General features: G+C 47.7%; 34 protein-coding genes and 1 pseudogene (1 of these 35 running past the window's edge). 26 read left to right on the top strand and 9 right to left on the bottom strand.

Going from position 1 to position 57,671, the window contains the following annotated elements:
• From MKX30_RS25165 to MKX30_RS25195, 7 genes are all read left to right on the top strand, one after another.
• Positions 1-1,687: thioesterase domain-containing protein (locus tag MKX30_RS25165; protein WP_341063802.1), on the top strand; the 1,687-nt coding region annotated here is incomplete at its 5' end.
• Positions 1,677-3,503 carry an ABC transporter ATP-binding protein gene (locus tag MKX30_RS25170; RefSeq protein WP_028542658.1) on the top strand — a complete coding sequence of 609 codons (1,827 nt, stop codon included), beginning with the start codon at positions 1,677-1,679 and terminating at the stop codon, positions 3,501-3,503. The genes MKX30_RS25165 and MKX30_RS25170, both read left to right, overlap by 11 nt.
• Positions 3,500-5,233: an ABC transporter ATP-binding protein gene (locus tag MKX30_RS25175; RefSeq protein ID WP_028542659.1), complete on the top strand. Its 1,734-nt coding sequence runs from the start codon at positions 3,500-3,502 to the stop codon at positions 5,231-5,233. The genes MKX30_RS25170 and MKX30_RS25175 overlap by 4 nt, the downstream gene beginning before the upstream one ends.
• 230 nt (positions 5,234-5,463) lie before the next feature.
• On the top strand, positions 5,464-24,225 hold the full coding sequence (locus MKX30_RS25180) for a non-ribosomal peptide synthetase (protein ID WP_341063804.1): 18,762 nt from the start codon (positions 5,464-5,466) through the stop codon (positions 24,223-24,225).
• 444 nt (positions 24,226-24,669) lie between these two features.
• Positions 24,670-24,993, top strand: coding sequence for a hypothetical protein (locus tag MKX30_RS25185; RefSeq protein WP_341056759.1), 324 nt, complete (start codon positions 24,670-24,672; stop codon positions 24,991-24,993).
• A gap of 92 nt (positions 24,994-25,085) precedes the next feature.
• Positions 25,086-25,394: a hypothetical protein gene (locus MKX30_RS25190; protein ID WP_341056758.1), complete on the top strand. Its 309-nt coding sequence runs from the start codon at positions 25,086-25,088 to the stop codon at positions 25,392-25,394.
• Positions 25,369-25,644: a hypothetical protein gene (locus tag MKX30_RS25195; RefSeq protein WP_023990460.1), complete on the top strand. Its 276-nt coding sequence runs from the start codon at positions 25,369-25,371 to the stop codon at positions 25,642-25,644. Before MKX30_RS25190 ends, MKX30_RS25195 begins: the two co-directional genes overlap by 26 nt.
• 92 nt (positions 25,645-25,736) lie before the next feature.
• Here MKX30_RS25195 and MKX30_RS25200 read toward each other — a convergent pair whose 3' ends face one another.
• The 3 genes from MKX30_RS25200 to MKX30_RS25210 all read right to left on the bottom strand — a co-directional run bounded on the left by MKX30_RS25200 (position 25,737) and on the right by MKX30_RS25210 (position 28,243).
• Positions 25,737-26,840, bottom strand: a complete 1,104-nt coding sequence (locus tag MKX30_RS25200) for a sensor histidine kinase (RefSeq protein WP_341063806.1) — start codon at positions 26,838-26,840, stop codon at positions 25,737-25,739.
• Positions 26,833-27,513: a response regulator transcription factor gene (locus tag MKX30_RS25205; RefSeq protein WP_023990458.1), complete on the bottom strand. Its 681-nt coding sequence runs from the start codon at positions 27,511-27,513 to the stop codon at positions 26,833-26,835. The genes MKX30_RS25200 and MKX30_RS25205 overlap by 8 nt, the downstream gene beginning before the upstream one ends.
• A 163-nt stretch (positions 27,514-27,676) precedes the next feature.
• Positions 27,677-28,243 (bottom strand): class I SAM-dependent methyltransferase, encoded by a 567-nt coding sequence (locus MKX30_RS25210; protein WP_081365978.1) that lies wholly within the window; start codon positions 28,241-28,243, stop codon positions 27,677-27,679.
• Between the two features lie 808 nt (positions 28,244-29,051).
• On the opposite strand from MKX30_RS25210, the gene MKX30_RS25215 reads away from it, so the two are divergent.
• From MKX30_RS25215 to MKX30_RS25240, 6 genes and pseudogenes are all read left to right on the top strand, one after another.
• Positions 29,052-29,642, top strand: coding sequence for a DedA family protein (locus tag MKX30_RS25215; RefSeq protein WP_339200980.1), 591 nt, complete (start codon positions 29,052-29,054; stop codon positions 29,640-29,642).
• A gap of 44 nt (positions 29,643-29,686) precedes the next feature.
• Positions 29,687-29,968 carry a hypothetical protein gene (locus tag MKX30_RS25220; protein ID WP_053326162.1) on the top strand — a complete coding sequence of 94 codons (282 nt, stop codon included), beginning with the start codon at positions 29,687-29,689 and terminating at the stop codon, positions 29,966-29,968.
• Entirely contained in the window at positions 29,969-30,565 is a 597-nt protein-coding gene (locus tag MKX30_RS25225; protein ID WP_068938306.1) for a DedA family protein, read from the top strand.
• Position 30,566: 1 nt separating this feature from the next.
• Positions 30,567-30,692 (top strand): annotated as a pseudogene (locus MKX30_RS25230) (winged helix-turn-helix domain-containing protein); the annotation flags it as partial.
• Positions 30,693-31,240: 548 nt separating this feature from the next.
• Positions 31,241-32,410: an MGDG synthase family glycosyltransferase gene (locus tag MKX30_RS25235; protein ID WP_023990452.1), complete on the top strand. Its 1,170-nt coding sequence runs from the start codon at positions 31,241-31,243 to the stop codon at positions 32,408-32,410.
• Positions 32,411-32,456: 46 nt separating this feature from the next.
• Positions 32,457-33,155, top strand: a complete 699-nt coding sequence (locus tag MKX30_RS25240) for a polysaccharide deacetylase family protein (protein WP_023990451.1) — start codon at positions 32,457-32,459, stop codon at positions 33,153-33,155.
• A 193-nt stretch (positions 33,156-33,348) separates the two neighbouring features.
• Here the strand turns inward: MKX30_RS25240 and MKX30_RS25245 are convergent, their stop codons facing one another.
• The 3 genes from MKX30_RS25245 to MKX30_RS25255 form a co-directional block, all read right to left on the bottom strand.
• Entirely contained in the window at positions 33,349-34,497 is a 1,149-nt protein-coding gene (locus MKX30_RS25245; RefSeq protein WP_341063808.1) for a sensor histidine kinase, read from the bottom strand.
• Positions 34,490-35,170: a response regulator transcription factor gene (locus tag MKX30_RS25250; protein WP_053326157.1), complete on the bottom strand. Its 681-nt coding sequence runs from the start codon at positions 35,168-35,170 to the stop codon at positions 34,490-34,492. Before MKX30_RS25250 ends, MKX30_RS25245 begins: the two co-directional genes overlap by 8 nt.
• A gap of 88 nt (positions 35,171-35,258) precedes the next feature.
• Positions 35,259-35,849, bottom strand: a complete 591-nt coding sequence (locus tag MKX30_RS25255; protein ID WP_341063811.1) for a class I SAM-dependent methyltransferase — start codon at positions 35,847-35,849, stop codon at positions 35,259-35,261.
• Positions 35,850-36,303: 454 nt separating this feature from the next.
• Between MKX30_RS25255 and MKX30_RS25260 the strand changes: the two genes are divergently transcribed.
• The 6 genes from MKX30_RS25260 (at position 36,304) to MKX30_RS25285 (ending at position 42,113) form a co-directional block, all read left to right on the top strand.
• Positions 36,304-36,978: a phosphatase PAP2 family protein gene (locus MKX30_RS25260; protein WP_028541750.1), complete on the top strand. Its 675-nt coding sequence runs from the start codon at positions 36,304-36,306 to the stop codon at positions 36,976-36,978.
• Positions 36,979-37,188: 210 nt separating this feature from the next.
• Positions 37,189-38,295: a TolC family protein gene (locus MKX30_RS25265; protein WP_341063813.1), complete on the top strand. Its 1,107-nt coding sequence runs from the start codon at positions 37,189-37,191 to the stop codon at positions 38,293-38,295.
• 33 nt (positions 38,296-38,328) lie between these two features.
• On the top strand, positions 38,329-39,783 hold the full coding sequence (locus tag MKX30_RS25270) for an efflux RND transporter periplasmic adaptor subunit (RefSeq protein ID WP_341063814.1): 1,455 nt from the start codon (positions 38,329-38,331) through the stop codon (positions 39,781-39,783).
• A complete protein-coding gene (locus MKX30_RS25275) occupies positions 39,780-40,517 on the top strand; it encodes an ABC transporter ATP-binding protein (RefSeq protein ID WP_341063815.1) in 738 nt (245 codons plus the stop codon). Before MKX30_RS25270 ends, MKX30_RS25275 begins: the two co-directional genes overlap by 4 nt.
• Positions 40,514-41,728, top strand: a complete 1,215-nt coding sequence (locus tag MKX30_RS25280; protein WP_341063816.1) for an ABC transporter permease — start codon at positions 40,514-40,516, stop codon at positions 41,726-41,728. The genes MKX30_RS25275 and MKX30_RS25280 overlap by 4 nt, the downstream gene beginning before the upstream one ends.
• A gap of 133 nt (positions 41,729-41,861) precedes the next feature.
• Positions 41,862-42,113 carry an RNA polymerase sigma factor gene (locus MKX30_RS25285; protein ID WP_226887837.1) on the top strand — a complete coding sequence of 84 codons (252 nt, stop codon included), beginning with the start codon at positions 41,862-41,864 and terminating at the stop codon, positions 42,111-42,113.
• Positions 42,114-42,447: 334 nt separating this feature from the next.
• Here MKX30_RS25285 and mprF read toward each other — a convergent pair whose 3' ends face one another.
• Positions 42,448-45,093: a bifunctional lysylphosphatidylglycerol flippase/synthetase MprF gene (gene mprF / locus MKX30_RS25290; RefSeq protein WP_341063818.1), complete on the bottom strand. Its 2,646-nt coding sequence runs from the start codon at positions 45,091-45,093 to the stop codon at positions 42,448-42,450.
• 1,270 nt (positions 45,094-46,363) lie between these two features.
• Between mprF and MKX30_RS25295 the strand changes: the two genes are divergently transcribed.
• Together MKX30_RS25295 and MKX30_RS25300 are read left to right on the top strand one after the other, a co-directional pair.
• Positions 46,364-46,765 (top strand): VOC family protein, encoded by a 402-nt coding sequence (locus MKX30_RS25295; RefSeq protein ID WP_023990440.1) that lies wholly within the window; start codon positions 46,364-46,366, stop codon positions 46,763-46,765.
• Positions 46,766-46,973: 208 nt separating this feature from the next.
• Positions 46,974-47,210: a hypothetical protein gene (locus MKX30_RS25300; protein WP_023990439.1), complete on the top strand. Its 237-nt coding sequence runs from the start codon at positions 46,974-46,976 to the stop codon at positions 47,208-47,210.
• Between the two features lie 403 nt (positions 47,211-47,613).
• Here the strand turns inward: MKX30_RS25300 and MKX30_RS25305 are convergent, their stop codons facing one another.
• Both MKX30_RS25305 and bglS read right to left on the bottom strand, forming a co-directional pair.
• Positions 47,614-50,463: an alpha-amylase family glycosyl hydrolase gene (locus MKX30_RS25305; protein ID WP_160789218.1), complete on the bottom strand. Its 2,850-nt coding sequence runs from the start codon at positions 50,461-50,463 to the stop codon at positions 47,614-47,616.
• A 766-nt stretch (positions 50,464-51,229) separates the two neighbouring features.
• Positions 51,230-51,943, bottom strand: a complete 714-nt coding sequence (bglS, locus tag MKX30_RS25310) for a beta-glucanase (protein WP_341063820.1) — start codon at positions 51,941-51,943, stop codon at positions 51,230-51,232.
• A gap of 499 nt (positions 51,944-52,442) precedes the next feature.
• On the opposite strand from bglS, the gene MKX30_RS25315 reads away from it, so the two are divergent.
• From MKX30_RS25315 to MKX30_RS25335, 5 genes are all read left to right on the top strand, one after another.
• Positions 52,443-53,420, top strand: coding sequence for a LacI family DNA-binding transcriptional regulator (locus tag MKX30_RS25315; protein ID WP_023990435.1), 978 nt, complete (start codon positions 52,443-52,445; stop codon positions 53,418-53,420).
• 164 nt (positions 53,421-53,584) lie between these two features.
• Complete coding sequence (locus MKX30_RS25320) at positions 53,585-54,910, top strand: ABC transporter substrate-binding protein (protein ID WP_023990434.1); 1,326 nt, start codon at positions 53,585-53,587, stop codon at positions 54,908-54,910.
• Positions 54,911-54,969: 59 nt separating this feature from the next.
• The gene (locus tag MKX30_RS25325) at positions 54,970-55,854 is read left to right on the top strand and encodes a carbohydrate ABC transporter permease (protein ID WP_028541756.1); all 885 of its coding nucleotides are present in this window, start codon (positions 54,970-54,972) and stop codon (positions 55,852-55,854) included.
• A complete protein-coding gene (locus tag MKX30_RS25330; RefSeq protein ID WP_069080153.1) occupies positions 55,854-56,681 on the top strand; it encodes a carbohydrate ABC transporter permease in 828 nt (275 codons plus the stop codon). The genes MKX30_RS25325 and MKX30_RS25330 overlap by 1 nt, the downstream gene beginning before the upstream one ends.
• 83 nt (positions 56,682-56,764) lie before the next feature.
• Positions 56,765-57,671 carry the 5' portion of a glycoside hydrolase family 32 protein gene (locus MKX30_RS25335; protein ID WP_316244255.1) on the top strand. The gene runs 509 nt beyond the window's last position, so only the first 907 of its 1,416 coding nucleotides appear in the window; the start codon lies at positions 56,765-56,767; its stop codon lies off the right edge, out of view.

Genomic DNA, 57,671 nt, shown 5'->3' on the forward strand with positions numbered 1-57,671 from the left:
CAGTCCGCTGCTGCTCAAGGGCTTCAAAACGAAGTACCCGGAGACGAAGCTGATCAATATGTACGGCATTACCGAGACGACGGTTCACGTGACGTATAAGGAAATCACGTGGGTCGAAATGGAGGCGGCGAAGAGCAATATCGGCAAGCCGATCCCGACGCTGAGGGTGTACGTCCTGGATGAAAACCACCGCCCTGTGCCGATCGGCGTAGCGGGCGAAATGTACGTGGCCGGGGAAGGGCTTGCGAGAGGATACCTGAACCGTCCAGATCTGACGGCGGAGAAGTTCGTCGATTCCCCGTTTGCGGAGGGGGAGAAACTGTACCGCTCGGGCGACTTGGCGACTTGGCTGCCGGACGGCAACATCGAATACCTGGGACGGATCGACCACCAGGTCAAAATCCGCGGGTACCGGATCGAGCTGGACGAAATCGAGACGCAACTGCTGAAGATCGCCGCCGTGCAAGAAGCCAAGGTGCTCGACTGCGACGACGCGAACGGCCAAAAGCAGCTTGTCGCTTACTATGTCGCGGAAACGAGGCTGGCGGCGCATGAACTCAAGGAGGAGCTCGCCAAGCAGCTTCCGGGGTATATGATTCCTTCGTACCTCGTGCAGCTTTCGGGGATGCCGCTGACCCCGAACGGGAAAATCGACCGCAAAGCGCTGCCCGCGCCGGAGGAAGCCGCGGTCGGAGGAGCGGAATATGTGGCGCCGAGAACGCTGCTTGAAATGAAGATCGCCCGCGTCTGGCAGGATACGCTTGGCGTTCCGCAGGTCGGCGTAAAGGATAACTTTTTTGAGTTGGGTGGCAATTCGTTAAGTCTGATGAGGCTCGTTCAAGCCGTTTATGATGAAACGGGATTTGAGATACCGCTGAACCGCCAATTCCATAATGTAACAGTTGAAGCCATGGCTTTCGGAGAGGGGGATCTCGGCCTGGATAAAGGAGGAGACTCCTTCATTAAGCTGAATAAAGCAGGAGATCTGAACGTGTTCTGCTTCCCTCCGGGCAGCGGCTTCGGCATCGGTTATCGAGAGCTCGCAAGCAGGCTCGACGGCCGGTTCGTGCTCTACGGCATTGATTTTATCGACGATGCCGTCGATTACAAGGCCATGCTGAACCGTTATGTGGACGAGATCGTCCGCATCCAGCCGGAAGGACCTTACGTGCTGCTCGGCTACTGCTTCGGAGGCAACCTGACGTTCGAGGTAGCCAAAACGATGGAGAAAAGAGGGTATTCCGTAACGGACGTGCTCATGGTGGACTCGTGGATTAAGGACGCGCTGACGCCTTCCGAAACGTCGGAGAAAGAGCTTGAAGAAATGCTTGCTGATTTCGACGAAGAAGAGAAGGAATTAATGAGCAACCCGCTCGTGCGGGAGCGGGTTCATCGGAAGGTCAAAGCGACCTTGGCGTACGAAGCGCAGCTTATTAATTCCGGCACGATCCCGGCCCGGATTTACGAACTGATTGCGAAGGACAGCGAAGCGTTCCGCTTGAAGTACCAATTGCCTTCCTGGCGGGGGGCAACGACGCAAGCTTATGCCGATTACCGGCTGGAGGGCGCGCACGAGGAATTGCTGGAACTCGCGCGCGTGGAAGAAACGGCCGTCGTCATCCGGGACATCTTAGAGCAAGTCAAGCGGCAAATCGAAGCGGAGGCCGGGGTACTGCATGGAAGCTGACCGACAGCCGTCTGTTCTAGAACAAGGCACAGCGGCGTCTTCCAGGCGCCAAACCGCTTACGCCGCCTGGAAAGCGTTCCGCTGGCTGATGTCCTATGTAAGCCGTCACAAAGGCTGGATGATCGTCGGTATCTTGTCCGCGATTGCCGCCGCCGTTATTGAGGTATGGACGGGAAGTTTGATCGAGCAGCTGACCACCCAGGCCGAGAAGGGGGCGGGGCCAGTCGTTCTGCAAATCGTGTACACGGTCTTTGTGGTCATCTTGATCGGTGTGCCGGCGAAGTTTTTCATGAGCTTCGGCGTGGAGCGAAGCAGCGCCTCTGCGGTGCAGGATATCCGCAATCATGTCATGCGTCATATCGGCAAACTCCCGGTCTCCTATTTGGAAAAGCAGCATTCCGGCGACGTGTTGTCGCGGGTCAACAACGACCTGCAGCTCATCCAGCAGTTTATGGTTCGGGACTTCGCCCAGTGGTTTTATCATCCGCTTTTGTTCATCGGCTGTTTCGCTTATTTGATCTACCTCCAATGGGAGCTGATGTTGTACAGCCTGCTGTTATTTCCCTTAGCGCTGCTGGTTTCCCAATGGATCGGCAAGCAGTTGGAGCGGTTAACGGAGGAAGCCCAGGTGAACATGGGCCGAATGAACGTCAACCTCCAGGATACGCTTGGGGGTATGCCTATTGTAAAAAGCTATCTGCTATCCGGCATGTTATCTCGCTCCTACCAAGTGCTGCTGCAATTGACGGCTCAAAAAAAGCTGGCCGTGAAAAAGCGGGAAGCCTGGGTCAACCCGCTGCTTTCCACGCTGATGATCAGCCCGATCATTTTCGCCGTCAGTTACGGAAGCTATTTGATCTACAACGGGCAGCTAGGTGCGGGAGAGCTGATTGCCTTCCTGTACTTGCTGAATCTGTGTCTGGAGCCGCTGGAGCATATTCCCGAGCTCATCACGCGGACGTTCGAAATGTCCGGTGCCCTGAGAAGGGTCTCCGAAATCGTCGAGCAGCCGACCGAAACGGAAAATGGCCGTTCGCTTCCGAAAGCAAGCGCCGCCCCCATCGAGTTTCAGAACGTAACCTTCGGGTATGAGGAGAACTCCCCGATTCTGCGGAATGTCAGCTTCTCAGTGCCGGAAGGAAAGACGATCGGGCTTGTCGGAGCGAGCGGCGGAGGGAAGAGCACGGTGTTTAAGCTTGTATGCGGCTTTTATCCACTTCCGGAGGACCAGGGAGAAATCCGCGTGTTCGGCAGCCTGATCCACGGCGCCGATCCGGAGCAGCTTCGGTCGTATTTTTCCGTGGTAACCCAGGATTCATATTTGTTTAGCGGCACGATCGCCGAAAATATCGGCTACGGGCGGGAAGAAGCGTCGATGGACGAGATTATCGAAGCCGCCAAAGCCGCTCAGGCGCATTCCTTCATTATGCAGCTTCCTGGCGGCTATCAGACGTATGTCGGAGAGCGCGGAGGCTTTTTGTCCGGCGGGCAGCGCCAGCGCATTGCAATGGCCCGGGCTTTTCTGAAGGATGCTCCCGTTCTGCTGCTGGACGAGCCAACGTCGGCTCTTGATCCGGAGTCGGAAAGCGCGGTTCAGGAAGCGCTTAACATATTGCTGAAGCAGAGAACGACGATGGTTATTGCCCACCGGCTTTCCACAGTACAAAACGCCGACGAAATTTGGGTCATGGAACAAGGAAATATTGTGGAAAAGGGCACTCATGAACAATTGCTGGAGATGAAGGGACTGTACGCCCAGTCGTACTACCAGGAATTTACCAAGTCTGCCGAACGCAGGGAGGTGGCGTACACTTGAAAAAGGGCGGATGGCTCTCGCAAGTGAAAGAACTCTGCTACTTGCTGACGTTTATGAACGGCAAGCGCAAAACCCAGTACGCTATTGGCCTGGTCGTGACGGCGCTCTCCCAGACATTGTTCCTGATCGCCTTCAGCTTGGTCGTACAAAACTTGGTTGATTTCTCCGTGTCCCGAGATACGTCCCTGATGGTGGAAGCCTTTATTATTTTGGGCGTGTCCCTGTTCCTGGAAAATATAGTTTCTCCCTGGTTCATTTACTTATACCAGCGCAGTGTCGAGCTGACTGTGCTGAATATCCGCGAACGTCTTTATGACAAGCTGTGCCGGGTGCGGCCGAAATTTCTGGAGCAGACGCACCATGGGGACTTGCTGTCGCGAGTGAACAACGACGTAACGACCGTTGAGTTTACATTCTCGCAGGTTTACTTCGTTTTGCTGCTTCAAGTTGTCTTTTGCATCGGCTCCATTGTCTCCATGGTGTTGATCGATTGGCGTTTTGCCGGCGTATCCTTTGTCATTCTGCTGCTGTCCTCCGTGGTCAGCCTGAAATTTGCGCGGGATGTTCGCGTCTTGTCCGAACAAGGCTTGCAAACGCTCGGTAAAATGACCGAAAAATTCAAAGATTTTATGGGCGGCATTCAATTGGTGAAGCTGTTCCGCATCCGCACGATTTACGGCCAGTACGAGGCGTTGAACGAACAAATGACGCAGACGCTTCGGCAAACGGCGCAGAAGAACGGCATGCAGGCTGCGGTGAACCATTTTATCAGCTACGTCACGTTCTGCGGCATCATCGTCATCGGCAGTCTTCTTTATGCCTACGGATTGATGGGGATGGGAAGCGTCGCCGCCCTGGCGGTTCTGCAAGTGAATCTGACGCACGCCTTGTTGAACTTGGGGATGGTTCTGTCGATGATCCAAAATTCGCTCGCGGGCGCTCACCGGATTCAAGAGGTACTAAGAGAGGAAGAGGAACCGGAGCGTTTGGGATCTCCTCACAGCGAGCTCGTGTCGGAGGCTGCGGTGGAGTTTCGCGATGTGGAATTTTCCTATCAGGCGGATAAAAAGGTGCTTGTCGACATGTCCATGCAGGTGTTTCCCGGCCAGGTCGCCGCTATCGTGGGGGCCAGCGGCAGCGGCAAAAGTACGCTGATCAAGCTGCTGCTCGGCTTTTATCCTGTGGACAGCGGAGAAATCCTGCTCCAAGGCAAACCGTTCGGCCATTACACGCTGGACGAAATCCGCAGGCAGATTGCATACGTTCCGCAGGAGCCGTTCTTGTTTACCGGCACGATTGAGGAAAACATCCGCTACGGCAACCCGGATGCAACGGATGAAGAAGTGATCGAAGCGGCCAAAGCGGCGTACGCTCACCATTTCATTCAGGAACTTCCTGAACAGTATAAAACGCCGGTGGGAGAGAGAGGAGCGTCGTTGTCGGGCGGACAAAGGCAGCGAATTGCGATCGCCCGGGCGATTCTCAAAAACGCTCCGATTCTGCTGCTGGACGAAGCGACTTCCGCGCTGGATAATGAATCCCAGCATTGGGTACAGCAGGCCCTGAACGTATTGATGAAGGGGCGCACCACCATTCTGATCGCCCACCGTCTCAGCACCGTGGAACATGCGGATTTGATTACCGTCATGAACCAAGGGACGGTCGTCGAGCGGGGCCGCCATCAGGACCTGCTGGCGCTCGGGGGTTATTACGCCCGGCTGTACGGCTAGACCCGCTTTACGGCGGGCGGCTTCCTGCTTGCGAATGCGACAGAGTCTTTTAGTAATCCGAGGTATGACTTTATAACCGGTAGTTACCAGAAAACGTAGACACGAAAAAGGAGGAAGAGTCCGAAGGAGCCGTTCCGGGAATGGCCTGCGCGGTTCTTCTAAGAGTGACTAAGTGACATCTAGGTACGAAGCCTATCTATAAAGAATCTCTAAACTGGGAGTGTGTCGATGTGAGAGAGAATACTAACGAGCAATATGGATTAACGCAAGCCCAGCGCCGAATATGGTTCATGGAAATTATGAATCCGGGAACGTCCATCACGATGCTTTCCGCGACCTACCAGATTACGGGCGAGATCAACACACAGCTTCTGGAGCAAGCGGCGGCAGAGATCGTCAAAACCTATGACGTTTTCCGAATCCGCATTAGCGGGGATTTGCAAAATCCAACGCAGTGGTTCGAAGAGCCGGAGAATGTCCAAGCTAGGATAAGCCACCTCGAAATAGGTACAACCGAACAATTCTATGCTTGGGTGAAAGAAGTAAGCGAAAAACCGGCCAGCGTGTTCGACGAACACCTCTACCAATTTACGATTATCCATTTTGCGAACGGCCAAGTATGGCTCAATTTGACGGTAAATCATATTATCGCCGACGGCTTGTCCGTCAATGCTTTGCTGCATGCGGTGATGGAAAAATACCTGGAACTGCGCAAAGGCATCTCCAGCAGTTACCAGGCCCCTTCCTATCTGGATTATATTTCCGCGGAGCGTGAATATGAGCAATCGCAGCGTTATCAAAAAGGCAAGGAATACTGGCTGACGAAGTACAACACTTTGCCTGAAACGACCGGCATTAAATCGTATCCGCCATTCTCGATCGGCAGCGAATCCAATAAACTGGCCATCACTTTGGACGGTTCCCGGTATGAACGCATTCTGGCCTTTAGCGAACAATATCAGGTCAGCTTATATACGTTATTTCTGTCCGCCATGTACGCCTTATTGTACAAGCTGACCGACAGCACCGATGTTCCGGTCGGCACGGTTTTCGCCAATCGCACCAGCAAGAAGGAAAAAGAAACGATCGGCATGTTCGTCAGCACCGTGGCTACGCGGATTCGTCTGAATCCAGACAGGCACGTGCTTTCCTTGATCCAAACGGTTTCCAAGGAGAATACGGCGGATCTGAGGTATCAGAAATACCCTTATAACCAATTGATCCAGGATTTACGCGAACAACACGGCCGCAACGATCTTTCGGGGCTGTTCCGCACGTCTCTGGAATATCTGCCTTTGAAAATCGTGGAGTACGAAGAAATCAAGGTACGCCTGGAGGCTCACTTCGCTAGGCACGAGATGGACGATTTGCTGCTGCGCTTCGACCATATGCTGAATGAAGGCCATGTAATTCTCCATGCTTCCTATCGTACCGGCCTGTTCGAGACGGCCGAGATTGATCGGATTATGGAACAGTATGTAACCGTTCTGGACCAGTTTCTTCAGACTCCCGAACTGCCGGTACGCGAAATTTCTCTGCTGAGCGATGAGGAGAGACACCGCATTCTCAACGTTTTTAACCCGCCGGTGGCAGGGCTGAGCGAGGGAGAAGCGTTTCATCGGTATGTTGAAAAGTTTGCCCGGGAAATTCCGGAGCATCCGGCAGTCGTCTACATGGACAAACAGCTGACCTACGGCGAATTGAACGAACGCGCCGAGCGGCTGGCTTCTCTCCTTCGCGAACAGGGCGTGGGAAGGGAGACGATTACGGGGATCTGGGCGGAGCGTTCGGTGGAACTGCTGGTCGGGGTGCTCGCCGTTTGGAAAGCCGGCGGAGCCTATGTACCGCTGGACCCCGATTATCCGGCGGAGCGGATTGAGTACATGCTCAGCGATAGCGATGCATCGGTGCTGCTTACGCAGCGTCATCTGTTGGAGCGGGCCGGAGGTTGGTTGGCCGATGACCGACTGAAGCTTCAAGCTGTCTATGCCATGGACGATGAACAGATTTATAACGGGGATGCCTTAGCCGTGGAATTTGAATCTGCCGGCAGCGCCCTGCAAGACTTGGCTTATGTGATTTACACCTCGGGTACGACGGGACGCCCGAAAGGCGTCATGATCGAGCACGGTAGTCTCGTGAATACGGCGGATGCGTACCGTCGCGAGTACCGGTTGGATCAGTTTCCGGTGCGGCTGCTGCAGCTGGCCAGCTTCTCGTTTGACGTGTTCGTCGGAGACATCGCGCGGACGCTGTATAACGGAGGCACGATGGTGATTGTGCCGAAGGATGACCGGATTGATCCGAACCTCTTGTACGGCTGGATTCGGGACCAAAACATTACGATATTCGAATCGACGCCTGCGCTCATCCTGCCGTTCATGCAGCATATTTATGAAGAAGGGCTGGACGTTAGCTCCATGCAGTTGCTGATTACCAGCTCGGATGCTTGCAGTGTCACCGATTACCGATTGCTGCAGGAAAGATTCGGCGGACAATTCCGCATCATCAACAGCTATGGCGTTACCGAAGCGGCCATTGACAGCAGCTTTTACGGTGAGCCGCTGGATAAGCTGCCGCCGTCGGGTCATGTGCCGATCGGCAAAGCTTGGCTGAACGCCCGGTTTTACATTGTCGATGCCGCGTTAAAGCCGGTTCCTGTAGGGGTTCCGGGCGAGCTTGTCATCGGCGGCGCCGGGGTGGCGCGCGGGTACTGGAACCGTCCGGACCTAACCGCCGAGAAGTTTGCAGACAGCCCGTTTGTGCCGGGCGAACGTCTGTACCGGACAGGCGATTTGGCCCGCTGGCTGAAAGACGGCAACGTCGACTTCATCGGCCGGATCGACTATCAGGTGAAAATTCGCGGGTTCCGGATCGAACTCGGCGAAATTGAAACGACCCTGCTGCGTTTCCCGGGCGTCAAGCAGGCTGTGGTGACCGACCGTACGGATGAGCAGGGGCAAAAGTATTTGTGCGGCTACGTGGCGGCGGATGCTTCCTTGCAGCTGAGCGATCTGCTGTCCCAATTGAAGCAAGAGCTGCCGGCCCATATGGTCCCGGCCCGGCTGGTGTCTCTTGATAAGCTTCCGCTCACGCCGAACGGCAAAATTGACCGTAAAGCGCTGCCTGAACCGACCGGAGAGGTAGAAGCAGGCCGTGAGTATGTGGCTCCTCGCACAACGCTGGAAACAAGACTTGCTCTCATTTGGCAGCAGGTGCTGGGTATTGCGCGAGTTGGAGTCCAAGACGATTTCTTTGACTTGGGTGGTCATTCCTTGCGGGCCTCCACGCTTGTATCCAAGATTCGGAAAGAGCTGCAAGTCGAGGTTCCGCTGCGGGAAGTTTTCCGTTACACCACGATCGAACAGCTGGCCCAAAGAATCGGCGGTTTAAGGCAGCAGGAGACGTATGAGATTACAAAGGCGGCTGAGGCCGAGTACTATCCGGTTTCATCCGAGCAAAAGCGTCTGTACGTCCTGCGCCAGCTTGACGGGGCCGAGCGCAGCTACAATATGTCGGCGGCGCTTCTTCTCGAAGGCAAGCTGGACCGCACGCGCGTCGAGCACGCGTTCATGGCGCTGATTCAGCGCCATGAGACGCTGCGTACCGGGATCGAGCAGGTTCAAGGCGAGCTTGTCCAGCGCATCTATGACGAGGTGGAGTTTGCTGTCGATTATTTCCAGGCGAGCGAGCGGGAAGTGGACCAAGTGGTGGAAGCTTACTATTATCCGTTTGATGTGACCAAGCCGCCACTTCTCCGCATCGGCCTGATCGAAGTCGCCGAGGATCGCCACATTCTGCTGTTCGATATGCACCATATCGTCTCGGACGGCATTTCGACAGCGCTGCTCTTCGACGAGTTCAGCCGCCTGTATCGGGGCGAGGAGCTGACCCCGCTGCGCATTCAATACAAAGATTATGCCGTTTGGCAGCATTCCGAAGCTTACGGGCAGATGCTTCAGCCGCAGAAGGAGTATTGGCTGGAACAGCTGTCGGGCGAGTTGCCGGTCTTGGAGCTACCGACGGACTTCCCGCGGCCTGCGGTGCAAAGCTTTGACGGCCGAACCGTGAAGTTTTATATCGAGAAAGATCGGACGGAGAAGCTGAAAGAGCTGGCGGCACGGACAGGGACGACCCTGTACATGGTGCTGCTGTCGGCTTACACCATCCTTATGCATAAATATTCGGGTCAGGAAGATCTGATCGTAGGAACGCCGATTGCCGGAAGAACGCAGGAAGAAGTGCAGCCGATCGTAGGGATGTTTATCAACACGCTGGCCATTCGCAGCCGTCCGGAGCGTTCCAAGCCGTACCTTTCGTACCTGAAAGAAATCAAGGACATCACGCTCGGGGCTTTCGAACACCAAAATTATTTGTTCGAAGACTTGGTAGTAAGTCTTCACATTCCGCGCGCGACCGGCCGGAATCCGCTCTTTGACACGTTCTTCTCCCTACAAAATACGGAGAACGAGCAAATTGTCATCGAGGGGCTGGAGCAATCGTTTTATCCACTGGAAAACCAAACATCCAAGTTCGAGCTGCTCCTGGATATTTCGGAGCTGGACGGTCAGCTCGAATGCCGGTTGGAGTACGCTACGGCTTTGTATAAACAAGAGACCGCGGAGCGGTTCGCCAGACATTATGACAAGCTGCTCGAAACCATCGCAGCAGCGCCGGACGGGGATATTGCCTCGTTGGAAATGCTCACGGAGGAGGAAATCCGCGAGCTGGTGCGCGGTTTCAACGATTCGGAGGCGGACTACCCGCGGCAGCAGACGATTCACGGCTTGTTCGAAGAGCAGGCGGAGCTTTACCCGGACAACGTGGCCGCCGTCATGAACGAGCGGCAGCTGACCTACCGCGAGCTGAACGAGCGATCCAACCGCCTTGCGCGGAAGCTGCGGGAGACGGGAGTCGAAGCGGACCAGCTGGTAGCGATTCTGGCCGAACGCTCGCTCGATATGGTCGTCGGCATTCTGGCGATTCTCAAAGCGGGCGGAGCCTACGTGCCTGTCGATCCCGACTACCCGGAGGAGCGCATCCGCTTCATGATCGAGGATTCGGGCGCGCCGTTATTGCTGATTCAAAAGCATCTGCACGAGAAGACCGACTTCGTAGGAACGCGCCTCGAATTGGACGATTTCGTTTGGGGCGACAGAGGAGCGGACTCCGACGATGCGCTGGACGCTTCGAACCTGGAGCCGATTTCCGGGCCGGGCAACCTGGCATATGTCATCTACACGTCGGGAACGACCGGCAGACCGAAAGGAACGCTGATCGAGCATAAGAACGTCGTGCGGCTCCTGTTCAACGACAAGAACCTGTTCGACTTCGGGCCGTCCGACACGTGGACGCTGTTCCACTCGTTCTGCTTCGATTTCTCCGTCTGGGAAATGTACGGAGCGCTGCTGTACGGAGGCAAGCTGGTCATCGTACCGCCGCTGACGGCGAAAAATCCGGCCGATTTCCTGGCGCTGCTGGGCCGCGAACAGGTTACCATTTTGAACCAGACACCAACGTACTTCTACCAGCTGCTGCGTGAGGTCTTGACGGATCATCCATACGATTTGCGTATTCGCAATGTGATCTTTGGGGGCGAAGCGCTGAGTCCGCTGCTGCTCAAGGGCTTCAAGACGAAGTACCCGACGACGAAGCTAATCAATATGTACGGCATTACCGAGACGACGGTTCACGTTACATATAAGGAAATAACGTGGGTCGAAATGGAGGCGGCGAAGAGCAATATCGGCAAGCCGATCCCGACGCTGAGGGTGTACGTCCTGGATGAAAGCTGCCGCCCTGTGCCGATCGGCGTAGCGGGCGAAATGTACGTGGCCGGGGAAGGCCTTGCGAGAGGATACCTGAACCGTCCGGATCTGACGGCGGAGAAGTTCGTCGATTCCCCGTTTGCGGAGGGGGAGAAACTGTACCGCTCGGGCGACTTGGCGGCTTGGCTGCCGGACGGCAATATCGAATACCTGGGCCGAATCGATCACCAGGTCAAAATCCGCGGTTACCGGATCGAACTGGACGAAATCGAGACGCAGCTGCTGAACGTCGAGGGCGTGGAAGAAGCGGTGGTGCTTGCCCGTCAGGACGGCGGGGGCGAGAAGGCACTTGTCGCCTACTTTGTGGCGGACCGGACACTGACGGTCAGCGAAATGAGAACCTCGCTGGCCCAGGGAATGCCGGGGTACATGGTCCCGTCGTACTTCGTGCAGCTGGAGCGCATGCCGCTGACGGCCAACGGCAAAGTAGACCGCAAAGCGCTGCCGGAGCCCCAAGGCAGCTTGCAGACGGGCGTCGAATATGTAGCACCGCGTAACCGGACGGAGTCCGAGCTTGTGAAGATCTGGGAGGAAGTGCTGGGTTACTCCGGTATTGGAGTCCTGGACAATTTCTTCGAGCTCGGAGGCCACTCCTTGCGGGCGACGAACCTTGTCAGCAAGATTCAGAAGGAAATGAACGTCGAACTTCCGCTGCGCGATGTGTTCCGCTATACGACGGTAGAGTCGATGGCCGGGGCTATTGCCAGCTTGGAAGAATCGCAGCACAGCTCGATTCCGAAAGCGGAAGAGAAAGCGTACTATCCGGTTTCCTCCGCGCAAAAAAGGCTGTACGTCCTGCACCAGCTGGATAGCTTGGAGCTGAATTATAATCTCCCAAGCGCCTTGCAATTGAGAGGGGCTTTGAACGAGGCCAAAGTGGAAAAGGCGCTGACTACTTTGGTGGCCCGGCACGATATGCTGCGCACCGGATTTGAAATCGTGAATGGGGAGCCGGTTCAGCGTATTCATCCGCTTGTAGCTTTCAAGGTCGAGAAGCTTCAAGCAAGCGAAGATCAGGTTGCGGCCATTCTTGAAGGCTTCATTCAGCCTTTTGACTTGACCCAGCCGCCTTTGCTGCGCGCCCTGCTGATCGAACTGGAGAAAGAGAAATTCCTGCTCGCGCTGGATATTCATCATATTGGTTCCGACGGCCTTTCCATGGACGTGCTGCTGCGTGAATTCGTGCGGCTTTACAATGGGGAAGAATTGCCGGAGCTGCGGATTCAATACAAGGATTACGCCGTTTGGCAGCAATCCGAGGAGCAACGGCAGCGCATCAAACGGCAGGAGGAATACTGGCGCGGGGTATTCAGCTCCGAGCTTCCGGTTCTTGAGCTGCCTCTCGACTTCTCCCGCCCGGCCGTCCAGCAGTTTGACGGTCAAACGCTCACGTTTACGCTGGATGCGGAGAAAAGCGAAGCTCTCAAACGGCTTGCCAGCGATTCGGGAGCGACGCTGTACATGCTTCTGCTGGCTGCGTACTCCGTATTGCTTCATAAATACGCGGGACAGGAAGATATAGTGGTCGGCACTCCGATTGCCGCCCGTTCTCACGCCGACCTGCAGCCGATTATCGGCATGTTCGTCAATACGCTGGCCCTTCGCTTGGGTCCGGCGGCGGAGCGGACGTTCCTGGATTACTTGCAGGAAGTGAAGGAAACGACGCTTGGAGCCTACGAGCACCAGGACTATCCGTTCGAGGAGCTGGTGGAAGCTCTTCAGGTGAGCCGGGATTTAAGCCGGAATCCTCTGTTTGACACCATGTTTTCTTTGCAAAAGCACGAAAGCTTGGATTTAACCCTGGAAGGCTTGCAATGGTCGCTGTTCGACATCGAGGAAAAGACGGCAAAGTTTGATCTTAGCTTTGATATCGTGGAAGCCGATAACGAGCTGGTTTGCAAGATCGAGTACGCTACCTCGTTGTTTAGACAGGAAACGATGGTACGGCTGGCGGGTCATTACGAGCAGCTTTTGGCGTCGATCCTGGCTCAGCCGGGTGCACGGATTTCGGATTTGGATATCTTGACGGACAGCGAAAAGCATGATTTGCTGGTCGGGTTTGACGTGTCGTCTTCGGCTCTTGCGAAGCAACCCGCCGCAGAGGGTACAGGTTTGGAAGCGGATGAGTCGTGGAGAGAGAGAACGTTCCACGAGCTGTTCGAGGAGCAGGCGGAGCGCACTCCGGGAGCGCTGGCGGTTGTCTACGAAGACAGCAAGCTGACGTATGCGGAGCTGAACGCCAAAGCGAATCGTCTGGCGTATGCACTGCGGGCGCGCGGGGTGAAGCCGGAGCAGGTGGTCGGCATTCTGGCCGGCCGTTCGGCGGAGCTGTTGATCGGGGTGCTCGCCGTATGGAAAGCGGGCGGCGCTTATGTGCCGCTCGACCCGGACTATCCGGCGGAGCGGATCGAGTATATGCTCGCGGACAGCGGGGCGTCGGTGCTGCTCACGCAGACCCGCCTGCTGGAGCAGGCGGAAGCTTGGCGCCGCGACGGAGCTCTAGTGCTGCAAACGGTGCTTGCGCTTGACGACGCCGCGACGTACAGCCTCGGAGCGGCGGAAGCGGCTGTGGGCGAAGCAGGCGCAGAGGCGGAGGCTTTGGCGCAAGCGGAAACGGCTGCTGCCGAAACGTCCGCCACGGCAGAAGCCGAGAAGAACGTACTAGCGGCGGATCTCGCATCGAATCCGGCGAATGTGAACAAGCCGCGCGATTTGGCTTACGTCATCTACACCTCCGGTACGACGGGCCGTCCAAAGGGCGTGGCGGTGGAAAACCGCAGCCTGGTGAACACGGCGGCGGGCTACCGGCGGGACTACCGCCTGGATCAGTTCCCGATCCGGCTGCTGCAGCTCGCCAGCTTCTCGTTCGACGTGTTCGTCGGCGACATTGCGCGGACGCTGTACAACGGCGGCACCATGGTCATCGTGCCGAAGGACGACCGGATTGATCCAACCCGCCTCTACGGCTGGATTCGCGACTACGCCGTGACGGTGTTCGAATCGACGCCAGCGCTGATCGTGCCGTTCATGGAGCATGTGCATGCCGAGGGTCTGGACCTCAGCTCGATGCAGCTGCTGATCACAAGCTCGGATGCGTGCAGCGTAGCGGATTACCGCACCTTGCAGGAGCGCTTCGGCTCGCAGTTCCGTATTATTAACAGCTACGGCGTAACGGAAGCGGCGATTGACTCCAGCTTCTATGACGAGCCGCTGGAGAAGCTGCCGAAGACGGGCAGCGTGCCGATTGGGAAAGCGTGGCTGAACGCCAAGTTCTACATCGTGGATGCGAATCTGAAGCCGGTGCCGATCGGGGTGTTGGGCGAGCTGGTTATCGGCGGAGCGGGTGTGGCCCGCGGTTACTTGAACCGCCCGGATTTGACGGCGGAGAAATTCGTAGACAGCCCGTTCGCCGCTGGGGAGCGGCTGTACCGGACGGGTGACCTGGCGCGCTGGATGCCGGACGGCAACGTGGACTTCATCGGCCGGATCGACAACCAGGTGAAAATTCGCGGCTATCGGATCGAGCTTGGTGAAATTGAAGCGGCCATGAAAAATGTTGCCGGCGTGCGTCAAGCGCTTGTCATCGACCGGACGGACGAGCGGGGGCAGAAATATTTGTGCGGGTATGTCGTAGCGGATTCCAGCTTCGATCTGGAAGGGCTTGTGGCCCATCTGGACGCCGCGCTGCCTTCCCATATGGTGCCTTCGCGCATCATGCGCCTGGATCAAATGCCGCTTACGCCGAACGGGAAGATCGACCGTAAAGCGCTGCCTGTGCCGGAAGGAAGCATTCGTGCCGAGGCTGCATACACGGCGCCTCGTACTCCTGCCGAGCAAGCACTTGCATCGGTCTGGCAGTCGGTGCTGGGCGTGGATCAGGTCGGCACGATGGACAATTTCTTTGCGCTCGGCGGCGATTCGATCAAGGCCTTGCAGGTATCGTCCCGTCTTTTGCAAACGGGGTACAAGCTGGTCATGAAAGATTTGTTCCATTACCCGACGATTTCCGCCCTTAGTTTGCAGCTGCAAACGGCGGAGAGAACGGCAAGCCAGGCCGAAGTGACGGGAGAGGTCATCTTGACCCCGATTCAGCGCTGGTTCTTTGAACAAAATCCGGCCGACGTGCATCACAGCAACCAGGCGTTCATGCAGTTCTCCAAGCAAGGCTTTGACGAAGAAGCTTTACGCCAAGCGGTGCGTCAGCTTGTCGTGCATCACGATGCTCTCCGTACGGTTTACCGCCAAACCGAGAACGGCTATACCGCCTGGAACCGCGGCGCCGGGGAGAACGAAGCGCTGTTCGATCTGGAAGTTGTCGATTTCAAGGGAGTCGGCGACGTGAAAGAAGCGGTAGAGGCTAAGGCGAATGACATTCAAGCGAGCATCGATCTGGAAAACGGTCCGCTGGTGAAGCTCGGCTTGTTCCGCTGCGACGACGGCGACCACCTGCTCATCGCGATCCATCACTTGGTCGTAGACGGCGTATCCTGGCGGATTCTGCTTGAGGATTTTGCTGCCGGCTATGAGCAGGCGCTGCAAGGGCAGCCGATCCGTCTGCCGCTCAAAACGGATTCATTCCAAACGTGGGCGAAACAGCTCGCTGATTATGCGAACGGTCCGGCGATGGAAAGCGAGAGAGAGTATTGGCAGCATATCGAGCAATTGACCTATGAGCCGCTTCCGAAAGATTTTGAACAAGGCAGATCCAAGCTGAAGGACAGCGGGCTCGTGACCGTTCGCTGGACGGCGGAGGAAACCGAACAGCTGCTGAAGCAGGCACACCGTGCTTACCATACGGAAATGAACGATTTGCTGCTTGCCGCGCTTGGCCTCGCGGTACAAGCTTGGAGCGGCCGGGAACGCGTGCTGGTGAATCTCGAAGGCCACGGCCGGGAAGATATTTTGCCGGATGTGGACATTACGCGCACGGTAGGCTGGTTTACAAGCCAATTCCCTGTCGTTCTGGAGCCGGGTCACGCCCAGGCGCTCGGTCATCAGGTGAAACAGGTTAAAGAAAGCTTGCGCCGCATTCCGAACAAAGGAATCGGCTACGGCATCCTGCGTTATTTGTCGGCGCCGCGTGACGGAGAGCGCTTCGCTTTGGAGCCGGAGATCAGCTTTAACTATTTGGGTCAGTTCGACCAGGATTATGAAAGCAGCGGCTCGAGGCCGTCTCCGTTCAGCCCGGGCTCCGATTCAAGCCCGAATGCAGTGATGGATTATGTCCTCGATATCAACGGTATGGTGTCGGAAGGAGTACAGGAACTCACGATCCGTTATGGGGAAACCCAGTATAAACGGGAAACGGTAGAGCGCCTGGGCACCCTGCTTCATTCGAGCTTGCGTGAAGTCATCAGCCATTGCGTATCGAAAGAGCGGCCGGAGCTTACGCCTAGCGACGTACTGCTTCAAGATGTGACGTTGGAGGAACTGGAGCGGCTGACCGAACATACGGCGGCGCTCGGCGAACTGGAGAATGTATACACCCTGACTCCGCTGCAAAAAGGGATGTTGTTCCACAGCCTGCTGGATGCCGATTCGGAAGCTTACTTCGAACAGGTGACCTTCGATCTGTACGGAAGCCTGAATGTCGAAGCCTTCACCCAAGGATTGGATACGCTGGTGCAGCGGAATGAGGCGCTGCGGACCAACTTTATTACCGGCTGGAGAGACGAGCCGATTCAAGTGGTATTCCGTGAGCGGAAGTGTGAAGTGTACTTCGAAGATATTCGCTCAGTAAGCGATGATGACCCGGAGAAGATGATAGCCGATTTCGTCAGCGCGGATAAAGCGAACAAGTTCGATTTGGCCCGAGGCTCTCTTATGCGCGTGACAGTTTTGCGCACGGGCGACGAGTCCTACCATGTGATCTGGAGTCACCATCACATTTTGATGGACGGCTGGTGCATGTCCTTTATGATCAAGGAAGTGTTCGACACCTACTTCGCGTTCCAGGAGAAGCGGACGCTGGAGCTTCCTCCGGTTACCTCGTACTCCCGGTATATCGAATGGCTGGAAGCTCAAGATGCCGCGAAAGCTTCGCGTTACTGGTCCGAGTATTTGGCGGGTTACGATCAGCAGACCAAGCTGCCCCAGGAGAAAACGCAGCTGAAGCAGGGCGCTTTTGAAGCGGCTGAAATCGATGTGGAACTCAGCAAGGAACTGACCGGGCAAATCGAGCGGGTGGCGCGCCAGCAGCAGGTGACGCTCAATACGTTCATGCAGACCGTATGGGGACTGGTTCTGCAGGTATACAACAACAGCGAGGATGTCGTATTCGGCTCCGTCGTATCCGGGCGTCCGGCGGAAATTCCGGGCATCGAAAGCATGATCGGCCTGTTTATTAATACGATCCCGGTCCGTATTCAAGGCAAAGCCGAGGAGACGGTAGCCGATATCTTGAGAAAAACCCAGGATCAAGCGCTGGCATCGGGAGCTTACGAAACGTTCCCGCTGTTCGAAATTCAGTCGCTGAGCGAGCAAAAGCGCGATTTGATCAACCATATCATGGTCTTCGAAAATTATCCGATGGAAGAACAGATTGAGCAGGTCGTCGGCGGAGACAAAGAAGCGCTGAAAATCGCTAATATCCAGTCGCCGGAGCAAACGAACTACGACCTGGACATTACCGTCATTCCGGAAGAGCATATTTTGCTGCGGTTTACGTACAATGCGCTGACGTTCAGAGAGGAAGACATCAGGCTGATCCACGGTCATTTTGCCCGGGCACTGGAGAAGGTTGCGGCTAACCCAAACATCCGCGTGAATCAGTTGGAGCTTTTGACGGCGGCGGAAAAAGAGCAAATTCTTGGCGCGTTTAACCCGGCGCAGCCGGAAGCGGCTCCTGCGTCGGCGTTCCACCGGCTGTTCGAGGAACAGGCGGAACGCACGCCGGAAGCGGCAGCTGTCGTGTACGAGAACGACCGGCTGACGTATGCGGAGCTGAACGAGCGGGCGAATCGCTTGGCGGCTACGCTGCGCGCAAGCGGCATCGGCCGGGAGACGATCGTCGGCATTCTCGCCGAGCGTTCGGTGGACTTGCTGGTGGCCGTGCTGGCCGTCTGGAAAGCGGGCGGGGCGTATGTGCCGCTCGACCCGGATTACCCGGCGGAGCGCGTGCGGTTCATGCTCGAAGACAGCGGAGCGAAGGTGCTGCTGACGCAAACGCCGCTGCGAGAGCGCGCCGAAGCCTGGCTCGGCGAAGAGGAGCTGGCGCTGGCGGCGGTGCTGTACCTCGACGACGAAACTTCGTACAGCGAGGAGGGGACGAATGCCGACAGCTTCCATGAAGCCCGTCCAGAGGACCTGGCGTACGTGATCTATACGTCGGGAACGACGGGCAAGCCGAAGGGCGTGATGATCGAGCACCGCAGCCTGGTGAACACGGCGGCGGGCTACCGGCGGGAATACCGGTTGGATCAGTTCCCGGTGCGGCTGCTGCAGCTGGCAAGCTTCTCGTTCGACGTGTTCGTGGGAGATATCGCGCGGACGCTGTACAACGGAGGCACGATGGTGATTGTGCCGAAGGACGATCGGATCGATCCGTCTCGTCTGCACCACTGGATGGAGCGGGAGCGGGTCACCATCTTCGAATCGACGCCGGCGCTGATCGTGCCGTTCCTGGAGTACGTGCACGAGCAGCGGCTGGATATGAGCTGGATGGAGCTGTTAATCACGAGCTCGGACAGCTGCAGCGTGGCGGATTACCGGACCTTGCAGGAACGCTTCGGCTCGTTGTTCCGGATCATCAACGCCTACGGCGTGACGGAAGCGGCGATCGACTCAAGCTTCTACGACGAGCCGCTGACGAAGCTGCCGCAGACAGGCCATGTGCCGATCGGCAAAGCGTGGCTGAATGCGAAATTCTACATCGTGGATGCGCATCTGAATCCGGTGCCGGTCGGGGTGCTGGGCGAGCTGGTCATCGGCGGAGTCGGGGTAGCGCGCGGGTACTTGAACCGTCCGGAGCTGACGGAAGAGAAGTTCGTAGACAGCCCATTCGCCGCGGGCGAGCGGCTGTACCGCACGGGAGACTTGGCGCGGTGGATGGAGGACGGGAACGTGGACTTCATCGGCCGGATCGACAACCAGGCGAAAATCCGGGGGTACCGGATTGAGACGGGCGAAGTCGAAGCGAAGCTACTGAGTGTAGGTGGCGTAAAGGAAGCGGTCGTCGTCGTCAGGGAAGATCAAGAAGGTCAGAAAGCTTTGTGCACTTATTATACAGCGGAAGAAGGCTTGACGGCGGCGGACCTGAAGCGGGCGATTGCCAGCGAGCTGCCGGGGTACATGATCCCGTCGTACTTCGTGGAGCTGGAGCGCCTGCCTCTGACGCCGAACGGAAAGATCGACCGGAAGGCGCTGCCGGCACCGGAAGGGGGAGCAGGCGGAGGCCGCGAATACGTGGCGCCGCGCACCGAACTTGAGGAGAAGCTGGCCGCCATTTGGCACGATGTGCTTGTTCGGGAGAAGGCGGTAGGCGTAACGGACAACTTCTTCGACCTCGGCGGACACTCCCTGCGGGCGACGACGCTTGTCAGCAAAATGCATAAGGAGCTAGGCGTTGAATTCCCGCTTCGCGACGTATTCCGCTATTCGACGGTTGAGGAAATGGCCGCGGCTATGGAGCGGCTGGAGATCGGCTCGTTCACGGCTATTCCGGCTGCGGAACCTAGCGAGTATTATCCGCTCTCTTCCGCTCAGAAACGTCTCTATATCTTGAACCAGCTGGAAGGAGCCGAGCTGAGCTACAACATACCGGGAGCTATGCTGCTCGAAGGGGAGCTCGACCGGCAGCGGTTTGAAGAAGCGTTCCGCGGGCTCGTAGCTCGTCATGAAACGCTACGTACCGGCTTTGAGATGGTAAAAGGCGAAGCGGTTCAGCGGATTTACGAAGAAGCCGCCTTCCAGGTGGAATATGTGCAGATCAGCGGGGAGCAGGCGGAAGAAACGGTGCGCCAATTCGTTCGTCCGTTTGATCTAGCGAAGCCGCCACTTCTGCGGGTAGGCCTTGCCGAACTGGCGCCGGACCGGCACATTCTAATGTTCGATACGCATCATATCGTATCTGACGGCGTTTCGATTGACGTACTGATCGAAGAGTTCGTCCGCTTGTACAGCGGGGAGCAGTTGGAGCCGCTCCGCATTCAGTACAAAGATTATGCGGTATGGCAGCAATCGGACGTGCAGAAAGCTCAGCTTGCCAAGCAGGAAGCCTACTGGCTCGATATGTTCCGCGGAGAGCTGCCGGTTTTGGAATTGTCGACGGACTATCCGCGCCCGGCTATGCAGAGCTACGAGGGCCGCACGCTGCAATTGTTTATGCATAGCGAGAAAAGCGAGGGTCTGAAACGGCTTGCAGCCGAGAACGGCGCAACGCTTTACATGGTTCTGCTTGCTGGTTATACAATATTATTGCATAAATATACAGGGAAAGAAGACGTGGTGGTCGGTACGCCGATTGCGGGAAGAAATCACAGCGACGTTCAGCCGCTGATCGGGATGTTCGTCAATACCCTGGCCATCCGCAGTTATCCGGCTGCCAGTAAGACGTTCCTTGACTACTTGAAGGAAATCAAGGAGACGACGCTGGGCGCTTTTGAACATCAGAATTATCCGTTTGAGGAACTGGTGGATAAGGTGAACGTGGCTCGTGATTTACGCCGCAATCCGCTGTTCGATACGATGTTTGCTTTGCAGAATACAGAGAATTTGGAAATCCAGCTTCCCGGACTCCATTTGTCGACGTATGCCAGCGAAGAAATTGTTTCTAAATTCGATCTCAGCTTGGACGTCACGGAGATCGAGGAAGGCTTGGAATATCTGTTTGAATACGCCACTGCTCTTTATAAAACCGAAACGGTGGAGAAATTGGCCGCTCACTACTTGCAGCTGCTTGAATCCATTCTCCGCAACCCATCGGCGACTATTGCCGAGCTGGGCATTTTGACATCGGCGGAAAAAGAGCAAATTCTCGGCGCGTTTAACCCGGCGCAGCCGGAGGCGGCTCCTGCGGCCGCGTTCCACCGGCTGTTTGAGGAACAGGCGGAGTGCACGCCGGAAGAGGCGGCCGTCGTGTACGAGAATGACCGGCTGACCTATGCGGAGCTGAACGAGCGGGCGAACCGCTTGGCGGCTACGCTGCGCGCAAGCGGCATCGGCCGGGAGACGATCGTCGGCATTCTCGCCGAGCGTTCGGTGAACTTGCTGGTGGCCGTGCTGGCCGTCTGGAAAGCGGGCGGGGCGTATGTACCGCTCGACCCGGATTATCCGGCGGACCGCGTGCGGTTCATGCTTGAAGACAGCGGAGCGAAGGTGCTGCTGACGCAAACGCTGCTGCGAGAGCGTGCCGAAGCCTGGCTCGGCGAAGAGGAGCTGGCGCTGGCGGCGGTGCTGTACCTGGACGACGAAGCGTCGTACAGCGAGGAGCGGGCGAATGCCGACAGCTTCCATGAAGCCCGTCCGGAGGATCTGGCGTACGTGATCTATACGTCGGGAACGACGGGCAAGCCGAAGGGCGTGATGATCGAGCACCGCAGCCTGGTGAACACGGCGGCGGGTTACCGGCGGGAATACCGGTTGGATCAGTTCCCGGTGCGGCTGCTGCAGCTCGCAAGCTTCTCGTTCGACGTGTTCGTGGGAGATATCGCGCGGACGCTGTACAACGGAGGCACGATGGTGATTGTGCCGAAGGACGACCGGATCGATCCGTCTCGTCTGCACCACTGGATGGAGCGGGAGCGGATCACCATCTTCGAATCGACGCCAGCGCTGATCGTGCCGTTCCTGGAGTACGTGCACGAGCAGCGGCTGGATATGAGCTGGATGGAGCTGTTGATCACGAGCTCGGACAGCTGCAGCGTGGCGGATTACCGGACCTTGCAGGAACGCTTCGGCTCGTTGTTCCGGATCATCAACGCCTACGGCGTGACGGAAGCGGCGATCGACTCAAGCTTCTACGACGAGCCGCTGACGAAGCTGCCGCAGACAGGCCATGTGCCGATCGGCAAAGCGTGGCTGAATGCGAAATTCTACATCGTGGATGCGCATCTGAATCCGGTGCCGGTCGGGGTGCTGGGCGAGCTGGTCATCGGCGGAGTCGGAGTGGCGCGCGGGTACTTGAACCGTCCGGAGCTGACAGAAGAGAAGTTCGTAGACAGCCCGTTCGACGCGGGCGAGCGGCTGTACCGCACGGGAGACTTGGCGCGGTGGATGGAAGACGGCAACGTGGACTTCATCGGCCGGATCGACAACCAGGCGAAAATCCGGGGCTACCGGATCGAGACGGGCGAGATCGAGTCGCAGCTGCTGCGGGTGGAAGGCGTGCGCGAAGCGGTGGTGCTGGTTCGAAGTGACGCGAACGGGCAGAAAGCGCTGTGCGCGTACTACACAACGGATGGCGAACTGACGGCGGCAGACCTGAAACGGGCGATCTCCAGCGAGCTGCCGGGTTACATGATCCCGTCGTACTTCGTCGAGCTGGAGCGCCTGCCTCTGACGCCGAACGGGAAAATCGACCGGAAGGCGCTGCCGGCGCCGGAAGGGGGAGCAAGCGCAGGCCGCGAATACGTGGCACCGCGCACCGAACTGGAGGCGAAACTGGTCGCCATCTGGCAGGACGTGCTCGGGCCGGTCACGATTGGCGTGACGGACAACTTCTTCGACCTCGGCGGGCACTCCCTGCGGGCGACGACGCTGGTCAGCAAGGTGCACAAGGAGCTGAGCGTGGACCTGCCGCTGCGCGATGTGTTCCGGCACTCGACCATCGAAGCGATGGCCGAAGCGATCAGCCAATTGGAGCGGCAGGAACACCTCTCCATTCCAGTTCTGGATAAGAGGGATTACTATCCGCTTTCCTCCGTGCAAAAACGGCTGTACATCCAGCAGCAGATGGAAGGCGCCGAGCTTAGCTACAACATGTCCGGCATGACGGTTCTCGTCGGGCGTTTGGAACGGAATCAATTCGAGGCGGCGCTCAAAGGATTGATAGCTCGTCACGAAATTTTGCGAACCGGCTTCGAAATGGTCGACGGCGAACCGGTACAACGGATTTATCCGGACTTGAAGTTTGCCGTCGAGTATACGAAAGCGACGGAAAGTGAAACGAAGAGCATCGTAGACGGCTTTGTACGCGTCTTTGATTTGGAGCGGCCGCCGCTGCTGCGTGTGGGCTTAGTCGAATGGGAAGCGGAACGGCATCTGCTCATGCTGGACATTCATCATATCGTCACGGATGGCATGTCGATGGGCATCTTCGTCGAAGAGCTGCTGCGCCTGTATAACGGCGAGACTCTGGAACCGCTTCGGATTCAATACAAGGAATTCGCCGCTTGGCAGCAGTCCGAACCTGTAAAAGAGCGGCTGAAACGTCAGGAAGCCTACTGGCTGGACGTGCTGGAAGGCGAACTGCCGACGCTTGAACTGCCTACGGACTTTGTCAGACCTGCCGCTCGCAGCTTTGAGGGAGATGTGCTGCCTTTCAGCATCGACAAGCAGATGACCGACAGCTTGCAGCGCATCGCCGATGAGAACGGTACCACCCTTTATATGGTGTTATTGGCGGCCTATTCAATCCTGCTCAGCAAGTACTCGGGACAAGAAGACTTCATTGTAGGCACGCCGGTTTCGGGCCGCACACATGCCGACCTGGAGCCGCTCATCGGAATGTTTGTCAACACTTTGGCGATTCGCCATTATCCGTCCGGGGAGAAGACGTTCCTCGCTTACTTGAACGAAGTCAAAGAAACGATGCTGGGGGCCTACGACCACCAGGATTATCCGTTCGAGGAGCTTGTGAAAAAGCTGCAGGCGCCGCGAGATCAAAGCCGCAATCCTGTATTCGATGTCATGTTTGCTCTAGAAACCAAGGAAGATAACGTTCAAAGCTTCGGGGATATCAAGATCGAATCTTATCCGGAAACTCATACGGTTTCCCAATTTGATCTTACCTTGGTCATTTCGTTGCTGGATGAGGGAATGAACGGGCAGTTTGAATATGCCACCAAGTTGTTTACGCTCAATCTGATCGACAATTTCGCTCAGGACCTGCTCGTGATCATCACCCAAATTTGCGAACAGCCTTCGGTGCTGTTGAAGGATATTTCCCTGAACGGGCAATCCGAACAGGAGCAAGATGTGCTAGAGGCCATTGATATTATTTTCTAATCCCTTACCCGGCTTGGGTGTATGCCGTATTTCTCTCGGTACGCATCCTGCCGGGTGTTTTTTTCCAAATGAAAGGGAAAAATCCACCACAGGAATCTGACGTCAAGTGCCGCTGAGTAACTATTTCAATTTATTGGAAAATCGACAAAACACAACAGACTACCATCCAAATCTGCTTGGTAGTTTTTTTTTTTGTAAAAGGGGTCGAATAAGCTGAATTGAGATTTTTAAGACTCTCTTTATATCCTGCATTTCCTGCATAAATCCCATTTAGATTTATCATAAAATGATGCTGTTTTTTCAAGGCTTATCCATCGAGATATTTTTTGTGCAGTTTTTTTGTTTTCAGATCATTATCTCACTCACGGTTAATTGAACGAACAATAGGCTCACCTCATTAGGTTTTTTAATATCGTATGATGGCACGAAGACTGTGCGGCTCTCGTGACACTAGATACCTTGGAAGCCTTAGAACAACAAATAAAAGTAATAAAGCACGATAATGGAATTTATAAAGTTAGAACGATTACAGACGAAGAGGATATAATACCTGTACCTGCAATTGGTAAACTGGTTTATAACATTGAAGAGGAAGAATCAACAATTAGAAAAGAAGACGTTAACGGAACTGAACTCGATTACGAAGAATATGATGAAGGGGGTGATTACTTTGTTCCATTACCTACTAATATTAAACCAATAATAGATAGTTTTAATTCACTAGATGACAGAAGAGTTCAAACTGTTATAAATTCTTATTATTGCTAATTGTTGCGTATCACATCTTTCGTTACTTATAAATACACTTGTCTCAAATATCTCGAACGAGAGCCTATTGTCAGTTTATTATGACAATTTAATTGAGAGAGTTAAAAAATTTTAAGGAAGATCAGAAGGAAGAGTTTATCGGTTTAATGGTGGATATAATTGATTCGCTTAAGGACTATGTTCACAAGGGTCAACTTAATGGGAAAAAGAATTTAGCGAAACCAAACTTAGATAAATTGAGCTACTTTTTAACTATTTGCGGAAAATCAATCTATAAATCTGCTGAATTAGAGTACAAAGATGTCCAAACCGAAGTATGTTTAGTTCCAGGGTATCAAGAGATAAAAAGGAAACGTGAAGCTCTTGGAGAAGACAATGGCTTCATTGAAAGAAGTGAATAATGAACTAGTAAGAGATTTGATAGAAGAATTTAATAAAATAAAAATGGATAATAACCTAACTTTAGTTCAAAAAGAGCATCTGAAGACAGCACTTCTTCTTGAACTCTCACGAACTACAGGGCGGTTAGTTCAAATATATGGACAATGGACTAAAGATGGACAGATTATTAGAGATAATTCTTTGAAAAAGAAAATTGATCATTTAAGCACGTTATATGCGACATTCAGTATATTGAGGAAATGGTTATGAAATAGGAATATCCTGAGTCGCTGTAAATGGATTTATTAAGATGTAAAATCATAATAATCCGCCACTGTATAAATATTCTTTAAGGACTGCGGTTAGCTACTTGAGTTGTTTTCAAAAGGTAAATTCAATTGGAATGTAAATACGTTATGACTATGATTGAGCGTTAGGGTGCCTTGATGTAACTCAACAATATTCCTAGCGATGGAAAGACCCAGTCCTGCTCCAGTTTGGATACCTTCGCTACTTCTTGAATGATCAACCTTATAAAAACGATCAAATAGCTTCTCCTCTTGATCTTGCGTGAGGGGAGCTCCTTTATTTTCGACCTCAATCGTAATTTGCTCAGGACTCGTTTTCAGTCGAATGCAAATGCCTCCCGGCTTCAAGGAATACTTTAAGGCGTTCATGAGGAGATTATCGATTGCTCTAGCAATTTTATCGCTATCAATGGAGGTAACCACTGGGGAGTCACCGATATCTTTTACGATATATACACCGTTTTCTTGAGCAATGGGTTCGAACTCGAACAGCAATTGATCCAAGAGTTGAAATAAATTGATCCTTCTCAGATTTAAGTGGGTATCGACTGAAGTGAGCCGAGTATATTCGAACAAGTCATCGAGCAACTTCTTCAAATGAATCGCTTTGTTATAGGTGTTTTGAACAAAGCGCGTATATTCATCTTTATCCTGATATGAGTCTGTTCTTAAAAGCTCGATATAGCCGATAATGCTTGTCAGAGGCGTGCGCAAGTCATGTGAAATACCTGTGATCAAATCCATCTTGGATTTCTCTATTTCACGTTCTTTTACAATCTGTTGCTCTAAACGTTCTGTCATTCGATTGATGTTGAGCGCAACCCGTCCAAGTTCATCTTGCCGAACAACAGGCACCCGATATTTTAAATTACCTTCGGAAATAATCTGAAGCCCTTGCTCCAATGTAATTAAGTCTCTAACGATTCGCCGTGTCAAAACTAAAAAAGTAAAAATAAACGTTACCATAAACAAGGGGGTAAGAAGATAAGGAAAAAAATTGCGAAACCAATGCCATTCCATAGTACTGCTAATTTTCAAGAAAAGTAAAATGAGAATATCATTTATAGCAATGGCGATAATAAAACTTAGCACCATTCTGATTAAAATGTTGACTTGAATCCGTTTTTTTCGTTTTGACTTTTGTACATGTTCATTCAATTTTATAGCCAACTCCCCACACCGTTTTAATATACTGAGGATCTCTTGGGAACTGCTCTAATTTTTCTCGTAAATTACGAATATGAACCATTACGGTATTATCAGAAAATCCATATGGCGCCTTCCATACATTTTCGTAAATGTGCTCCGAACTAAAAACTTGCCCAGGATGGCTGGCAAGCAAGACCAGAATAGCAAACTCCAGAGGAGTCAACGAAATTTCGTTGCCCTTTAACTTTACGGAATGTTTACTCTTATCGATGATCAGGTCTTTAATAAGAATAAGGGAATTAAATTCTTCTTTTCCTATTAATGTTTGACGACGTAGCTGTGCTTTTACACGAGCAAGCAATTCTAATGGATTGAACGGTTTGATCATGTAGTCATCGGCCCCGGTAGTCAGTCCGTTAATTTTATCAATATCTTCTTCCTTGGCTGACAGCATGATAATCGGAGTATTCGATATTTCCCTTATTTTAAGGCATGCTCTGATTCCATCCATTCGTGGCATCATGACATCCAAGATAACCAGTTGAATCGGTGTTGTCTTTATGGCATCCAGGGCTTCTTCACCATCGGCTGCTTCAATCACATGGTATCCTTCATTACGTAGATATACATGAATGACATCCCGAATCTCGGAATCATCATCCACAACAAGAATGGTATTCATTACTGACTGCTCCTTCTTTTTTGACTGGGTAGAATAAAGGTATTTAAGGTACCTGAAATTACGCAACTAGTATAGTTATCCTGATAATAAGGTAAAGTCTTCACTTTTTCTACATACGCATAAGCAAAACATTTAATGGAGTGAATGAAAGTGCCATCATCATTTAAATTGTTTCCTTTTTGCGACAGACGTAAACGAAAGCGGGAGGGATATTGAAAGGTACTAAATCAATTTTTTCAATGATAAATTTTTCGGAAAGCTGCTTTTTCATTTGAAGCGAATATTGAAAGGCGATAAACAAGCCTCCAGGTTTGAGTGCTTTATAGATCTGTTCAACCAAGGTATCTCTCAATTCACGCTCAAAATTAAAAAAAGGTAGTCCGCTAAAAATACAATCCAGCTGATGAATGTTCTCTTTCTTCATTGCTTCTACTAACTGAGCAGCGTTCGGATGACAGGAGAAGTCTGGGTATTCTGTCTGTAAATTATTCCTCATAGTCTCATTCATCTCAAACAATAACACTTTCGTGGGTTCACTCACCTGGGCGTTGATAAAGCGGGTGATGGCACCTGTACCCGATCCGAGTTCTGCGACTGCCTTAATCTCGTTCCAGGGGGCTTGTTTAACCATTTTGGTCGCTAGAAACCGAGAGCTTGGTATAACACTGCCTACATTTTTTGGGCTGTGAATAAAGCTTTGCAAAAATAAAAGGTATTCATTAAGTTTCAACTGATTTTCCTCCATTACTGTTTTTATTGTCAGGAACAATGCTGAATATGGCACAAAAATTAACAAATTTATTTCTTTTATCGAAACGAATGGATACCGGAACGATTAAAAATGAGAAAATTGAAGTGAAGACATAGGGAGAAAATATCGTACGATTGGGAAGAACATACCGATGCACATGGCCCAATCTCTCTATTTCTGCACCTCTTTATTGTTTCGATACAGAAATCATAATGAAAAAAACTAAGGAATTAATGAGTATATTTCTAAAGAAAATCTAAAGATTCATCTATAGAAGGCTTAAAATCTATATCATCCAACCCAAAAAGCCTTACCAACCAAGTCGGTAAGGCTTTTTTATAAGGGCAAACTGTTCCGCCACGCAACTCAATGATATTTATGGCTATAGAAAGACCTAGTGCGACTCTAATTTGTATCCCTTCATAATGTTGGGAGGGGGATGTTTATGAGATCGTGTATTTTCTTCTACTTGTATGTGAAGCTATGTTTTCACTAGTACGAGTGGGAATAGGAGAGTGAACTCTCTCTTTTTCAATTTCCATCAGTGCTAAAGAAGTAGAATTACCAAAGTGTTAGGATAAAGTTGAGGTCTGATTAGCTTGGTTAAAAGCTGATCAGACCTTTCCTACATTGGGCGTAAAACAGTTTAAGATGTCAAGCCATGGCTTGGAGGGGAGAATTAAAGGCGTTTTTGTATTACTTCAGAATTTCTTTAGAAATATCCCTATAAGCTCCTAAGATTTTTATAATAATATACTTTCATCGACATTAACGAGGAGGTTAGAACATGATTAGTGATATCGTCTTACAGCTAGTCGATCATTATGGATATCTCTTTTTTTTCTTAGCCTTCTGCCTAGGCCCATTCGGCGTTCCGGTTCCAAATGAAATAACCATACTAACAGGTGGAATTTTGAGTAACAACGGAGCTTTAAACCCGTGGATTGTATATATTGTTATTCTCGCTGGCTTATTTACAGCAATTACAATTGCTTATTTTGCGGGCAGAATCTTTGGAGAAAAATTTAAACTAAAGTTTCAAAACAACCGTCACTTTCAGAAAGCAGAGAAATTTTTTGAACAACACGGAGATATCGCAATGTGTCTTGGACATTTCATACCAGTCATTCGGTATATTTTGCCTGTATTCGTTGGTCTAAACGGTACCTCATACAAGAAGTTTGCTTTGATTTCGTATTCCAGCGCGTTTGTTTGGACCGCTACGTTCTTTACCTTTGGCAAGTTCCTTGGACATTATATATTGGCTTTGCTAGATTTGATCGATTCTAAATTGGCCGTGGTTGCTCTAATGATAGCCGTTGGCACCTTTATCACAACCAAGTGGTTCAAGTCGAAATTATCCAACTTTACTGCATAAGCTGGTGAACAAATGAAAAAAATAGAAGAAAGGGGGAGAGTCATTTGACTTCAAATCAGTATGCAATGTTCTTGCAACGATTTATTAAAAATCCAAAGCGAGTTGGAAGTGTTTTGCCCAGTTCATGGTTTCTGGCGAGTAAAATGGTTCAATCTGTGTCATGGGATGATGTGAGCACAATTGCAGAATTCGGTTCTGGCACAGGAGCTATCACACGCTTTATCGAACTGCGAGTAAATCGATCTGCTATTGATAAAATCGATTTTGTGCCCCTCAATTTTCCTCCTGCTTTTGTTTATACATGCCGTAAGAAGGAGGGGATTTAAGTGAGTTATGATACACTAATTCATTGGATTGCGCAGTTTGGTTATGCTGCTTTATTCTTTGCATTATGGCTCGGAATTGTTGGAATGCCAATACCGGACGAGGTTGTCGTTATGACCGGCGGAGCCGTTAGCAAAGTAGGATTACTCCATTATTTCCCAGCATTTATTATCACTTATTTAGGAGTTATCTCCGGGCTATCTCTTGGTTATATTCTAGGCAGGTTTTTCGGTTCGCCGGTGCTGGATAAACTTCGCCATAAAAAAAATTTGGGGAAGCATATACAAACATCAGAACACCTTCTAAATAAATATGGAAATATTGCATTGAGTTTTAGCTACTTTTTTCCGGTGGTGAGGCATATTGTTCCCTATTTAGTCGGAATTAATAAAATGTCATTTCGCCGTTATATTCTTTATTCCTATACAGCCGGGCTTGTTTGGACGTCTGTCTTTTTTGTAGTTGGCCAATTTGCAGGTGGTCATGTGGAAACAATCGGGACAATGATTTATCACTACGGTATATATGTGGGACTTGCCTTAATCATAGGAATTGTCATATTCATGATTCTTAAAAGTCGGAAAAGGAGCAAAGCGTGATGTGTGGAATCAACCTTTAGGAGATTTAGATAATACGGTAGTAGTTCAAATTCTGAATTTACACGAGAAAATAGATGATCTCCCAAGAGAGCCGCGATATATAAAAACCGTTTGGGGAGTTGGGTAGAAAATTGAAACTGATAAACGGCAAAAGAAATGTTTGCTTTGAGATTTTTTTGGCGTTAGTTTTCAGTCTTGTTATTGCATATCTCAGTTTCGCCATTGTAATAACTTGTATCAATTTGTTTGTAAATCGATTACAAGCGGGATATTTTTTTCTAAAGCTAGACCAGCCTTTATTTTCCCCTTTTTTTAAACTGACCCGACACATGTTTAAATACATTTTCGATTTGCCCGAAGGTTCGCAAGTTCTCTTTTGATAGATTTAAAGGAAATACAACAAAGTTATGATTTCACTGTTGCTATATATTCTAGCAGCTCAAACGATTTTCACATAAGGCGAAATGCTGATTTAAAAATATAAATCGTCATAGGTCAGATATACCCCCACCAACTCCCGAATTTCATTTCATCATCAATAATAAGAATCGTTTCTTTGGCATATGAAAGCATCCTTTCTGTGTCTTCAGTTTATGCCGATTTCTCTTAACATAAAAGGAAAGTGATTCTTAAACGTTTCTGAGATTTGATTTTTTGAAAGGAGAGCTGTGATCCATGAAAAAAGGAACGAAAGAAAAAATGTTGATTCTTACCGGAAATTATGGAGATGGTCACATTCAAGTAGCCCAAGCGATACAAGATGCGATGCAAATTCGATTTCCTCATATGGAACCTGTCATTATTGATTTTATGGAATGGGTCCATCCTTATATGAATCATTTGAGTCGAAATGTTTATCTCCAAGCCGTAAAAACATTCCCTCAAGTTTATGGATATCTATATCAGAAAACGCGGAGACAAAACACCCTATCCTATATCATAAAGACCGTTTTTTCTACAGGAATCGGACGAATGATGAAATTGATTAATGAAATACAGCCTGCTATTGTAGTATGCACCTTCCCTTTGGCGGCAGGCGTGATGTCGAAGTTGAAATCATATGGTTCAATCGATATTCATACTGTTACTATCATTACCGATCACACGGATCATAGTTCATGGATTTATCCATATACAGATCAATATATTGTGGGTTCCAGAAGTGTACGTGATTCTTTAATTCAATTAGGTGTTGAAGAGACTCGGATTGCAGATACGGGAATTCCCATTCGCCCGCAATTTTCTCAGTCCATAGAAAGAGAGAAAACAGCTAAGAAGTATGGTTTAGATCCTCATATGCCTACTGTGCTTGTGATGGGAGGAGGTTGCGGCATGATTGGCGATGGAAGCTCTACTATTCAGAAATTTGATCTATTGTCACAGCCTGTACAATTCATCATTGTTTGTGGGCATAATGAAAAACTTCGAATGAAATTGAATGAGAGTCTGAAAATTTCCAAACATCGCATCTATTTAACAGGTTATATTAACTATGTTCATGAGTTAATGGCTATATCTGATATTATGATTACCAAACCAGGAGGAGTCACGACTTTTGAGGCGATTGCTATGGAACTGCCGATGCTACTTTGTAAACCAATCCCTGGTCAAGAACAGGATAATGCCAAATTTTTAGTTCGTTCTGGGGTAGCCATTCATGCAGAGACATCTGGGGATCTAACCGAGCGCCTATCGGAATTACTAGATGATGCAAAACTTCTTCAACATATGATAGAAAATACTAAACAGTTCCATCCTAAAGAGTCCGCGTTTGCTTCATTAGAAGTTATTTTTGGAACTATTGCAATGAATAATAGATCCAGTGAAATAAAGATATGCTCCTAGAAAAAAGGCAAGCATGGATTTATTACTGTTAAAAAGGAGCAGGATCATGAAGCAGACATTCATAATTCTCATTAGTGCATTACTCGTATACACGATTATCCCGACCCTTATAATCCGACTATTTGGAATCGGAGTTTATAAAAGGGGAACGGGCGAGCAGCCCATTGCGTTAACTTTTGATGACGGTCCGGACCCAGAATTTACGCCTCTTTTGCTTGATTTATTAAAGAAATATAATATAAAGGGTACCTTTTTTGTCCTTGGTCGCAAAGCAGAGAAATATCCCGATTTAATCCAACGGATGCACAATGAAGGACATCTTGTCGGAATCCATAATTATGTACATTGGTCAAATGCTTTAATGAGTCCTAAGAGGGTTCGCGAGCAGGTAAACAAAACGGCCAATGTCATTAATCGTATTATTGGAGAGAAAGCCTTCTATTATCGGCCCCCGTGGGGAGTCATTAACCTATTTGATTTTTTTCTGATGAAGCAATTTCGCATGATTCTTTGGTCTGTTATTGTAGGTGACTGGAAGAGCTCTGGCGGCAAGCAAAAAATTAAGCAAAGGCTGCTGTCCAAGCTAAGGGGTGGAGCTGTTATCGTTCTTCATGATAGCGGGCAAACGTTTGGAGCAGACAGGGATGCACCTGCATACATGTTGGAGGCATTAAATGAATTTATCATTGAAGCATTATATACGGGGTATTGTTTTCAGAGAGTAGATGAGAAAAGAGCTGCATAATGAACAGGCTAAATATATGAGCATTAATTATGGTACGGCCGTGAAAAGCGCGGCTTTTTTGTTTTACATAAACACATTATCTGTCAGCACTCTCGAAGATTATACTTAAAAAACAGAGTAAGTTTAATTTGGATACTAAAAATCAAAACTTAAGCCCGGGACAAAGTATTGTTCGGGGCTTAAGTTTTTCAACTTATACATCAAGGTTGCCGGAGTGGCCTTTTTCTGATCCAATGGAACGGGTCAGAACTCCTTCGAAAGGCAAAGTAAGAGTAAATTTAAATATGTTATTTATATGAATGAGCGTTAAGGTTCCTCCATGCAACTCAATAATGTTTCTAGCAATAGAAAGGCCCAGACCTGCTCCCGTTTGAATGCCTTCACTACTTCTTGAATGGTCTACTTTATAAAAACGATTGAAGAGTTTATTTTCTTGCTCTTGTGTGAGGGGATTCCCTTTATTTTCGATCTCAATACTAATTTGCTTATTATCCAACTTCATTAAAATACGAACGGTTCCTGGCTTTACAGAGTACTTAAGGGCATTCATGAGTAGATTATCGATTGCTCTGGCAATTTTTTTACTGTCAATAACGGTTATAATAGGAGAGTTACCTAAGTCTTTAATAATATGGATACCGTTCTCTTGAGCGATCGGTTCAAATTCAAAAATTAATTGATCTAGAAGCTGGAATACATCGATCTTATTTAGGTCCAGGCGGGTATCGACCGAAGTAAGTCGGGTATATTCAAACAAATCATCGAGCAATTTTTTTAAATGAATAGCTTTGTTATAAGTGTTTTGAACAAATCGCGTATATTCATCTTTATTTTGAAATGAATTTGTTCTTAAGAGTTCTATATAGCCAATAATGCTTGTAAGTGGCGTACGCAAGTCGTGTGATATGCCTGTTATCATTTCCAACTTGGAGATTTCTAGTTCACGTTCCTTTTCGATCTGCTGTTGTAGACGTTCCGCCATCAAGTTGATATTAAACGCAACCCTCCCAAGCTCATCATTTCGCATGACAGGCACTCGATAGCTTAAATTACCCTCGGATATAATTTGAAGCCCCTGCTCCAACGAAATTAAGTCTCTTACGATTCGTCGAGTTAAAGCTAGGAAAGTAATAATAAAGTTAACCATAAACAGGGGGGGGAAAATATACGGAATGAAATTGAGGAGCCACTCGGATTCCATGCCATGGCCAATATCCAGTAAAAGTAAAATGAGCATGTTATTTATGGTTGTGGCGATAATGAGACTTAGCATCATTCTGATTAAAATATTGACCTGAATCATCCTTTTTTTTCGTTTTGGTTTTTGCACATGTTCAGTCAATTTTATAACCAACTCCCCAAATCGTTTTAATATACTGAGGATCTCTGGGGAACTCCTCTAATTTCTCTCGTAAATTACGAATATGGACCATCACGGTATTATCGGAATACCCAATAGGATCTTTCCACACGCTTTCGTAAATCTTATCAAAGCTAAATACTTGCCCAGGGTGGCTTGCAAGCAACTCTAGAATTGAAAACTCAAGAGGGGTCAGCGAAATGTTATTTTCTTTCAATGTAACGGAATGTTTACTCTTATCGATCACAAGATCTTTGATGAATATAACAGAATTAAATTCTTCTTTTCCTATTAATGATTGTCGCTGCAAATGAGCTTTTACTCGAGCGAGTAATTCTAACGGATTAAAGGGTTTTATCATGTAATCGTCCGCACCGGGAGTAAGACCCGAAATTTTACCAATATCTTCTTCCTCCCCTGATAGCATGATAATGGGGGTGCTCGATATTTCCCTTATTTTAATACAAGCATTAATGCCATCCATTTGTGGCATCTTAATATCTAAGATGACCAGTTCGAAAGAGATTGATCTTATTAAATCTAACGCTTCCAGACCATTTGCAACTTCTATGACAAAGTATCCTTCATTGCGCAAATAAACGTGAATGACATCTCGAATCTCTGTATCGTCACCTACAACAAGTATTGTATCCATTACATGATGCCCCTTTCCTACTTTTTATGATTACGGCTACTAAAATTCTATAATTAAGACAAACCCAATGATTGCTACGAAAAGTTTATTAATACCAATTATTGCCTCCCCTTTTGCGACAGGTATATACAAAAGCTGGAGGGAAATTGAAAGGTACGAACTCGATTTTTTCGATGATTAAATCTTCGGCAAATTTTTTTTTCATTTGAAGTGAGTACTGATAAGCGACAAAAATCCCTTCTGGTTTTAGTGCCTTAATAATCTGACTAAGTAAGGTTTCTCGCATTTCACTCGTAAAATTAAAAAATGGCAATCCGCTAATAATACAATCAAGCTGGCCGATGTCATCTTGATTCAATTTTTTGATTAATTGGCAAGCGTTTGAATGACACGCGAAATCCGGGTATTTTGTCTTCAGAGTAGCTCTCATTTTCTTATCCCTTTCGAACAATAGCACTCTTGTTGATCCGGTTAACTGTGGCTTCATGAAACGTGTAATAGCACCTGTACCTGACCCGAGTTCTGCGACTGCCTTTACCTCATTCCATGGTATAGACTCAACGATTTTAGCTGCTAGAAATCGGGAGCTAGGTATAACACTTCCTACTCGTTGTGGATTTGTGAGAAAACCTTGCAAAAAAAGTAGACATTCACTGATATTCAACTGTTTTTCCCCCATTATTTAATTTCTCCCTTTTGGGTACCCAACAAATAAAGGGATGATATACCGAACAACTGGAAGGAATAATCCAAAACATATTGCCATATCTCCTCGTTTTGTTATTTATATCAATATAAAAATAGTAACGAAAAAATCTAAGGATTTTACGAGGATATATCTAAAGAAAATCTGAAGATATGTACACTATTCAGACTCGAAGTCTGCAAGAAGTGCATGAAAATCAGAAAGCTGATCTGATTGAAGAACCCAAAAAGCCTTGCCAACAAAAAAGTTGGCGAGGCTTTTTATTACGTAAATTGTTGATAAGATTCCCTATAAATAAGATGCGAGAGGGAATACCCCTTACCAACTAATGTTAAGAAATTCTTTAGAAAAATCCTCTAAAGTTCTTCAGAGTTTATCATTATGATGGGTTCATTGCTATAGATGAACCTAATCAGGAGATGATAACGTGACTCACCCTACAAAACAAACCTTCCTTTCAACTTGGCTGTCTCTTCTATGGCTTACAGTGGTTCCGTTATTGTATATTTTCTACGGTATACTTAACCATCCTACCGAACACGTCTATAGCCTCGTAACGGATCTAGATCGCCTAACGCCATTCGTTCCGTCCTTTATTATTCCTTATGTTCTTTGGTACCCGTTCATTGCATCTGTACTGATCGGACTTGCGTTCAAGGACAGAACAGCTTATTACCGGACGCTACTTGCGCTCTGTGGAGGGCTGATCCTTTCTTATATCGTCTATGCCCTTTTCCAAACGGCTGTTCACCGTCCAGACAATCTAGCCCAGACAGGCGTCATCAACCGTTTGGTCTGGTTGGTGTACAGCCATGACCAGCCGTTTAACTGTTTCCCGAGCATTCATGTGCTAACCAGCTACCTGATGCTTCGTGGAGCAAGGGTATTCGGAAGAACGATTCGCTGGGCAGTCACCGCGATGTCTATTGTCATTATAGCGTCCACTTTGCTGGTCAAGCAGCATGTACTAGCGGATGTCGTTGGCGGTATCCTAGCCGGAGAGCTGTTGTACCGATCGGCGGGCATAGCCTTATCATACCTACGGGGACATAGAAATCGCCTGACTCTGAAAGGAGGCGAGCGTCATGTTTCTGCTGAGTAAAGAGAGACGCTCATTCATATCTCATTTTATGAGAAAACCCTGACATATGATTACATTGCTAGATCGTTTCATCCCGAAATACTTTTAGCCAAAGCAGAAAGCAATCTGCACGTGTCTATGATTCATTTGTAGTTGCTCAAAAGAGAACAATAGATAATTCATATAAGAATGTGTTTGTACAATTATTTAAAAATAGAAAGAGGGGGTTCTATGAAAAAACGTATGTTCATTTTATTGCTGTTGGCCTTATCAACCAGTTCTTTTTCAGGGTCCTTTGTTCAAGCAGAGGGGCAGCAATTGGCTTCCAATGCAAGTGTGAAACTAACATTGAGTCAAGCCCAGCAATGGGCGCGATCCAATAGCTTTAGCTTGAAGGAGGCCCAGCAAACGATAGATCGCAATCGGATTAACTTGAAAAATGCAGGTAAGAATCTGGACTTCATTCCCGCAGGTACAGGTAATGGAGAAGAGGATGCGGCCAGTAGTTCAGCATGGAAGGGGTATGCCTCATCGACGGTTTCTTATCTGGAATCCAAGAAGCAAATCGAGCTTGCCCAAGATCAGACAGACTACACTACAATGAAGAACTATTATGAGGTACTTCTGGCTGATAACAAGGTGAAGAGCAGTGAGGATGTACTTTCGCTTGCATTATTGGAGGAAAAAGCTGCTGAGGCAAAAGCCAACCGTGGAAAAATTTCTCCAAGTGATCAAAGCAGCATTATTCAGACTCGTATAGAAGCACAAAAAAATATAGAGATTGCAAAAGCTGCGTTGCAAAAAGCGATGGATTCACTAAATACCCAAATGGGGCAACCGCAAGGTACGGTCTATGAACTGGTGGATCGACCTGTTTACCGAAAAATGGATAGCACGAATTTGGATACGCTTGTGACACGTGCCATTTCGGCGAGTCCTTCGGTATGGAGACAGGAGGAGGCTGTCAAGCTGGCAAAGATGGAAGTTAAATATTACACGTGGAACTCAGGGAATGATGATTATGAAATTAAACAGATCGATGTAGATTCAGCACAAGGTGGACTGGAAAATACCAAAGACCAATTGGCAGAAACATTGAAGAGTATGTACTTTAATTTACAGCAAAATGATGAGCAATACGAACAACTGCAAAGTAATCTGCAGAACGCTAATAAAGTATTAAACATTTCTCGTAAAAAAAAGGAACGGGGATTTGCCACAGGTACGGAGGTCGCTACTAATCAGTTAAAAGTGAAGCAAATAGAACGGAATATGGATGAATTGATTGTTCAAATGACACAGTTACAACATGCTTTAAACAAACCATGGAGTGTATAGGATTTAAAAAATTATATTTAAGGGGATATGACATTGCCGGAAACAGTAAAAAAAGATGCATTGCAAATATTAAGAAAAAAAAGAAGATTAAAAGTGATCATAGGTATTCTGGCCTTGATCATTATAGTGGGAATCGGTGGTACTGTTTATATGAATAGGGGGCAGGAAAAGCCCGTGGAGGGTCCTGCGAATCAGATTGTTCAGGTGAAAAAAACCAATATAACCGAATCGCTTGCCGTGACTGGGACCGTTCAGGCTTCCAAGGAAGTGAATATTAATTTTACAAATGTCGAGGGTGCCAAGCTCATTGCGGTCAATGTCAAAGCAGGAGATAGTGTTAAGGCGGGCCAGGTTTTAGCTCGTTTAGATGATTCAGATGCCAAATTACAAATTAAAGATGCCCAGTCCAATGTTGCGATTGCAAGGGCCAAGCTAGAGGAAGCCAAGCGTGGACCAAAGCAAATTGATATTGAGCTCCAGAAGGCAAATGTCCTAAAGACACAGATGGCGATTAAAACAGCCAAGGACGGGATGGAGTTAGAGGAAGCCGCTGCACAAAAAGAGGTTGCCAAGGTGACCTTGGATAAAGCCCAGAAGGATTATGATGACCAGACTTATCTAGTTCAGAATGATGCGGCCGCAGAAAGTGACCTGGCGACGGCCAAGCAAAGCTTGGATAAGGCAAAATTGGATATGAGTAATGCCGAGCTTCAATACAAGAAGGCACAGATCAGACAAAACCAGGCTATTGAAGATGCTGAAATGGGTTATAAAACCGCTTTAATTCAATTAAAGGCAGCACAGTCCCCGCCTGAAGCTTCCAACATTCAATCTGCACAGGCTTCTTTACAGCAGGCCGAAACAGAATTGGAGCAAAAGAAAAGTGTTCTGAATAAATTACAGGTTACGGCGCCGTGGGATGGGATTGTTTTGAAGGTCAACGGCGATGTGGGCACCAGTCCTACTGCACCTTTTATCATAATGAATAACTCCAATACAGGGGTCATGAAGGTTAGTGCCAAGGTTAACGAAAGTGATATCGCCAAATTGAAGACCGGACTTCAGGCTACAATGCATACCAATTCATTTCCGGACAAGCAATTCAAAGGAGAAGTTCTTTTTGTTTCTCCAGAGCCAGTTGTGGAATCCAATGTGACTACATACAAAGTTGAATTGTCTTTGGATAGCCAAAAAATAAGGCTGCAACCGGGGATGAACATGGATGTATCCCTTCTGTTAGCTGAACACAAAGACGCGCTGTCTGTGCCATTGTTTGCATTGAGATCTGAAGGTGGTGTAGATGGAGTATATGTGGCGAAGAACGCGGCACATCCTGCTGATTATGGATTTAGACCGGTAAAACTAGGCGTCTATACAGCGGATCAGGCCGAAATCAAGTCTGGTGTCAAGGAAGGCGAAACTATTGTTATTCCTCCTCAGAACAGCAGTGCTGATCCGAATGGCAGTGGAGGGGGGCAGGCACAATGAGCGAAACTCAATCCAATAAAACGGTGATCGAAATTAAAGAACTGAAAAAGATGTATGAAGTAGGCGGTCAGGAGATTCAGGCTCTGCGCAGCGTGAATTTATCCATTAGCGAAGGTGAGTTTGTTGCTATCATGGGACCCTCTGGTTCGGGCAAGTCTACCATGATGAATGTCATTGGTTGCCTGGATCATCCGGATACCGGAAAATACTACCTGGATGGGTATTCCATATTGGATGCTCGTGAGAACGAACTTTCGGAGATTAGAAATCAGAAACTAGGTTTTGTGTTTCAAAAATTTTATTTACTTCCCCGAACTACAGCATTAGCCAATGTAGAGCTACCTATGATGTATGCAGGTATACCTGCCAAGGAACGCCGGGAACGAGCCGTGGAGGCGCTACGAAGCGTTGGCCTTGCCGAACGGATGTATAACAAGCCTAACGAGCTTTCTGGTGGTCAGCAGCAGCGTGTCTCCATTGCCCGAGCATTGGTGAATAATCCGGTCATTCTGCTGGCGGATGAGCCGACGGGCGCACTGGACACGAAAACGAGTATTGAGATTATGGAACTGTTTCAAGGGTTGAATGAGCTGGGAAAAACTATAGTTCTGGTTACTCATGAGCTGGAAATAGCTGAATATGCCAAACGATTGATTAGTTTTCGGGATGGTAATATTGAGCGGGATGAGCAAATTACGAATAGACGAATTTCATCAAGGATGGTAAGCCTATGAATGTGATGGAAACGATCCGTGTATCAATGAATAGCTTAACCACCAACAAGATGCGTTCATTTTTAACGATACTCGGTATTATTATTGGGGTGGCAGCGGTTATTGCCATTATGGCAATCGGAAACGGTTCTAAAGCCAGCATTAAGGAGGAAATAAATAGTCTAGGGAATAATGTGGTTATGGTTGCACCAGCCATGCCAATGACCGAGGAAGAAGTCAATGGGGACAACTTGCCCTCCTTTACGTGGGCTGATATCAAGGCAATGGAACAAAAGAGTTCGATTGCGGCATTAATGCCCAGTATTTCGAGCAATTCAAAAGTTGTATGGGGTCGATATAACTATAATGCAACTATTATAGGAACATCCGCTTCATTTTATAAAGTTAAAAAGTTTTCCTTTGCTGAAGGCAGGACATTTACCAACGATGAGTTGGATAAACGTATGAATGTTGCTATTCTGGAAAGCCAAGCGGTTGTACGTCTTTTTGGTGGGGATACCAAAAACGTGGTGGGACGAACGTTTCAAATTAAACAGATCCCCTTCAAAGTGATCGGAGTATTGAATTCTCAGCCCGTTACGAATTTAAGCCGCAGTACAAATGATCAAATTTACATCCCTGCTACAACCATGATGAACCGTCTGGGTGAGAGAAATATCACCAGCCTGGATGTCTCCGCCAAGTCACCAGCTATGATGGATCAAGCTCGTTCAGATATATTGGGGAGCTTGCGTGTGACGCATCAGCTAAAACCCTCAGAACCGGATCAATTTCAAACTATGAGTCTGTCCGAAGCAGCAGGTGCAGCTTTGGGTGTAGATGATATCATGAGCAAATTGCTGGGAGGTGTAGCCGCAATATCGCTCGTGGTAGGGGGAATCGGAATTATGAATATTATGATGGTCTCCGTTATAGAGCGTACAAGAGAAATCGGTATTCGCAAAGCGATTGGCGCCAAGCCTAGAGATATTATGATTCAATTCCTGTTCGAAGCAGTCATTTTCGGTCTAATGGGAGGTATACTTGGGGTTGCTGCTGGCATAGGAGCGTCTAAAATAATTGAAGCAACAACTCGTATGACCATTGAATTCACGGTCTCGCCGATCATATATTCGTTTCTTAGCTCTGCAGGTATAGGCATCTTATTTGGGGTATACCCAGCTTATAAAGCAGCGAGATTGAAGCCGATAGATGCATTGAGATACGAATAATTTTATTGAAAAATGTTCATGAAACGTAAATAGGTATTGTTGAGGGTGCAGTATTTGTTGAAAAGCAATCGAAACAGGAAGGAAAAGTAATGCCAAAAATCTTGCTATAGATGTATTAAGAAAACGAAAAAAGATGAGAGAATACTCTTCACATAGAGAACTATTTGATTATCACTGGGATACCCTCGATTTTGTAATTCAAGAGGAAGTCGAGCGAATTCTTTTGATGGTAAGTAATGACGAGCAAAGGACTGTACTCGAATTGCGCCTAGTCCAAGGATACTCCATAAAAGAAACAGCTAAAATTTTAAACAAGAGCGAAGCTGCCGTGAAGTCGTCGCTGTACAGAGCTTCTAAACATATTAAATTAAGATATATTTCATGAACTGATTGGGAAGAACCTAATAAGCAGTAGGACTGACAGTATTCTTTTTGCTGAAAGAGCTTTTTTTCAAGCTCTGATCCTTAAATATCTTGTTATTGATCCAACCAATACCTCTAGTTTATCTGTTATCTAATACAATAAACCACGTTTTTTATGTCTAGAAGAGTGTAGGTAGAATAGTTGAGTCAAAACATTAAAAAGGTGGTCAAGTGACCACCTTAGGATGTGAAGGAATTCTGAATATCTAACCGTGAAAAATAATTGCTTTCATTCTATTGCCCTCATTTTTTCAGTCCACGTAACTGTAGCCTATCCAAAGAATTTATTCTGAAGGTTAAAGAAGCTCTACTTGTTCTGGACGACGAGATACTAGTCGGACAAGATCCAGCGTAAGCATTGGAAGTGTCATACCTGCCGGATAAGCTAAATATCTTGCTTGCCATTCAGGTGAGAATTTTTCCTTGTAACGGCGCAATCCCTCAAATCCATACCAGTGCCCACCATATCGGAACACCAGCCGAGCTAATTTTTCTTCACGATGCGCATTCTGATTTTCACCCACACTGGAGAGCGGAGACATACCCAAATTGAAATAAGAATAACCTTGTTCTTTTGCCCATTCAATTATACGTACAAATAACACATCCATCGTTCCATTCGGTGTATCATTCAAATGGCGCATCAGATCAATTGAGATCACTTTATTTTGGTCATAAGCTGGAGCTAATGTTGCAAAAGCCAAAATGTGACCCTCAGCATTACGAAGCAATGTTAAGGGAGAGCGTTGAATATACGCTTCGTTGAACCAACCTAAAGAATAAGCTTTTTCTTTACGATCGCCTAGCCACTCATCCGAAATCTGACGTAATTCAGACAGTAATTCTGAATGATAGGGTGGGGCAAGCACTTCAAATATTTGACCTTCACGATCTGATTTATTTTTAGCAGTTCGCAAGTTCTGCTTACTTTTCCCACTTAATGTGAATGTAGTTAGAGGAACCAAAGCTTCTTCGCCTAGTTTGAAGAATTTGTAACCATTCTCATGATAGATCGATAGATATTCAGGTGTTGCTTGATAAAAAACAACGGTTAATGCATACTGATCCGCATACCTCTGAAATTCTTGAATCGCAGCAGAGACAAGATTTTTATTACCAACTGGGTCGCCAAGTACAATTAATTTGTGACGCATTCGAGAATAGGGAATTAAAATTTGATCATTTTGCGCCCAATAAAAATTTTTGTCTCCTAGATAGAGAAGATGAGTCAAAAGATTACCGTCTTCTTTGGCAATAAATTGAGTTAATTTCTCTATACCCGCCTCATCTGGACGTATTCCTGTGTAGCGATGCGGGCGTAATGTGAATATAGATGCCATTAAAATTAAAGCACCGATTAATCCAACAAGGGCCGTCACTGCATATTCATGCGGGTTCAAAAACCATTGTTGAGCACGCATTGGTAGATGTCGCAAAATAGCTGGATGAATATGTGTACCAATAACGTAATACGATAACGATGAGATAAAAGCAAGGAACGCCCAAATCCAGATACTACGTAAAGAAATACTAGCACTTTCACTGTTAAATCGAGCCCGAGATATCCATAGCACCAATGCAACAATAAGTAAAATAATAGCTTCCTCGTAATCGAACCCTTTGGCAAATGTGAAGATAGCACCTGCTAACAACAATGCTCCCGTCCATATGTAAGCGCGACGAGTACGCATTGAAATACCACGTGATACGACAATAAGCATAATACCGATAGTCACAGATAACTGTTCTGAAAAACGCATAATAGGTAAAGATAACACATGTTCCATAAAACGTAGGCGAGCAATTAGGCCTGGGGTAGCCGCAGAAAGTAGTAATATGATACCACTGGTGAATACTAACTTTCCAAGCGCCCATGCTCCTAGATCACTAAGTAGACCGAAATGAGAAGGCCAGCCCCAGAATTTGACCCATGTGTTACGTGAAGCGTCCAGACTAGTTGTAATCATTTCACGCATTTGTTTACTGTTCGGACTCATCTCAAACGTAGCTAGCACAAGACCGATCAACCAAGGAACTACAAAGTAAAAAATGCGGAACAATAACAAAATCGTTAGTGCACGTGATGGATCAACACCTAATGTCTGAAGTCCAAGCAACACGATCAGATCAAATGCTCCAATACCACCTGGCGCCATACTAATAATCCCTGCAATTGCTGCTACAATATACACACCGAATACCGGGGCAAACGGTAATTGATTCAGATCATAAAAAGTGAATAACCAAAATAATGCCCCTGCACAAGCCCACTCTAGAACAGAGGAACCTAGAGAAGCGATGACTACTTTCCAAGGTAACTTGCCATCGCCCTTATGAAACCATTTGGCGAACAGGGAAGATCGTTGCATTAATAGGAAGAACGGTAAGTACAATGAAACTCCCCATACACCGATACGAAGCCAAGGAAGTTGTTCAAAAACAGGTTCTACAGGAAAAACACCGACCAGTACAAGACAGCCAAGTAAAGATAGACCGACTAATACGATAGGCGATAAAAAGAGTGCAGCAGCTCCCATTGTTTTCATAGGAACGCCACTTCTCTTATACAGTAATGTACGTAGTCCTAGACCGGTAAGACCAGCGAACCCAATCATATTATTAAATGTATTGGCTATCCATGCATATCGATAAGTCGTTTTCCAATTGATATCAAGCTTAAATTGTTTTCGTATTAAATAATCATAAGTACTCATTACAGATACCGCTATAAAAGAAGCAATGATCAATTGAATAACGACATGAACGGGCATCATGCGTAATTCATAAATAATTTTAGCTAAGTTAATATTCTGAATCTCGTGTCTTCCATACACATAGATAATGACTAAAATAGCTACAGGAATCAGTATCCTAATAATTTTAGCACGGTACAAAGCCAAAAATAGCTGTAAAATTTTAAGCTTTCGAAGCAATTCTCTCATTGTGTCGTCGACTCCACCCTCGGACAAAATAATATCGATATTTTTAATACAAGACGGATTGTCAAACCAAATGCGGCAGGACTTCTGTGAAAGATTCGTGAGCGGTCCTCCAATCCAGACATTTTCGGGGTCGGTGGTTAATTAGATCCAGTAAATGAAGGAGATCTTCATCCGTGACCCAAGCCATCAGTACTCTTGGGGAGGAACCCAGCAGTAAACCGTTAGCATTTTCATTCAAACCGCGTTGCTAGGACAAATAGCGTCAGCAAAATAAACTAGCAGGTTAAGTATAGCCTCCATATCCGCCTAGCAAGCAAACTACTTGGTTCAGTTAGCAGTGGCTGTGAATAAGCTGCCTGCGGGGTACTGTGTGATGGTTACACCTAGCGCAATCTCTATGAACAACTCCGTACGATCGGCATTGTTGATGGGAGTATGCAAGCGGGTTTATGTTCAATTATTGTGGCTACGTACGCTTCATCCTTACCGTGGGCCAGATACGAGGATACTAGATGTAGTTTCATATGGGATTGTATTCTAAAAGAACTCAGAGAGAGGGCGAAATAAGAATAGATAGCCCTAGGAATTAATAAATTTTTAGGTTATATCTAACCATTTTTTACTTCTCTCTCTTTCTTTCAATGCAGAAAGCATAATAAAAAAAACTAAGGAATTAATGAGTATATTTCTAAAGAAAATCTAAAGAATTTGTATAACTAAGTAATAACTTGAAATGGAGATTCTTTCGCTAAGACTCTCCACCGTTAAAGTTGAACAGGGCTTCCTACGCAAGTGCTCCAGTTGCAAGCTCCGTGATTAAGCTTCAGCGCCCCCCATCTCGGTTAGAAGACGGAATTCAGTGTGAAAGCTCTAGCTACGCATGAAGAGTTGAATATATTCTTGACTGAATCGTATTTGGTTTATTGATACTCGGATATTTTATTGTTTTGTGAATATAAAAAATCTTATTACCAATAAATATAGTTATAAGCTAAAGGGAAGAACGATGATGCCCCTAAAATCAGATTCTTTGAAAATATATGATTTTGCTTCAGTGACACCTTTGGGTATCCATTATCGGCATGCGCATTCAATATACCCAACTGACTGGAAGCTAGTGCAGAATTGTTGTAAGAGAGTCATTACTTTGATGCGAAATCCATTCTTGGCTAGATCGATACCTTGCGGTTTCTTTTATAAGATTCGCTTCTGCTGCCAGAAGTAGAGTATAGTAGGAGTAGTTGAAAATATATTCCAGGAGGCTACAGCCATGTCACAGGAGATATGGATTAATCTGCCGGTCAAAGATGTTGAGAGGTCAACTGCCTTTTTCAATGAGATTGGATTACATGCGGCTAGCGTTGGTAACGAGAGAGCCAAGCTTGCCATAGGCCAAACAACGATTCTGCTGTTCCCGGATACGGCGTTTGAGAAATTTACAGGTTCAAAAATCGCAGATACTTCCCATACCGCAGAAGTAATATTTTCCATTGGCGCTGAAAGCAGAGAAGAAGTAGATGCCTTTATTCAAAAAGTAGAGTTTGCCGGAGGAAACATCTTTGGCAAACCGAGTGAAATTGACGGCTGGATGTACGGCGCAGGATTTGCCGACCTGGACGGTCACCGCTGGAACCTGCTGTACATGGATGAGAGCAAAATGCCGAAACGCTAATATGAAAACGCCGGTCACCTCCTTAAGGTCACCGGCGTTTTTTACACCCCCTATAATCTCATATCCGTAATTCAAATCAAAATCGTTGCTTAGAAGGAAAAATTCGTGGGTTAAATTTATACAAATCACCTGGGCTATCCCTAAGCTAAGGGATATATTAGATATTTCCAATCCTTTTGAAAATCTCGATCGCTCAAGAGTAGAACTTGTGCATGGATTGACCCATTTGCTTAATAATGCGGGATTAGACCCTAATAATTTAAGTGCTTTTTCTTTAAGAACAGAAGTTATAAAAATCACGGCCAACTTTAACAGCTGGCCTGCGGAAGTAATAGATTTGTATCTAACAACTTCAAAAAACGTTCTAGAAGGTATAAAGGAGATTATTCAGTCTTTTGCTGACCCGAACACACAGCTGAAAGAATTGTTAAAGAAACGTGTGTGAAATACAATGCAAATGGAGGAAACAACTATAATGATTGTATTACAGTTTTGCCTATCATTTTTATGGCAATAGCATTATACATTCATGAAGGACATCCTCAATTATCATATGCTTTAGGTACTTTTGGTCTAACGCTTGTACCCGTTGTATGCGGTAGAACATATCCGGATGACCGGTCAGAACCCGTTAATACTTGATGGTTGTTGGTCATTAAATATACGGAGGAATGTACGCACATAGAAGCTGTCGTTGGTGCATCTTGGTTCACTCCCCATCCGTTAAAAATTTAGTCCAGAGCAATATCCTGACTCTCTCTCTTGGATATACTTTTTAATTGGAAGCAACCTTAGCACGGTGCAATACCGAACTGAGGTTGCTTCAGTTAACTAAGACATACTGCCGCTTACTTCAGATAGGTTCCCGTTTCTCCAATTCCACCGCTGCCATTCAATACATATACCCTTGCGTTTCCTTTGCCGGAGCATGTCAGGGTAATCTTTCCATCAGTAACGGTTTTGGAATTACCAGTCACCGCATCCACATAAGTTCCGTTCGGAATTCCGGTAAATGTGGCGTTTCCTGAAATCGTGACCAATGCAAAGCTGTCAATGCCTTTGGCGCTGTCGGTATATCTTCTCTTAAACGCCAGATTGCCCGTTACATTCTCTGTGGAATACTGTCCTTTTTGCAAGGCGGGAACAGCTCTTCTGATTAAATTAAGCTGTCTGATATGTTTTGCCAGAGGATGGTTGAGCGATTCCGCAAGTGTGCCGGTAGCATTTGTGTATTTGCCGTAATCTTGTACTGTAACACTGCCTTCCATGTGATCGCCGTAATAAGCCCGTCCCGTTTTGCTTAGCGGTGCGTTTGGACCCGGATCAATGACAGCCCCCTTTTGGAATTCGATTTCGGAACCATAGAAGATAGCGGGTATTCCGCGGAAGGTGAACATCAGATCGAGATTCTCGGCCCAAGTGTCCTGTGTGCCCGCAAATCTTTGATTTTCCGGAGCCTGGTCGGGCGCATAGTCATGCGAGTCGATATAGGTTACATTCCAGGTAGCATCATTATAGTATTGATCGCCACTTCTCATATTGAATGCTTCCTGCGCGGTCTTGAATGCCCAATGCATCGGAAAATCAATCACATCCATGCCCGATTTCATTGAATAGTCAGGCGTATGATAGGTATTTCCGTTTAAGAGAGCATTGTTCGAGGTTGGCTGTCCTGCTGTAGTAGAGTTGTCCGCCCACTCTTGTTCAACCGACACTTTATTGGAGGCGTAATCATTCTTTCCATCGCCCGGATACGATTTCGAGCTTTTCCAAGTATAGAATGGCGTCGAGATCGCCGGAATTCCACTGTTCCAGACATCTCTGTAACGGGTGGCTACTTCTCCAAAAATATAGAAATCCGAGCCGCCTCTTGTCTTCCAGGCAGGAATATAGTATTTATTGAAAATATACCGGCTCACATGCTTCACCGTATCGACACGGAAAGCGTCAACACCCATGTCTATATAGTGATTGTAGGTATCAATTAAATATTTGTTAACTGCAGGGTTTTCCGTGTTCAAATCCACGCAATCTCCCGCTATCTGACCAGTTTGAACAGTATAGGATTCCCAGGAGAGACTTTTCTCTGTATGGTAAATGTTATTGTTCGTTTCCGCGTTCTTCATTAAAGCGAGCCTTGCCTGATACTGCTGATCGGGTGTCATAGTATCATAGTTTGACGGCAGCTTATCCGTAGTTTTCACCAAGTTGTTAGCCGTATCCGGTTTAGCCGGATCTTTCTTGAACATGGGGTACAGATTCTCTTCACCGAAATTACCGGTATGATTGACAACGATGTCTTGAATAACCTTCAGCCCTTTGGCATGGGCCGCATTGATCAAATCCTGGTAAGAAGCTCCCGCTGATTCATATCTTGGGTCTACTTTGGCGAAATTTATTGCATGGTAACCATGATAATCATAACCGCTGGCATTCTGCACAACAGGTGTAATCCAGACGGCGCTGAATCCGAGGGCTTTGATATAATCGAGCTTTTGAATCAGCCCCTTAAAGTCCCCTCTCCAAGCCGGGTCCGAATCCGGATTACGCGCCTTGGCATCATCCCATGCGTGCATGTTGTTGCTCGGATCACCGTCATAGAACCGGGAAGTAATCACGAAGTAAATAGTATCTTCCCGAAAATCACCTTTATTTCCAATATTATAAACAAAGCTTTGTTTGGTTTGATTGCCAGCGCCGTCTATAACGAGAAATTTTAATGTCGTGGTCTTGGAAATAAGGATGGACGGTCCGGTCAATCCGGCCATAGCGTTGCCGAGGATATATACTTTCGAGTTTATGGTTGGTTCCGTACCATCGTCCGTGTAGTATGCCTTGGTTGTTGCCGCCTTGTTATCATTTAGGTTGAAGGATACAGTCACCGAGGAATCGGAATGTCTGGTAGGCAAATTCGCTGTGATTGTCGGAGCTTGCAGATCTGAATTCAAGTCAATCATATAAGCGAAAGAGGATGCATTTCCAGTTTGACCGATTGAGTTGACACCGAAGGCCTTAATGGTCAAAGAGGAAGCAACTTGGATTGGAGAGGTATACAAGGTAGAGGATGTCGTAGGTGTCGAGCCGTCTATCGTATAGTAAATCTTATCGTCACTGTTGGTGCTGGAAAGCGTCACCGATTGGGACGAATCATATGTTTTGGGTACAGGAGAGGCGGAAATCGCCGGAATTTTAGGCATTTCCGGGCTGGTATCATACCATGTGTTATCTGTGTAATACCAGCCCTCTTTCACACTGCGGGACAAGTCGGCCGTCTGTTTGCCGCTACCGTCATTAAAGATGAGACTTGAGCCTGTGGCCTCGGCAATGGTGTAGCTGTACCAGTCGTTTCCATCCGACTTCATCAGGATTCCCGGCCACGCTCCGCTTATCGGAACGGTTGTCGGATTCAGATTCCAGTAATGGATTCGAATCGCTGAATTCCAGCTTGAAGGTTTCTTAAAGTGAACCGTTAACCCAGTTTGAGTTGATTTAGGTATTGTGGTAGGTGCATACGTTGCGGTAACGGTAGACGTGATCGAAGCGGTTGTAGAGGGAAGGGTAGTCGCTGTGGAATTCGTGTAGGTGGCTGTATAATCGGTGCTACTGGCCGAAGCTACGCCGGGTAAACCGAAGAAGTTGAAGCAAAGCGACAAAATAATCAACCAAGAAATAAAACTCCCAGTTTTTTTTCCTAGCAAGTTAACAACCTCCTGATAATATTTAGTGGAATAGATAATGCAACCGGTTGCATTAAAAATAAAAAAAAAAGAAGACATTTATTTTGATAAAATGGATTCTTTGATCGCCTCCTCCGTGGTATATATGGAAAATAATCATTGTACGCGCTTACAAAAGAAATTATGAGAAAAGCCCATTCACGCATGGCTCTATACCAATGATTTTTTCCTTTTATGATTATATCATCCATACTTTTACTGGTCAATGAATTGCTAGGAACATATTTCAAACCTAAGCTAGCCTGTTCATAATTGAAGCCAACGTCCAAAAAGCCTTGAAAGGCACATGTTAATGTATCAAAGCGAGTCGCTAAGCAGATGTCAATAAGCAGTATATGGTCAGGAAAGAAAATAGAAAACGCGAGCGTGAGTATCCTAAGGTGGAATGGACAGCAATATAAGCTTGAACTTGAAGCTGAACCGGGGATGATTCCTTCAAACGTAATACTTGTTGTCTGACTTCCCTTCATTAAAGTTGGTTCCTGAGTTATAAACCGATTGGAGTTACATGACCCCTTTCCTGTATTGGTATCTTTAAAGTAATTGAAGCAGGAAAATGCTAACCATCCGCAAACATATGGGTTAAACAGGGGATTTATTAAATACCTGATTATATTCAGCTGCGCATCGGTGATCGCCAGCTTTGAATAGATTTCCAGCGATTTTATTCATGGCCGAATGCATCATCAAAAAAACAGCCACTACAGGGCTGCTTTTGTACTACGGGCTAATTGCTCGTGTATTTTACCCAATCATATTCAGCGTATAGCGGATTTGCTCCATTATACGAACCTAGCCAGTCGTCAACGCCAGTGCCATTCCATAAATTCATCATAATCTTGCCTGGCGTGCTTGGTATGTTTGTAGTTGCCGTATGCTTTAGAACCCCGTCAACATACCACTTAATGTATCCTGGCTGCCAATCGAATGCATAGGTGTGAAAGCCTTTTGATGCATCGAAGCCCAGGTCTACAATCTTCTCGTGACCACCGCCCCCGTTTGTATAATAGTTGAATTGCACTTTTGTCGTGTCTTTGCCTAAAAATTCAATATCTATTTCATCCCATTGCGTGCCATCAGTAGGTCCCGTATACGTAAAAAAGGAAGATACGATCCCTGTATTTTTAGCCGGCTTCATGCTGACCTCGTATAAGCCGTATCTGTAAGTGTTCGTCGATCGATACTCTCCGCAGTCAAATTTATTGTACGCAGAACTTGTTAAGCCAAGCTTCATTTTGCCATCGTTCGTAAAATTGACATTATTGGCACGCCAAGTGCAATTAAACATGTTCCCATTGGAATATCCATCCGCTTTTTGCCATGCACCAGAATTGAAACCATTAAGTGGTTCCCAAAAAACATTCCCCGCATAAACGCTTACTGAAAAAAACAGAGAGACAATTCCAGTTGCCAGTAAAGTAAACCAAGATTTCTTCTTCATTTTACACCTCCATAAAAGATTGACCAAACATGAAAGAAGCGGCTGACAATGATACATTATTTCAAGTATTGACCGGCTTACCGAAAAAATATAAAACGCTTCCATATTTGGTATCTTCATTGTAGCTTGAAATTGAGGCGTAGACTATAGCAAACTTAACGCTTGAAACATAATTTAAAAAAACCTAAATTTTATCAAGTTGTGGTTTAAAAATGCACCGCTGGGCCGCTACGCTACTCACCCCGATAACCAGAGCCCTTACGTCCGGCGGGGAAGTTGAATCCAAGAAGGATGGTTAAAGAAAAGATAGCAAGACCTTTTTAAGGGGGCCTTGCTATCATTATGGTTTAGAGCAATTGTGACCTTTAATTTTGGATTCGCAAAGTTCAGTCACCTAACATTTACGGCCATTTTGAGGCCTTCCGTTATGTAAGGTTGTTGAAATGATGAGGAGAGAGTATAGTTTGTATGTATTTATTTTGTGCGGGAAGAGGTTAATATGGCGACAATTCATGATGTAGCATTAAAAGCGGGCGTGTCAGTCACTACAGTATCCCGTGTAATGAATAACCGAGGATATATCAGCGAAACTACACGCAAAAAAGTGTTTGACGCAATGGAGGAGCTTAATTATCAACCGAATGAAATAGCACGATCTCTGCTACGTAAGCAGTCCAATATTATTGGCCTTATTATTCCCAATGTCTCGCATCCTTTCTTCGGTGAGCTTGCCAATCAGGTCGAGTATTATGCCTATCAGCATGACTGCAAGGTCCTGCTGTGCAATTCACATATGGATCCCGTGAAGGAAAAAGTATATATCGATATGTTGAAGCGGAACCGGGTGGATGGCATCATTATGGGTAGCCATACATTAGAAGTAGAAGAGTACCGACATTTGAATTCACCGATCGTGACGTTTGATAGGCAGATCGACCCGTATATTCCTTACATATCCTCGGATAATTATCGCGGAGGCGAGCTGGCTACGGAGCTGCTCATTCGCAAAGGCTGTCAGAAAATTGCGCATATCTGCGGAAATCTGGAGCTGAACATGCTATCCAATGAGCGGACCAAAGCATTCCGGGATGTCGTGGGCAGGAATGGTGTCGAGCATGTGATCGTTCAAACAGACTTGAATGTGTTCGACCAGAAGGAGTACGAGCGAATCATTTCAAAACTCGTTCATGAACATCCCGATGTGGATGGAGTGTTCGCAACAAGTGATATTATTGCCGCTTTTGCGCTGAAAGAATATATTCGCGCTGGAAGGCATGTGCCAGAGAATGTGCGCATTGTAGGCTTCGATGATGTAAGCGTTGCTTCCTGGCTGACGCCGGAACTTACATCGGTAAGACAGCCGATTGCAGACATCGGCAGACTGGCGGTCGAGCTGATCCGCAGGCAGGCGGAAGGGGAGCAGGTACAACCTGTCAATCTGCTGCCTGTTGAACTAATTGAGCGTGCAACGACCTGAATGAAAATCTGTTCCTCTAACAAGGGGAACAGATTTTTTTTAGTACATGTTAAAAATTCAACATGTCAAACGATTGACACAAGTTAAACCTTTGACATATAATCCGTTTGTAAGCGTTTTATTTAAGTGTTCAGAGCCATTATATAAATAAGGGGATGACAACAATGAGGAAATTCAAAAGAGTTCAATGGATGGTAATGCTGCTTCTTTTGGTTATGGTGGTGTCTGCATGCAGTGGCTCCGGAGGAGAAGGTAATTCGGCTTCTGGAGGGGGATCAGGGGATTCAAAAAATGTGAAAATTACGCTTTTGAACTCTAAAGGCGAAATCCTTCCACAGCTGGAGGAAGCCGCGAAGGCGTTCCAGAAAGACAATCCGGGCATTACTGTTGAAATCCAGCCGGTTCCGACTGGTGGTTCTCCTTTTGAGCGTGCCTCCGCATTGTATGCATCAGGAAACCCGCCGACCATGATCATGCTAGATACAGGTGATGTTGAGAAATTCAAGGACCGTATCCTCGATCTAAGTGGGGAAAAGTGGAATGCGGACACTGTTGAAAACGCTACCACTGCTACGACATTTGATGGTAAAAATTACGCGTTTCCACTGGCTGTTGAAGGCTACGGATTCATTTACAACAAAGCCGTTGTAGATAAAGCGGTAGGCGGAAGCTTTGATCCCACCACAATTAAAACCCGAAATGACCTTGAAAAACTGTTTCAGCAAATCGAGACATCCGGAAAGAAAGCACTGGTGATTTCATCAATGGACTGGTCCCTGGGCGCTCATTATTTGCCTCTTGCTTATGCAGGCCAGAACAAAGACATGGCTGAAGTGGACAAATTCATGGCGTCACTAAAAGCGGGCCAGGCGGACTTGGCTAATAATCCTGTATTTAACGGACTTATGGATACATTCGACGTCATGATGAAATACAATATCGATCAGGCTTCTCCGCTAGCAGGAACTTATGAACGCGGACCGGAACTGCTCGGCAAAGGTGAAGTTGGCATTTGGTTCATGGGCAACTGGGCATGGCCGCAAATCAACAGTTTTGATACCGCTAACAAAGAATATGGTTTTCTGCCTGTACCAATCAGCAACAATGCCGATGACTACGGCAATCAGGAGATTTCGTCTGCTGTATCCAAGCGCATTGTTATTGACAAGGAGAAGGCTACTCCAGAACAGCAAGAGGCGGCGAAGAAGTTCCTGAACTGGATCGTCTATGAAGCGAAAGGCCAGGATTTCCTCGTGAACCAAGCAAACATTATCCCGGCGTTCAAAAATATTACACTGCCTGCGGCCGATCCGCTTGGCAAGTCCATCCAGGATTATATCGCAAAAGGCAAGTCAGAGCAGTCGATGAGCATGCTGCCTGCCGACCACTGGTCCAAGACAGGATCTTCCATGCAAAAGTATCTGGCGAAACAGGGTGATCGCGCAACACTGGTTAAAGAAATCGAAAACTACTGGAAGACCGCAAAATAAGGTTGTTTTCAAATTACCCGGAATAGAGAGAGAAATCAGGGACAAAGAGAGGGATCATCATGATTGCGGAAAAAGGAGTATGGAATCGGCTGCGGACGCGGCTGCTGTTTACCGGACCAACCTTGTTTGCCTTCATAACAGTAATGATCATTCCATTTTTGTACGGCATCTATCTGACGTTCACAAACTGGGATGGTATTTCCACCACACTATCGCTGGTTGGCATCCAAAACTATCTGGCTGTTTTTAGAGATATTGAGTTTTGGAAATCGTTCGGCTTGACGCTTAAGTATGTGTTTTATACCGTTGTTCTTATCAATGTGATCGCTTTTATGCTGGCTTATGTGCTGACAAAAGGGTTAAAAGGACAGAGTATTTTCCGGGCGGGATTTTTCCTGCCCAACCTTGTCGGCGGCATTGTACTCGGTTTTATATGGCAGTTTATATTCAACAACGTGCTTGTCTATTTGGGACAACATGCCAGCATACAGTCGCTCAGCACGACTTGGCTGGCTGATCCCGACAAAGCGTTCTGGGCACTCGTGATTGTAACCGTGTGGCAGAACGCGGGTTACATGATGGTCATTTACATCGCGGGATTGACGGGTGTGCCGAATGATATTATGGAGGCCGCAAGCATTGATGGGGCGAACAGCTGGACCAGACTGCGGAAAATGGTGCTGCCCTTGATGGTTCCTTCTTTCATCGTATGTATATTTTTGTCCCTGCAGCGCGGTTTTATGGTCTATGACGTGAACCTTGCGCTCACGAAAGGTGGGCCGTTCAGCAGTACTCAAATGGTGTCGATGCATGTGTATGAAAAGGCATTCCTTTCCCGTGATTATGGTGTGGGGCAGGCAGAAGCATTCGTGTTGTTCCTGATGGTTGCTCTCATCACTCTGCTTCAGGTTTATTTTAGCAAGAAGTTGGAGGTGGAGGCGTAATGACAAGAAAAAGAGTTGCTTCCTCCGTGATCAAATTCATTGTGTTGACAGTCATACTCATATTGTTCATCGTACCGTTCGTCTTTCTGCTGATCAATTCGTTCAAGGAAAACATGGCCATCACCTCAAATCCGTTATCGCTTCCAGAGAGCTTCAGTATGGTCAATTATATGAATGCATTCGATAAAATGAATTACATCGCTGCCTTCACCAACTCATTGGTCATAACGGTGTTAAGTGTTCTGTTTATCTCACTGTTCGCGGCGATGACGGCTCATTATTTTGTCAGAAACAACACCAAGTTCAACCAATATACATTTATGTTGATGGTTGCATCCATGATCATTCCATTCCAGGCTATCATGATTCCATTGGTGAAAATCTACGGGTCTCTTGATCTGCTGAACAGTAAGTGGTCGCTGATTTACATGTATATCGGTTTTGGCAGCTCGCTGGCCGTCTTCATTTATCATGGTTTTGTAAAGAGTATTCCAAAGGAACTGGAGGAAGCGGCGCTAATTGACGGATGCACGCGGTTTCAGACATTCTTCCGGATCGTGTTTCCGGTACTAATGCCCACGACGGCCACCATTTCCATTCTCAATGTGCTGTGGATCTGGAATGATTTTCTGCTGCCTTCCCTCATTCTGGTCGATCCGGAGCAAAGGACACTTCCATTGTCCACGTACAACTTTTATGGAACCTATACAGTGGATTATGGTCCATTGATGGCAAGTTTGGTACTGACGATATTTCCGATCATTATCATCTATCTGTTCGCCCAGAAGTATATTATTCAGGGTGTTATGCAAGGTTCGATTAAATAACTGCAGGGGAAGGATGCTTTATCAAACAGACTAAAGCGTATACGAGAGAGCGTGCAGATCAATTTATTTCCCAATCGAAGCATATGCTTCGGCCGGATTATCGCCTGAGCTACCACTTAATGGCTGAATTCGGCTGGATGAACGATCCGAACGGCTTCATTCAATATAACGGGCAGTATCACTTGTTCTATCAACATTACCCGTATAAATCAGTATGGGGACCGATGCACTGGGGACATGCAGTCAGCCGCGATCTTATGAAGTGGGATTATCTGCCGATCGCTTTGGCACCGGACGGTGAGTTCGACCAGGATGGCTGCTTCTCCGGCAGTGCGATTGAGCAGGACGGGAAGCTTGTCCTGATGTATACCGGACATGTTGTAACCGGGCCTGACAAAGATCAGGATTACAAGCAGTCGCAGGGAATCGCAGTATCAGAAGACGGAGTAACGTTCGAAAAGTGGGAGGGCAACCCGGTCATCGGTTATGACGCCATACCAGACACGATCAGCCGTAAAGACTTCCGTGACCCTAAGGTGTTCAGACACGAAGGTCAATATTACGCCGTTCTCGGTTCTAATGATGCGAAAGGGAACGGACTTGTACTGCTTTACCGTTCTGAAGACCTGAAAAGCTGGACGTATGTCAATGTACTAGCCGTGAGTGACGGACGCTTCGGCGATAATTGGGAATGCCCGGATCTGTTCCCGCTCGGTGGTCGGCACGTATTTATGCTGTCCCCGCAGCGCATGCCTGCACAGGGGGAGGCTTACCGCAATCTGCATTCCACCATGTACGGTATAGGTGATTTCAATTCCGCTGCCGGAACATTTACGGCAGAGCGGTATGCTCAGGTGGATCACGGATTCGATTTCTATGCCCCACAGTCAACCTTGGATGATAAAGGGCGGCGTATCGTCATCGGATGGATGGATATGTGGGAGTCGGAGATGCCGACCCAGCAGGGGCACCATTGGGCTGGTGCGATGA

The sequence above is a fragment of the Paenibacillus sp. FSL P2-0173 genome, from assembly GCF_038008045.1.
Lineage (GTDB): Bacteria > Bacillota > Bacilli > Paenibacillales > Paenibacillaceae > Paenibacillus > Paenibacillus polymyxa_B.

Coding starts and splice junctions, on each gene's coding strand:
- MKX30_RS25275 (WP_341063815.1), top strand. CDS start 39,780: ATGAGCGAAACTCAATCCAATAAAACGGTGATCGAAATTAAAGAACTG.
- bglS (WP_341063820.1), bottom strand. CDS start 51,943: ATGAAGAAGAAATCTTGGTTTACTTTACTGGCAACTGGAATTGTCTCT.
- MKX30_RS25265 (WP_341063813.1), top strand. CDS start 37,189: ATGAAAAAACGTATGTTCATTTTATTGCTGTTGGCCTTATCAACCAGT.
- MKX30_RS25240 (WP_023990451.1), top strand. CDS start 32,457: ATGAAGCAGACATTCATAATTCTCATTAGTGCATTACTCGTATACACG.
- MKX30_RS25280 (WP_341063816.1), top strand. CDS start 40,514: ATGAATGTGATGGAAACGATCCGTGTATCAATGAATAGCTTAACCACC.
- MKX30_RS25205 (WP_023990458.1), bottom strand. CDS start 27,513: ATGAATACCATTCTTGTTGTGGATGATGATTCCGAGATTCGGGATGTC.
- MKX30_RS25285 (WP_226887837.1), top strand. CDS start 41,862: ATGAGAGAATACTCTTCACATAGAGAACTATTTGATTATCACTGGGAT.
- MKX30_RS25255 (WP_341063811.1), bottom strand. CDS start 35,849: ATGGGGGAAAAACAGTTGAATATCAGTGAATGTCTACTTTTTTTGCAA.
- MKX30_RS25330 (WP_069080153.1), top strand. CDS start 55,854: ATGACAAGAAAAAGAGTTGCTTCCTCCGTGATCAAATTCATTGTGTTG.
- MKX30_RS25320 (WP_023990434.1), top strand. CDS start 53,585: ATGAGGAAATTCAAAAGAGTTCAATGGATGGTAATGCTGCTTCTTTTG.
- MKX30_RS25170 (WP_028542658.1), top strand. CDS start 1,677: ATGGAAGCTGACCGACAGCCGTCTGTTCTAGAACAAGGCACAGCGGCG.
- MKX30_RS25295 (WP_023990440.1), top strand. CDS start 46,364: ATGTCACAGGAGATATGGATTAATCTGCCGGTCAAAGATGTTGAGAGG.
- MKX30_RS25235 (WP_023990452.1), top strand. CDS start 31,241: ATGAAAAAAGGAACGAAAGAAAAAATGTTGATTCTTACCGGAAATTAT.
- MKX30_RS25215 (WP_339200980.1), top strand. CDS start 29,052: ATGATTAGTGATATCGTCTTACAGCTAGTCGATCATTATGGATATCTC.
- mprF (WP_341063818.1), bottom strand. CDS start 45,093: ATGAGAGAATTGCTTCGAAAGCTTAAAATTTTACAGCTATTTTTGGCT.
- MKX30_RS25250 (WP_053326157.1), bottom strand. CDS start 35,170: ATGGATACAATACTTGTTGTAGGTGACGATACAGAGATTCGAGATGTC.
- MKX30_RS25325 (WP_028541756.1), top strand. CDS start 54,970: ATGATTGCGGAAAAAGGAGTATGGAATCGGCTGCGGACGCGGCTGCTG.
- MKX30_RS25195 (WP_023990460.1), top strand. CDS start 25,369: ATGGCTTCATTGAAAGAAGTGAATAATGAACTAGTAAGAGATTTGATA.
- MKX30_RS25315 (WP_023990435.1), top strand. CDS start 52,443: ATGGCGACAATTCATGATGTAGCATTAAAAGCGGGCGTGTCAGTCACT.